Source organism: Scytonema sp. PRP1 (genome assembly GCF_036697665.2).
Lineage (GTDB): Bacteria > Cyanobacteriota > Cyanobacteriia > Cyanobacteriales > Nostocaceae > Kalymmatonema > Kalymmatonema gypsitolerans.
The window spans coordinates 1-53878 of the sequence record NZ_JBAHYJ020000022.1; the positions used below are offsets into that span (position 1 = coordinate 1).

A 53878-nucleotide genomic window follows, 5' to 3' on the forward strand; every position below is an offset into this window, starting at 1 on the left:
CGTTATAAGAAGCACGCATGAAGAGTAGCAAGCACGCTATGTGCTTACTACAAACTAAGATTCAGAAAGCAGTTATTTTTTTGATGCTTTTAAAAGGAAAATACTGTACGGAGTGTACCTGTCACAATTGTGCCGTTGCTTTCTTCATTTCCTGCATGGTTAATCACTTGAACTGTTGGTGTGACTTGGATATTTCGGCTAAACGGGTAGTTATAAAATGCCTCGAAATTGGTCTGAGTTGAATCGCCGATTTGATTGACAACAAATGGCTGACCAACAGCAATTCCTGCTAAAGCACCGCGTGTAAACAAGTCTCGCACCCCAACCCCTGCCATCCAGTAGTTGGGTTTGATATCGCCAAAGGCGGTGTTATCAAAGTTACCATAACCGTAGCGACCAAAAATACCAAACTTTTCTGCGAGGGTCAGTTCAACATTCACGCCATAGCTATCAAAGCGGTTGCTAAACAATTCGCCACCACTATATTGCAGACGTACGGCAAATGCCCTCGAAGGGGCATATTCTAGTTCTACAGTACCTTGAAAAGTATCTCCAAAAAAGCCCCGATCGCCTGTATTCACATTAGGAGGACCACCACCAGGACCACCACCAGGACCACCACCAGGAGCAGCAGCAGCAAATTGCCTAGGATATAGTATATTTGTGAATGGTGAAAGACCCTGAATCACTCCCGGTCCCTGTTGGATAGGATTGGCTGCGTCTGTTGCGGCATACAACGCCCGCACGGAAAATGCTCCATTACCAGGTTTCCAATCAATTGCTGCCCCTGCACTTTGACCGTTAACTGGGAACAGAACAAAGTTATTTACAAAAGCGAGAGTGCTAAAGTCTCGGAAGCTGAGGTAAGCGTAACTGTTGAAGTCAACAAAATCGGTTGGGAAAAAACTTGGACCAACAGAGACCCTAAAGTCTTTAGCGAGTAGAAAGCTGTAATACAGTCTACTGATCTCTACATCACCATTTGTAGGTGGCTTGACTGAGTAGTCTAAAACACTGCCAAAATTTTGCTCGAGTAAACCAGCAGCATTGTCTTTCCCAGCATCAGGGGCTTGATCATTAAGACCACTTCCAGTGTCGAGTCGAATTTTCAGCAAGTCAGTTCCACGAAAGCTGGTGTTTAAATCGATACCTGCTCGGAACAAGATTGTGGGATTAGGTTGGCTGGTGATTGGATTACGTCTGGGGTTACCAGGGTCAACTGTGGCACCGGGGTCAATAATGCGATCGCCCGAAAACCCACCAGCATTCACAGAGATAATTGCCTGACCTTGCAGCTTGGTCGTTGTAGAAAACTGATTGGCTTCGAGTTCAGCGCTACGTGCTTCTAGCACATCTACCCGACCTCGTAAAGTTGCTAACTCAGCAGTAAACTCTTCCTGTAGCTTTTGCAAAGTTGCTAAGTCTTCTCTTCTGACCAAATCTGTTGTTGCAGTCGCTATCAGTTCATTAATGCGGTTCAAGCAAGCATTGAGTCCAGCCGCAAACTCATAACGCGTCATTGCGCGATTCCCGCGATAGGTTCCATTGGGATACCCAGCAATACAACCATAGCGTTCAACCAGTGACTGCAATGCTTGAAATGCCCAATCAGTAGGTTGGACATCACTCAGTTGATTAACATTTGTCACCTGACTTATTCCAGGCGTGCTTTTTTTTCCCTGGTTTTGACTGACGAAGTTTCCTGTACCACCTGACGTGGAAGGTATTTCACTTGGTTGGACATTACTCAGTTGATTGACATTTGTCACCTGATTCATTTCAGGTGTGTTTTTTTGAACCTGATTTTGACTAACTAAATTTGCTGCACCATTTGAAGCGGAGGGTACTTGCGCCCTTGTTGAAGATGTCCCTAAAAGTAATAAACTCAGCAGGCTGACTCCAGAAGCAATTGTATGAGCCAGAAATTTTTCGTAAACTGGGGCTTTTACAGTAAGATTTTCAGACACTTTCTTCTTCTGCATCTCGTTAATTTTGATATCAAAAATTAATTTTTTGTGTGAGGAGAAATCATAATAATTTTAAACACTTTGAAAATAAAGTGTCTAAACTTGAAAAAGTCGTTTAACGACAAACTTAATTATCTAATAAAACTAACTAAAAAAAGCAGAAAATGTCTTAAAATTACAATTCTGAGCATATTGCATGATGTTTTCAACCTCACAACCAATTATTTATAGCAATCCTATCTAATTTGTGTGAAATTGCCTGCGCGAGCGCTAAATTCCCGACTTCTTCAAGAAGTCGGGAATCTCGTTGTTCACGTAAGCGCAGAGCGTGCCGAAGGCATACGCGCAGCGTGCCCGTAGGGCTTATGATTTAGGATTCCTATATCAGCGTTAAAAAGTATCCAAGAATTTAGCAACTGTATGCACATCCTTGTCACCACGTCCAGAACAGTTGATAACAATTCTGGGGCTACCACTCAGTTGCGGACAAAGAGTTTCTAGGAAAGCAATGGCGTGGGATGTTTCCAGTGCCGGAATAATCCCTTCGAGTTGCGACAGACGCTTAAATGCCTCCAATGCCTGCTGGTCAGTTATACTGTAATATTCAGCACGTTGAACATCCTTTAAATAACTATGTTCTGGACCGACACCGGGATAATCTAATCCAGCACTGATAGAGTGTGCTTCGACAATTTGACCATCCCCATCTTGCAGAACATAACTCATTGCTCCGTGCAAAACACCGGGTCTGCCAAGTGTCAAAGTTGCCGCGTGCTTTTCAGTATCAATCCCTTCACCTGCTGCCTCAATTCCAATCAAGCGTATAGATGGTTCGTTGACAAATTCATGGAAAAGCCCAATAGCATTGGAACCTCCGCCAACACAAGCAAGCAGAATATCGGGTAGTCCGCCCCATTTTTCTTGGGACTGGGCGCGAGTTTCCTTGCCAATGATCGCTTGAAAGTCTCGCACCATCATTGGGTAGGGATGGGGTCCAGCAACGGAACCTAAAATGTAGTGAGTGGTTTCTACATTCGTTACCCAATCCCGAATTGCTTCACTTGTCGCATCCTTGAGGGTTCCGGTTCCCGCCTCTACAGGACTGACTTCTGCCCCCATCAATCGCATCCGAAACACATTCAGGGCTTGTCGTTCCATGTCATGGATGCCCATGTAAATCAGGCATTTTAAGCCAAAACGGGCGCAGACTGTCGCGGTTGCAACACCATGCTGACCTGCTCCGGTTTCCGCAATAATCCGCTGTTTGCCCATACGTTTCGCGAGTAACACCTGAGCTAAGGCGTTATTAATTTTGTGAGCGCCTGTATGGTTTAAGTCTTCCCGTTTTAAGTAAATTTGCGGTTCTGTGCCATCTGGTTTGGCATAGTGCTTGGTGAGGCGTTCCGCAAAGTAGAGGGGGGTAGCGCGTCCAACGTAGTCGCGTAAGAGTCCCTGTAGTTCGTTTTGAAAATCCGGGTCGTTGCGGTATTTCTGATACGCGGTTTCTAATTCACTGAGTGCCGGCATTAATGTTTCAGGGACATACTTACCCCCAAATTGACCAAACCGACCGAGGATATCTGGTTGTTGATGAGTCTGTGGAGTAGAAAGATTTGTATTTTGAGTGTTTGCTAACATGAAATTTCCTGAATTTGTAATATGGAGTTTGAAATTTTCAAGGCTTACGCGAATTTATAACGCTTCTCGTTTGAATCAAGTCATTCTTTATCTGTGTCCATCTGTGTCCATCTGTGGTTCTTATTTCTTGATCTATTTCATTCAACCCCACCAATCGCTATATTCAAGCGCACCAAGCAACACAGAGAAAAAGATGGCGTAAGCCCAAAATGGTTAATTTTTAATTTTTACAGTGGGGGTAATAGATACCTTCAAATCGTTACAAAAATCTCTAATAGCTCGCAGCCCGCGATATGGTGTACTTTCTCCCAAGCGTTGCACAAAGGCGCTTCCCACAATCACTGCATCTGCACCCCACTCCTTAACTTGACGAGCTTGTTCTGGAGTGGAGATGCCAAAACCAACAGCAATTGGCTTGTCAGTCACACTGCGGATTTCTTGGAGTACGTCTTTCACCCGCGTTTGCAACTCGGAGCGTACACCTGTAACACCTGTGACACTTACCAGGTAAATAAAACCACGAGATTGACGGGCGATCGCCTCAATTCGTTCTTTTGAGCTGTTAGGAGTCACTAACAATATGACTTCAATTCCTTCAGTTTCAGCACGCTGTAACAAATCATCTGCTTCTTCTAAGGGCAAATCGGGTACAACCAACCCCTTGATTCCAGAAGCTGCAACTTGCTTGAGGAACTGCTCAGCACCTAGATTTAGAATTGGGTTGTAATAAGTAAACAGGATGATAGGCGATCGCAACTTACGAGTAGCTGACTGCGCCATTTTTAAAACATCAGCTAAGCGAGTCCCTCCCTTAAGGGCGCGAGTTGCAGCCGCTTGAATCACAGGTCCATCAGCCAATGGGTCAGAATAGGGAACTCCCAGTTCAATGAAATCTGCACCACTAGCATCCAAAATTCCCAACGCTTCGGCTGTCGTTTCCAAATCAGGATCGCCAGCTGTAATAAAAGGAATTAAAGCGCATTGGTTTTGTGCGCGTAAAGATTCAAAGTGTCCGGAGATAGTACTCATCTTAATTTTCTATTGAAAGCCAACAATAAGTTAATAGGGGAAAGACAGAATCAAAAATGCAATATTCAAGATCCATGAATCCTTAATTCTTTGACAGCTTGCTCCAAATCAGCTTGCTTAACTAAAGATTCTCCAATCAATACAGCTTCAGCTCCGGCTTCGGCGACAAAAGCTAAATCAGAAGATGTATACAAACCAGACTCACTGACAACCGTAATGTCTAAACTTCTTAACTTTTCTTTACGTTCTGACAACAAGTGTTTAGTCGTTTCTAAGTCAAGGTTAAAGTCTTCCAAATTGCGGTTGTTAATGCCGACAAGTTGCACATTTGATAATGCCAGCACTCGGTCAAGTTCAGTTAAAGTATGCACTTCCACCAAGGCAGTCATGCCTAAATCATGAACAATGTGCAGGAAATCTTGCAGCGTTTCGTCGCTTAAGATAGCTGCAATCAGTAGCACTGCATCTGCACCATTGACTCGTGCTTTGTAAATTTGGTAAGGGTCTATGACAAACTCTTTGCAAAGTAGCGGCAACCCTACACTCTTTCTAATAAGTCGCAAATTTTCAAAACTGCCTTGAAAAAATTTCTCGTCAGTTAACACAGAAATACAACTTGCACCACCTCGCTCATATGCAGAAGCAATTTTCACCGGTTCAAAATCAGCACGAATAACTCCTTTACTTGGTGAGGCTTTCTTGACCTCCGCAATAATGCTGGGCTTGATGGGATTTTGGCGTAAAGCATTCAAGAAATTTCGCACAGCAGGAGCAAGGCTAATTTGAAGTTGTAAATCGGAAAACGGCAGTTGCTCTTTCATCACGGCAACTTCTTGCTGTTTGTGCCAAACAATTTCTTCGAGAATATGGCGCGGTTTGGCGGACTGTGTAGTTATTTCTGGTTGAGATTGATAATTCAGCATCTTTTTTTATAGCGGTTATGAGTTGGGCGTTGTATATTTACGGGATGAACAAGCATTTTTTGTGGCATGGACTAGACAGCCCGTCCGCTTTTGCCTCGTTCCCAGCCTGAGGCTGGGAATGCAGCCTTGGGAGCCTCTGCCTGCCTTAGGGACTTCCAAATTAAAAAATATCCAACTTTTTTTGTGGGATGGAGAGAAGTCTGAGGGTCGGTTTCCTCCGTTCGCGCAGCGTGCCGCAGGCATACGCGAGTGCGTCTGGTGGAGGAGACTCACAACTTCGGGGCTTCTAGTCCCTCCTATAAACTGGGCGGGCAGGATGCCCACCCCACTCATATTGAATAATTTATTTTTTGGAAGTCCCTTATGAGCGTTACTAGCCGCTTCAATTGCCTTTCCAGGTTCCACCTGGAAACGAGATTTTAGAAGGGTTTTGGCTTAAGTTGACACGCATGGGCGATCGTCCCCCCTTTGTAAGGGGGGCAGGGGGGATCTTATGCAACGACTGAAGAGGGGAGTTTGCTAGTGAATGCACGTACTACGTTTGTCACAATTGTTAATCCGACTCCTTCTGCCAAAGTCATGATAGATTCTGGATGGAACTGAACACCAGCAATGGGTAATGTTTGATGCTCGATGCCCATAATCACACCATCCGCAGATATGGCTGTCACTTTGAGTTCTGCAGGTAGGCTTTCTGGTAGCGCATACAATGAGTGGTATCTACCAACTTCAAACGATTGTGGTAAACCTTTAAAGGCAACAGAATCTGGAGCAACAACAGATACCTGAGATACCTTGCCATGCTGGGGATAATCCAGAACTCCCAGTTTTCCACCATGTGCCTCGACTATTGACTGTAATCCCAAACACACGCCAAATATAGGAATCTCGCGTTTTTTGCAGATGGCAATTATATCTGCAACACGGAAGTCACTGGGTTTTCCAGGACCAGGAGATAAAACAACCAAGTCGGGTTTTTCTGTATCAAAAACTGATTCTGCAAAACCATGCCGTAGTGTTGTCACTGTAGCACCGGTTTGACGGATGTAATTTGCTAAGGTGTGAACAAATGAGTCTTCATAGTCAACCAGCAAGACACGCTTGAGTGCTGCTGGATTCGCTTCTTGAACGTCAAGGTTTGACAATATTGGCAAATCTGCACTCTTATGAATTACTGTACGAAGTGTTTGGAATAAGGCACCAGCTTTAGTAAGAGTTTCTTGTGCCTCGGCTTCTGGTTCTGAGTCATAAAGAACCGTTGCACCGACTCGCACCTGTGCAACTGAGTCCTTGAGTCGGATAGTTCGTAAAATCAAACCAGTATTCAAGTTGCCTTTAAAACTTAAGCCTCCAACAGCTCCACCATACCAACGTCTGGGGCTGCGCTCATTTTGTTCGAGAAACTGCATCGCAGAACGTTTTGGTGCTCCTGTGACTGTAACTGCCCACAGATGGGTGAGGAATGCATCCAAAGCATCAGCTTCCGGTTTCAGTATACCCTCGACATGGTCTACTGTATGGATAAGATGGCTGTACATTTCAATTTGGCGACGACCAATCACTCGCACAGACCCTGGCTCACAAATCCGCGACTTATCGTTGCGGTCTACGTCGGTACACATGGTGAGTTCAGATTCATCTTTGCGCGAGTTCAGCAGCTTCTGAATTTGCGCCGCATCAGTAATGGCATCTTGTCCCCGGCGAATCGTTCCACTGATTGGGCAAGTTTCAACACGTCTACCGTCAACACGCACAAACATTTCTGGAGATGCACCAATTAAATATTCTCCACCTAAATTAAAGATAAATCCATAGGGACTGGGATTTATCTCCTTGAGAATTCGGAAAAGTTCAGTTGGGGGTTTTTCGCAGGCTTGAAAGAAGCTTTGACTAGGAACAACTTCAAATAAATCGCCACGACGGAAGTAATCGAGGGCTTTGGTAACTTGTCCCTCATATTCACCGCTTTCATGGTCAGAGGCTTGAGTGACACTGAGGCGCTGACCTCGGTAATCGATAACTTCACCTGTGCGAGGTAAATCCCTAGTGCTACCAACCTTGGTCACGAAATCATACTGCAAACGAAATGCCTGTTGTAAGTGGTAGTCAACAACTAACAATTCATCAGGCAGATATAGTACCAAATCCCTTTGGTCTGCTGCACGTTCCAGATGCTTTGGCATTTGCTCAAACTGGAAAACCAAGTCATAGCCAAATGCGCCATAAAGTCCCAGATTTTCGTCTTCCGGGCTGTAGAAGACAGATAATATCTCGCGAACCACACTGAAAACAGATGGTTGTCTGCTGCGTTCTTCTTCTGAAAATAAACGTTCTGTTGGTTTGACGGAACCGATGATTTGGTTGTTTTCTTTATTTACGGCTTGAAGGTATGGTTGGTCCAACAAACACTCTGCCAGATAATCTAGCAGTATCTTGCCTCGCTCGTTATGCGCCGTAATGCTAAAAGTGTTATCGCGGGTAACAAGTTCTAAAGGTGGATTGACAAAACCGATCGCCCATCTTTTATACCGTCCTGGATATTCATAGCTACTTGCCAGCAAGCCACCGCGTTGGGAATCCAGACGTACTAAAACCTCCTCAATGGCAGAATTTATAGAAGTATTAGTTACAGATCGCGATACAAATATTCCACCTTGAGTTGTGTAAGAGTGAGTATCAAATGGCATCAATATTACCTCTGAAAGCTAATTTAAAAAATCATTACCAGGATAGGTTACCTACTTGGTGGCATTCTCTGCAAGACACTGGTTAAAATCTGACGTTGACCATCATTTTTTTGAGTGACTGTGGGTTGACAACAACTACTCATAAATAGGTGCAATTAAATCTGACTTATGCAGTTATAAGAAATAAGTGATTCTGGAGCATTTCGCATCAAATTATGTATTGCGTCTATTTTCATTGCCGACATCCACAAAAAAATGATAGAGTCTCAGGAAATTTGTCAAGTAGTTTGTACAAAGGTTTATGAGAATGTAACACCAGTGTCAATTTTGGATTTATAGCAACAGCCAAGGTGGTTAGGACATCAACAAATGATAAAACCTAGACACAGAAAGACTTTTCACCCAGTCCCCAGTCCCCAGTCCCTAGTCCCCTGCTATAGATAGGAAAATCCCAGCGAATAGACCGTCTATTTGGATTCATTTATAGTCAAACTGGAAAAATAATACGCCCACATGATTGCTTTAATGCAATAATTTCAGGATGATTAAAGAATCATGGGTAAGCAAATCAATCAATGAATTGGTATCAACGTGAAATTACCTACCCTGAATAAACCACACACAATCTTTGCAATTTAAACACCGATACTTGCAGGGACTTTAGCAGCAAATGATGTCGCATTTGTGAAAGCTGATTTGGTTCCACGCCCGAAGAATTGAGCAAGAAGAGCAATTTCTTGCATCAGTTCGACAAAATCGCCAGGTGTCAGAGACTGAGGACCATCTGAAAGTGCTTTGGCGGGGTTGGGGTGAACCTCAATCATCAACGAATCTGTACCAGCGGCGATCGCTGCCTTTGCCATTGTGGGTACATACTGAGAGTAGCCAGTGGCATGACTTGGGTCAATCATAATTGGCAAATGGGTCAGGGTACGCAATACAGGGATCACAGATAAATCTAGAGTATTTCTGGTGTACTGCTTGTCAAAAGAGCGAATTCCGCGTTCGCACAAAATCACATTTGGATTGCCTGCAGCCAGAATATATTCCGCAGCCATCAACCATTCTTCAATTGTTGCAGACAGCCCGCGCTTGAGCAGAATTGGTTTGCCAGCAGCGCCTGCTTTCTTAAGCAAGGAGAAATTCTGCATATTGCGCGCACCAATTTGTACCACATCTGCAACGGCTGCAACTTTCTCAACATCAGCAGTATCCATAACTTCTGTGATAATTCCTAGCCCTGTGGCTTCACGCGCTAGTGCTAACAGTGCTAAAGCACTTTCGCCATGTCCTTGGAAAGCATAAGGTGAAGAACGAGGTTTGTAAGCACCGCCTCGGATGAATTGTGCGCCTGTAGCTTTGACGACTTGTGCTGTGGCGACAATCATTTCTTCATTTTCCACTGAACAAGGTCAAGCCACGACTACTAAAGGATGATTTTGACCAAACGTTACCACACCGTTAGGAGTTGGGACAGCGACTTCACTTGGTTCGCCATAGCGATATTCTAACGAAGCGCGCTTAAATGGTTGTTTGACTCGTACGACTTGTTCAATGAATGGGCTGATTTGTTGAATGTGTTCTGGAGCGATCGCAGTTGTCTCACCCACTAAGCCTATGACAACTTTGTCTTTGCCGACGACTTTTTCAGCTGTGACAGGGTAGCGATCCAATTCTTGAATGATGCGTTGAACTTCAGATGCGGGTGTTTGAGATTTGATGACGACAATCATTTTGTTTACCTCGTAAAATAGTTTTGGTTTCTTGTTTGTATCTTTGTCCGCCGTGAGTTATTTGGCGTTTTCAACTCGTTTTTTGTGTTCTGATTTTTTATAGGGATCAGGGTTGAAAACTTATGCTCGTCCCTTTGCTTTTTTGGAGAAAAATTTTGAAAGTTTACAGGTAAGAAGGCTGAAAGCCTCGCCGCGCCACGGACAGTGCGCAAATATAGCAGGGGACTAGGGACGCTTGGACTGGGTGAAAAGTCTTTTTGTGTCTAGGTTTTATCATCTGTTGATGTCCTAACCACCTTGGCTGTTGCCATAACACAGCAGACTTTAGTCTGCAAGAAAAGACAGTCGCGAAAAAAGTCAGGAGTCAGAATGACTCCTGACTCCTGAATTCTTCCTTACTACAAAGAAGTTTTATTATGGGCAATTAAGCGAACATGATATTAGCCTGTTTGAAGCGATCGCCCCCGAAGCGATCGCTTGACTATCGGCGCTTAGTCTCTGTATATATACGTTGAATTAGTGAAAGTTAATGCAAGTTGGACGAACCATGAGGATCGGCAGATTTGTGTGAGTGAATTGGCGAAAAGTGACGGGCTTTGAGGATTGCTGCTATCAAACATGCGTAAGCTAGACAGCCTATCAAAGCTAAGAGTAAATTACCGATGAGAAAATCTAGCTTTTGTTCCTTTTGCAACTCAGAGACTACAGCCCCAAGGGTATGTAGAACTGCTGAAGTCAGATAGCCGATTCCTGCAAGCTGCCAAGCCTTGGAAGGTTTCATTGCACTCAATCCAAGAAAGTAGCCGAAGTAACCACTGTATGCCACCTGTCCAGAAATATCTCCTAAAATTAGGGGAATTAAAAGTGTTAATCCGGCAAAATTACCTTTGCTTTGGGTGACTTCATTCACTGACATCAAACTCTCTACGAGTGCAAATCCAGTGGCAGATGCCGTCGCTAAAAGGATTCCATCAATAGGTTCCCATACCCCAATCAGTTCGCGCTTAGGTGATGAGAGTAGTCTGCCTAGCAAGTAAACTAATAGCACCGGCAGTACTTTGAAAAGTTCTTCTAATAACCCTGCTTTGAAAAATTCCTTAGAAATTATCGTAAAAATGTTCTCATGTTCTTTCAACAAACTTACTGGTAAAAGGTCAGAAAAAATATGTGTAAATTCATGAAAGCCATTCAAAAGCGGCAGACTAGTAGCCAGACCTACGCTAACTAGCAACCACCAGGGCTTATGCTTATGGCAGAGTTTGTGGATAACGTAGTGACTCGCAACAGCTAGATAAGCTGCTAAGATGTACAGGAAGTAATTAGTATCTCGAGTAGCTAACATTGCTACTACGAATATTACGGTAATAATACCCGGAATCAGCAAACCGCTTTGGTGTAAATCCAGTTTTCTCGAGACGACAGGAAAGAGATCTGTCAGGCTAATAAAGCTAGCTGCTTGGCACTCCAAGATGAATTCTGGACCATTACCACCAATTTTGATGCGGTCATTCACTTCCAAAGTTTGACAACCCTGTAAGCGCTGATTATTGACATAAGTGCCATTACGGCTCCCCAAATCGCATATCTCCCAAACAGGCATACCGCTTGGAGATTGAGACGAGAGGGCGGAAATTTTCACATGCTCACGTGAAACGTCCGGGTATTGCGTGGAATCTAAAACAATGTCACAACGATTATAATCACGTCCAATGACTATTGGTTTCTCAGGGAAAATTGGGTACTGAATCTGTTCAGAGTCACTTGCTGCACTAGGATTAATTTGTGTTAAGAAACTCTTGTAACGGTGTTGTCCTGTCATCAAATGATTCCTCTAGTTGTGTCTTTCATCAAGAAAAATGCTATGATGATACGACAATTATAATTTGTAAAGTTTTATAAAAAAATAGTGCCATTATACATAGCTTTTAACTCGTGCTTTTCTGATGGCTAATTTTGACTTTAAGCATAAGTTAGCACGGCAATCTTGAATGTAACACTGGGCTCTTCCGTGATGATTTTCCAAGCTGATGTAGAATATATCTGCGCGTTAAGCAGAGGGTTTTTGATTGTTAGGAAGCTTCTGGCGCATTGGTTGGGGCAAAAGGGCTGCTCCCTTTGTGAAGTATAAAAGAACTGCCCTAACTAGGTCGGCGTGAATATTTATCGTTGAGACAAGGCAGAGGGCAGTGGTTCGACAGGCTCACCAACCGGGCAGAAGGGAACAGGGTTTCAGCTAACTTTACTTTCTGTTACATACTTCTGTTTATTTGCGCCTTTCTACTTAGATGGCGATCGCTAAATCTCTATGAGCAAAAAGCATTGATTCATCCCATACTGCACTTGTTCAAGGCATATTCAATCTTCATGCGCCAATACCGTGAATTTCATATCAGGATGATTAAATCAGTCCTGAGTCCTGAGTCCTGAGTCCTGACGGCGGGCGCTTTGGGGGATGCGCGAAGTGCCACCAACGCCTATGCCGTAGGCACGTCTCTTGACGAACGGTGCACTTGGTGGGGGACGCGCGACCACTCGTATTTAACTGATAACTGCGTAGGTAGCTGTTCACTGTTAAGTTGGTATCTTTTTGCGCCGTGAGTTAAATGGCTGTTTGAACTCGTTTTTTCGATTCTGAATTTTTATAGGGACAGGGTTGAAGACTTATGCGCGTCCCGATGCTTTTTGGGAGAAAAAAATTTCTACTTTCTAGTTTTTCAGGAGAATTTAGAGCAGTGTACTGCTGATTATGCTTGTAAAAAGCAGTCATTATCAGCAAAAAAATTACGTTACTATATAAAAAATGTCTTAATATACCAATCCGGTTTGATTTTTGAAAAATTTAAGTATCTGTAAGGTGGGCAATGCCCACTATATCTGGGTTATATTTGGGTTTTGATGAGCATTGCCCACCCTACGTCTATTTCAAAAATCAAATAGGAATCCTATATACTGGTTCTCATTTGAATCACACACATCACCACGAATAATGTAGAGACGTTATATGTAACGTCTCTACAGTTGTGTATTGCATGCAACACCATAAGCCCTACATAACTCGTCTTTGCACTTCTGAGTAGAAGTTACGCAAAAGACGAGCGCTTTCCATCCTTAAAGCATTTCAGTAGATAAAAATCATTGCCAAGAGCGATCGCCCTTGGTTGAGCTAATCGTTCAGTTTGTAACGAATTTACTACTATCGTGATATTTTTTATAAAAGCTATGTAGAATTTTATTCAGCTTTTCTGAGTAATAATACACAATTCATGAAATATCTACAAAAAATTGTCACAACAATAAGTTTTGGCACGGCTATTGCCATGACTATGTTGCAAATTCCAGCAATAGCGAACACCTTTGTGAGAAAGAACGTTATTGACCTGACAGCACAGGAGAAATCAGACTTTGTTAATGCTGTCAAAACATTAAAAACCATACCCGGCAGTAACAACAAAAACGTCAGTCTCTATGACGAGTTTGTTGCCATTCATGCAGGAGCCATGACATTCGACCCAATGCAATTGGGTGGACAAGTTATGTTGCCGCAGGACACACCTTCTACAGGACCTGCGACTGGAGCTGATGCGGCTCATGAAAATGGGGGATTTCTACCTTGGCATCGTGAATATTTAAGCCGATTTGAACAAGCTTTGCAGTCAGTCAATCCTAATGTCACCCTCCCCTACTGGGATTGGGCAGATCCAAGATCTGTTAACGTTATTTTTGACCCCAACTTTTTAGGGACAAATGGCTCAGGATCAACGCTGATTATTGAATATCCAGATGGTAGACCTACTATTAGGCTTGATGGGGGTCCGGTCGTGTCTGGTAATTTTTCCGAAGCTGATGGCTGGACTATAATCCCGGACTTACATAGCAACATCGGTACAGCCGAAACTCTAGGCACATCACTTGTACGCTATCTACCAGCTCCAGATGCGCCTCCTGGATCTGGATTCCCCTTAGATAGAGCAGAAACAGACAGAATACTCCAGTCGCCAGATTATGCTACGTTTCGCCCTTTCATTGAGGGAGAGATTACCATCAATGCAGATGGCACTCAAAGTGAATGCCGCAACCCATGTAATCATAACTTCGTTCATGCATCGGTTGGCGGGACTGTGCCAAATCCTAATCCGAACGAGACGGAGCGGCGCTTGCTAACATTCGGTACCCTGAGCAACACTCCTGGTTCTCCCAATGACCCAGTTTTCTGGCTCCTCCATACCAACATAGATCGTCTTTGGGCTGAATGGCAGAATAATGGTCGCCAAGGTAGCGAATTTTATGCTGTTCCAGGTACAGAACATTACGGACACAATCTCAATGATAGGATGTGGCCTTGGGACGGAGGTGATTCCATACCAGGGTCAATTGGTAGCACAGATATACGCCCCTACTTACCCGTTGTTTCACCTGATGATATTGTCAGACCTATAGATAGTTTGGATTGGCCCAAGTACGGCTATACCTATGACACTTTTGTCAAACCAGTTCCCGAAACTTCTTCTACATTCGGTTTATTAGGTTTGGGTGCTTTGGGTGCAGCTTCTTTGTTGCGGCGTAAACGCTCATATCCAGAGCAAACGCATCTAAATTGCGTCGGAAAGTAAGATCAGCTTGCTCTTTGGTATTTTTGCCAGCCACCAGACGATGGGTGCATTTACCACTTATTTATATGCATTGAGTGTTGAGTTGTGAGTTGTTAATTTCTGAATGCTTTCTTTAAATTGTTCTGCCCTTTGCTCGTTAGGAATTTCTGCTACCAAAGTTTCTATAAGTTGATTTGGAGTTAAATTTGGGTGTGCATCCAAAGTATGTTCGAGAATGACGCTCGCAACAGGACCAACAAAACTAGTCAGTTGTCGCCGACAATGTTCTAAAAACTCTGGATTGCTAATTGCAGGATAGCTTCCCTGGAGTTGCTGTGAGTTGATAGAATTTTCAAGCTTTTGGGAGTTAGGTTGAATAGAACGTTGGATGCGATTTCTAAATTCTTGTGCCATCTGTGCATCAGGAATTGCCCCAGCTAGCGATTCAATGAATTCGTTTCCTGCTATCTCTGGGCTTTTGTTCAAAGTCTGTTTCACCAAAAAGCTGGCGAAAGGACCAACAAAACTAGTCAATTCTCGCCCGACAAACTCTAAAAATTCTGGGTTGAGAGAGACAGGCGTTTGTGTCTGCAATTGAGTATTTGTTTCACCGGCTTGGCTAAGCTTTTGTTCTAGTTCTGCTAAAACGAGGGAATCTTCTAAATCTTTATTGCGAAGTGCTTTTGGTTTTTCCTGCGCTTGGGAAATGTTAGTGTTAATTCGCTGTGTTTTCGGCAACAGGCTAGAAACTATGCCACCAAGTGAAAATGATGACTTTTTATTGTCATTATTATTATTGTTATTATTATGATTATGATTATTATGATGATTAAGTTCCACCAGAACTTCTTTTGCTGACTGGTAGCGCTGTGTTGGGACTTCTGCCAGCATTTTTTCGAGTATGCGAGCTAAAGAGTCACTAATACTGGCATAGGAGCGCCATTGCCACTTTAGAGAACCATCCATCAACAAATATGGCATTCTCCCAGTCAAAAGGACAAGCGCAGAAACGGCAAGTGCGTAGATATCACTAGAGGGGTAGCAATGTCCTAAACGCAGCTGTTCTGGTGGAGAGTAGCCAATTTTCCCCACGACTGAACCGTGAACTGAGTACTGGTGATTTGGAGATTCATCTGATAATATCTGGGTTAATTTCTCCTTAACCACCCCAAAATCAATCAGCACGGGTTTAGATTGATTATGAGCAAGCATGATATTATCGAGTGAAATATCGCGATGAATAATGTTGGACTCGTGGATATATTCCAACACTGGCAACATATCTAGTAGCCATGCTCTCACTTCAGTTTCCGAAAATGGCTTACCTTTTCTAGAAAGATGTTCGGATAAAATTTGTGCATAAGTTTTGCCATCAATATATTCCTGGACGATGAACAGCCGCTCGTTGTCCGTCAACCAAGCCATGAATTTGGGAATTTGAGGATGCTGAATTTGGTATAAAACTTTCGCTTCCCGCTCAAATAGCTCCCTAGATTTACGAATAATACCTTCTTTGGTGGTTGCAGGTACAAACTCTTTGAGAACACAGGCTTCACCAAAGCGCTGAGCATCAAATGCTAAGTAAGTTCGTCCAAACCCCCCTTGTCCAAGGGTTTTCTCAATTCGATAACGATTATTTATGAAACTTCCTGGTTTAAGTTCTGTAGTCATTTGTAAGTTCTTGTTTAACTATAAATATGCTTTTTAATTTCATAGGGTTAGAGATCCACTCATTATGCACAGGGCTAAAGTTGCGTATCCCCGTCACTCATGTCAACTTTAGGTACGCACGTCAGCTAGGTTTTTGACTCGCCTTGCATAGTGCCGCCACTCGTATGTACCGTTATGGCGGAGGACTTCAAAGGCAGTCTAGTTAAAGATTACTTACAGCAGATCATATTATATTTAACGCGTTAACGCTTCTACAGCATGGCTGAAGAAACAAAAGCATACAGTTTTCAGCAAAGACACGAATCGTACTTAAAAATACAAGATTTCGCATTCATAATCTTCTGGAGTCGGCTCTACCTGCCACACCAACCCTTCCCCAGCATCGCCCAAAGCCACTTCAACGTAAAGCCTGTTTACAGGATTTGTGGCTTGCGCTTGATTACCCTCGAATGGCTGTAAATCTTCAGTCAGGAGTTTCAATTTAAATCCACTGGGAATCAGTTCGCCTCTATTTCCATTGCGTAGTTCAAAGCGCCATATGCTATCTTCAATACTACCTTTGGGTTGCAGCCGCAATTCGTATGGTTGTTGGGCAATGGTTAATTTTCGTACCAAAGTTGGCGTTGCCGATTCCGGCTCTGAACCCCTAGCACCTGCTAAAGTTGGCTGTAACTCTACACTTCCCCAACCAAATTTTTGTGCAAAATCTGATACACCAGATTGTACCCATTGACGAATCGACCACTGTTGTTGCACTCCTTGACGTTGTTCGTACAAACGTTGTCTCCAACCTCCATGTTCTAGGAGCGCTCCCCAGGTTTGAAACGGTACTGCTAAGCGTGGTAATACAAGCCTGGGATTCCCTAAACGTTGGAGCAAGTTTTCTGCTTGGGTAGCAGATAATTCTGGCAAGGGCGCAGTTTCAAGGTGAGTCACTTCTTCTGGACAAATTTCACGCGCCATCCATAAGATACTGAGATTAGAAATCAAATCCTCTCCATTTAAACAGTAAGCGCGATCGCTCGCATCATAGCTGCCCATAGTCTTAAGTTGGGCGTGTGTTGTACATCCCCAAATCCGAATGTAGCCTTCTTCTAGATTGACTTGCACAGCTAGATAATAATCAGCACTCCAGTTCGGAATATCAACCCATTCTTGAGGAACGCGCAGTTCGCTCAAATCAAGCGCTTCACTCGGAATTAATGCTATCCGTGTCGTTCCGAGGGAAATACCTGTGCCATTAACGACTTCCCAAATGCTGGGTAAAGCCTTCAAAGCAGGAAAAACAGTTGCATCTGCGGCGTATTCTTCCCGCAGCCAAGGTAGAACAGTATTTAAGCTCAAGCGGTTGATATAGGCATTCCAACGACGATTAACGCTGGAAAAAGCTTGGCTTTGCTCCCAAATCTTTGTTTTCTCAGCTTCAGAAATTTCTAGCCACATATCTGTTGTGTTTGTTAACGTGAGTGCGCCTGGGTCGAATGTCATGATTGTTACTCCTACTAAACTGAGGGACGGCTATAGTAAGCTTGTAACCATTCCTCTAAAACAGTGTTGATATAGTTTAATACCTGTGAGTTTAGTGAAATATGCAGCGATTCTTTAGTCCAGTTTGCAAGTTTAAGTAATAATACGTCTTTAGACTTAGTGAGCCGACGAGAAACAGTGTACTGCTTGACTCCTAATTCTTTTGCAATCTCCTGTTGCTTTAAATTTTCGCTGTAGTAAAGTTTGATGATATTTTGCGCCTCTGCATCCAGTTCGTTTAAAGCAGCAAGTAACACACCACTGATTTCAGACTGCTGTGACTGTCGCTCAACGAGTTCTTCTTCAGCAACAATTTCCGTAAGTAACGATTCCTGCTTGAGTTGCGGTAAAAAATCTTGAAATTCCCCCCCAGAATCATCATCCCCTCTCGGCGCATTTAGGGAAGCCATATTTGGATACAAATAAGCGCGGGCTGCTTTCGCAGACGCAACCAGCCATTTTTCTATCGTTTCCGGGCTGGACTCTGCGCCTGGGCTTGACAGTTGAGTCTGGCGTTGGAAATTGTAAAGCTGAGCGATCGCAGTCCATATAGCGTCATCTGGTCTTGCCAATTTACGAGTCCCAGTAGATTGCTGTGGAGCATATAGCGACTGATAACATTTCCAAGCTAATACATAGCGTTCTATCGTGTCCGCACTCAGCCCAGCATTTTGTAAAGACTCTACCAACCGCTTTTGACTCAGCCTCCGCAACAATCGCCAATTAGTACAAATATCAACTTCGTTCTGCTGGCGCAGCATTTCCTTGAGTTCGCTGCTAAAAATCGCACTGGCGTAATTCTTGAGGTTAAAACCCATTTCGGGCTTAAACCTTTTCAATACTTTATCTGTACTCGTTGTGACCATTTGGAAGCAGTCAGATAAAGTGTACTGCCCAGAAGAAAAATTAACAACTGTTTTCTTCGCCGCCCAAAAGCACACTTCTTGTAAATAAGCTGACAAATGTCCTCGTGCCAGATTTTCGGTTTGATTTTGCCATCCTTTATACCAGTAAGACACCCAAAAAGTCTCGGAATTTTCTGCTTCTGATAAACGTGCCTGACAATTGAGTATATTTCGACGCAGCTTACTATCAGTAGCCCAACCGATGACCCTGTCAGCGTCAAATTGTAAGAAAGTCGTAAATAGCTCAGTAATACCTTGGCGGGAACGCATAAACTAACCAACTTATAAATGGTCAACTGAACAACTCATAAATGGAGCACCACATAAATGGATAGGTACATCACAAATACACTTATGCAGTCTAATGATGGTGCTACAACACCTAGAGCTTGCCTGCCAACTCTATTTTAGAGGTCTGTGATCAATATTAATAATGACTTTCATGTTTTGGGTTATACCATCATTAACTTTTGTAACAGTTAACGTAATTTGTAAAATAAACTTGATTAATAAATTATAAAGAAAGGTGTTTGATGCCTACAGGTAAAATCCGTATTGACTGAGCCAATAGAGGTGCAAAATGAACTGTCACTTAAGTACATTGACGCAGCAAATTTGCTATAGTAAGTGAAAGGGAAAAGAATTTCCTTAAAGCTACACATTAAAGCCTTGATCGGTTTAACTAAACGGACTCATAGTGAATTATTAAAGTTTTTTTTAGGATTAAGTAGTAAATATGCCTCCGCTCGGTGTTGGTTCTAGTGGCTCGACTTATATATTAACAACAGGAGAAGCTAAGCTTTGGATTTTATTGGTAGGTGTTAACGAATACCAAGACGGAAGCTTACCTTCTTTGCGCTACCCAGCGTTAGATTGCCAAGGGTTAGGAGAAGCGCTCAACAGCGCCACCCAAGGATTTCCTAATAAGGAAGTGATTGTTCATCACGATTTTGCGGCAAAACGCCCCACTTTGCAAATGATTCGTGGGAGCCTGCAACAAATTGTTTCACAGTCTCAATCCCAGGACTCCATCCTGTTATACTTCTCAGGGCATGGAATGTTAGAGCCGAATACTCAACAGGCTGTTCTGTGTCTGGCAGATACCCACAAAGATGACTTGCTAACTACAGGGTTAGGTATGCAGGAACTGCTGCGAATATTAGGGGATAGTCCTGCCAACCAACAGTTAGTTTGTTTAGACACCTGTCATAGCGGTGATATGAGGTTGTTGGGCGGAAACCGTGGAAGCGCCAGAGATGGAAACATTCCTGAGATACCCAATCCCACAACACAAATGATGAATGTCTTGAGACAACGTGCTTCTCAAAGTAAGGGATTTTGCGCCTTGCTATCTTGCGATCAAGGACAACAGTCTTGGGAGTTTCCAGAATTAGGGCATGGAGTCTTCACTTACTATTTAATGCAGGGACTGTTGGGTGAAGCTGCTGATTCACATGGAGTGATTGAAGCAGACGGGCTTTACAAATATGTTTACCGCCAGACGCTGCAATATATTGATAAATTAAATCACCAAGTGCGTCTGATTAATCAGCAAAAGCTCAATCGTGGGGAGAGTCAACTCCATCCAGAATATCCCCTGCAAACACCCAAACGAATTGTAGAAGGAGTAGGAGAATTAATTGTTGGATTCAAGCCAGCAATTGTTGAATCTCACAAACAGCGACGTGCGGTTGTGATTGATGCACTCTCAAACAAGAAAACGACTATTGACTTGAGTCGATTATTTGCTGGTGCTGGCGGTTTTGAGGTAGAATATTTTCCTCAAAAAGGCAAAACTTGGTCAGAAGTACGCTTAATCATCCAAGAATTTACTCGTTGGCATGGTGAATCAGAAACAAAATCTCCCTCACCATTGGGGGTGGTGAAAAAGACACCAACATCGTTATTGTACTTACGCGGGTACGTCGAAGAAATCGAAGATGGAGAAGCCTGGTTAATTTTGGGTGATGGAATGCGCCTGAGTCGTTCTTGGTTAAGACAAGAGTTACGCCGCGCTCAAAAAACTCAACAAATAATTATCTTAGATTTCATTATCTCAGAACAATCTGAGGCGACTTCCCTGGAGAATTGGATAGAAGATTTGCAAACAGGCGCAGAGCAGGGACAATGTTTAATAGTCGCTGCAACGCCAAGAGAAAAGCCACAATTATTTTCCCAAACGGTTCTAGAAACTCTTGTAGCAGCAAATCCGCAAGTCGGATTACCAGTTGCTAAATGGATGACTCAATTACAAAGCCTTTTGCAAGCCAAAGGTACAAAGGTGCATATTTGGCTGTCAGGCACACAAGCAGTTATTGATATTTTACCTGGTAATATTGCCACGATTTTCCAAGATTTGCAGGAACTAGAAGTTTCTGAGATTCAGGAAAACAAACAGCAAAACAAGGAAAATTTGCTTTCCATTGCCAATGCGCAGTTCTCACCTTTTGGCAAACCCTTTCAAAAGAATCGGCATGAGGCAAAGCCTCCCACAGCTTCTTCCCACCCATCTGTTTCTGCTTCTTCGTCTTCACGCGAGTCACAACAGGCGTCTCCCTCTCCTTCTGCTGTTGGTGTTCGTCCTTCAGCAACCCAACAACCGCAACAGAATTTATTCCTAGGTTCAGAACAATATACCAACCTGGAACAGTTGCTAACGCAAGCGATAGGACCGGTTGCGCCAACAATTTTACAAAAAGCTATCAAACAGGCAGGAAATTACCAAGAATTAGTGGCAAATCTAGCGGCTTACTTATCGCCACAGCAACAAAAACAATTTCAGAAACAGGCGATCGCGATATTAGAAACATTCAATGTTTCATCTCCCCGCTCAGCGAAATTATCAACACAGGAATATCAAAAAATTGATGCCAACTTTATCACTAAATGCGAGCATGAGTTGGCTTATTCAGTTGGTCCGATCGCTAAATTTATCATTAAACAGGTTTTGCAATCTCACCCACAAATTTCTTTACCAGAATTTGTTAGGTATTTGGCAAAGGAAATTCCCGAACCAAAACTCTCCATAGAGTTTGAGCAGCGTATGCTTGAGCAATAGACTGCTTGCAAAAAAACTCCCCCTTACAAGATATGAAGGCTATTTATAGCAGTTTTCAATTGGGTTAAACGAGCGTCAAAGTAGGGGCTGTTTTATTGACTATTTCCCACGGATTCTATCCGTGGGAACCCAACTGCGTTCTGAGTTCTTCTTAAAACCGCTATAAATCAACTGAATGCAGTTGTTCGTCAGTTGCCATGGTAGTTGATCACAAACGAGTATTGCGATCAACTGTGACCTTAAACGTTTGGCTATTAACTGTAACAACACTTTCAACAATTGGTGTACTATCGCCAGGGGCTGTGCCTTGAAAGGTGAATGTCCACGTGCCATCGCCATTGTCTTTACACGGAACTTGCTCAACCGGACCATGCATTGAGTTTTCTGCACGGTAGTTGTTCAGTCCTCCATTTGCAGCTTCGGCTGCCTGACGAGCAACATTTTTGGCTCGACCCAACGCCAGGATTTTTTCGGCAGCTAATGGTCCAATTTTTGCAGAAGCAACACAGCTATTAATCGATTGAGAACGAGCCGGTAAGGCACTAAAAGTTAAAGTTAAAAAGACGAACGTAACAAAGATTTTACTGAATTTCATCACTCATATCTCAATACGGTTGGTGATATAGCAACAGCCAAGGTGGTTACTCCTGTCACGCTCGAAGATTACCTATTAACGAACCGCCAAGACGCCAAGAACGCCAAGGAAAAGATAAATAATCTTGTACCGGGAAGGGAGTAGGACATCAACAGATGATAAAACCTAGACACAAAAAGACTTTTCACCCAGTCCCCAGTAAAGAGTCCCAGCGTCCCCTGCTATAAGACCAAAATAGGAGGTCTTTTTGTCATTGTCTGCTGTCCATCCTCACCCAACATAACGGTTGACCGAATCAGTTACCAAGTACCCGCAGTGCCGAGTTACCAGTTTAGGACTTACGCATTGACAGGAAATACTAAATATGAGGTATGGGTTTCAGGCATTAAAACGTGATTTTTCGATCATCTTTTAGCGATCGCCACCCATGTGGCGGTAATTGTCAAAAGCCTGGAACGACCAAATTCCATTCATACATATGATCTTCTATTTGTACAGTGCGTAAGTTCTACAGTTATTAAACAAAAGTTTTGGTACAAGCCGAACGTAGTTCCCTGGGCGTGGGAAACCCCAACGGGAGAGCCAGTTGCCTGGCTGTCGGGAAACCCTCCTGCAGCACTGGTCTCACCGCCTACAGGACTTCTCTGTGTTTTTAAACATGGAAGTACATAGAAAGATGTCCAAACGATATACGTAGTACGAGAAATACGGCGTCCTTGTTTAAATCCCCATCAATACCTGATGGGTGCGGCTGGTACTTGGTCACTGTTCACTGTTCACTGTTAAAGTGGGGACTTCCACGATACCGTTAACGATAAGCGGAACCTGTTGAACCGATGAGTAATTGCATATTTTAGTGAAAGTACACCCTAATCACTCATTAAGAGTAAAAACAATATTGCAGATCACTAAGGGAGAAATCATGTACCGCAATTTTAAAACCCAAGCTGAGCTAGATGCTCAGTACAGTCCCATAGAATTAGGCTTGGATGTCGCTGGGTACGAGAAATTTTACGGCATCAACAGTGCTAAGGTACGTCAAGAGCTACCTTGCAAGCTGAACGTTCCCTTCGGTCCTACCCTAGCCGAACACCTAGACATTTTTCCGGCGGCACAACCTAACGCTCCGATCTTAGTATATATCCACGGTGGTTACTGGTTTCTGGGTAGCAGTAAGGACTCTAGTTTTGTTGCCAAGGGTTTGGTATCTGCTAATGTCACAGTAGTTGTGATCAACTATGCTTTATGCCCAAAAGTGACTATTGACGAGATTGTCCGCCAGAACCGTGCTGCGATCGCCTGGATTTATCGTAACGCTGAAAGTTTCGGGGGAAACCCTAACCGCATATACCTATCTGGTCATTCAGCAGGTGGTCACCTAACTGCTATGGTCATGGCTACTGACTGGGAAAACGACTATGGATTGCCGAATGATATCATTAAAGCTGGCTGTGCCATTAGTGGCTTGTTTGACCTAATGCCGTTTCCCTATACTTGGCTGATGCCAAAAATACAGCTTTCTTGGGATCAAGTTCTCCGCAACAGCCCAATCTACCATATTCCCGAAAAAGCTGGTTCGCTGATCATAACCTACGGGGTTGAGGAAAGCTCAGAGTTCCACCGTCAGTCACAAGAATTTCTTACTGCTTGGAAGGCAAAAGGACTTGTAGGTGAATACCTACCACTGCCTGGTAAAAACCACTTCACTGCAATCGATGGTTTCCTCGATACCGATAGCCCGCTTTGCACTGCAATTCTCAAACAGATAAGTCTCACGGCAAGTAGCTAGGTCAATCCCCTACGGGCAGGGTATAGAGGTGTACGGACGTTGGTAATGATGAGTGTTGCAACGGACTTAGCGTTAGTAGGGTGCGTTATGGACGGAACGTCCAAACGCACCAAAAATCCGGGATGGTGCGTTGCGCTACGCGACAACACACCCGAAAAAATCTGCAAGTATAAATATCTCACGGAAGAAAACGTTATTTCAATTCATCTACTTGTGATTCTTATTTAACATATTCAGAGCAATTTCTAAACTATATTTCATCCGATTAAAAGCTTCTGCTAAATCTCCGATTTCATCTTTCGATTGTTTAGTAAAATTGGCATCCATATCCCCAACACTCACTTTTTCCGCCACAGTAGCAATTGTTTTAATACGCTGTAGCACAACTTTTTTTAACAACTGATTGATGATCAGAACAATGGCTGTAAAAATAACTCCTACAACTCCTAGGACAATGAGCAATGACTGATTAGCACTTTTGAAAATGTCTTCAGCCGGAATATAAACTATTTGCGCTCCAAGAATTTCATTGAGCTTCCATCCATAACCACCCTCTTTTCCGTAGGTCGCTATTTGACTTTTTGGAGCTAATTCGGGTGTGGTATGGCAGCGCAGACAGCTCTTGTCTTGAATGGAAAAAGGTCGGGCGCTATAAAACAGTTTTTCTCCAGATATTGTTCGGTAATCAGAGTCGTCTTTTAAATTAGGGTTTTGACGAAATCGTTCAACAATCTTAGCTTCAAAATCGTCAGTTTTATCTCGCAGATTTGTTGGATTCAGAGTGGCATCTTTGTAGATAAAATTTCCATATTCTTTGTTTTTACGTAAAATCTCAAACACCTCTCTAGTGGCAAATGAGGGTATAGATTCCGGGATGAACTGCTCTTGAGTGTCCACTCTTGGTAACAACAAAGGTTGTACGCGCTCGTTGGTATAGGTTCTTACCGAGTTGGCAATTTGCATCAGAATCAAGGCTTTAGAACTTACCTCATTCTGTGCTTTTGTTTGAAGTACATTTGATAAAGCAATACCACTAATTAGAAGACCGCTAACAAAAACTATTATTAAAATTAGATTAACCTTAGTTCCTATTTTCATGGTTTTTCTTTTGGCTGAATATACACCTGTTATATATAACTTGCAGAGAATAAATTAAACTCTAACTTCATCCATTCAATTATCTCATAAAAATACAACTGCTTACATGAAAATTCTTTAAATATAACGGTTCTCAATTACGGGGACTATACATATGCTGGGGGCTGTTCTTTGCCTTGCTCCTACTGTGTTTCACCAAATTGTAAATTGCTATAAAATTTTTCAATGCTATATGTTGATTCGCTTAGAATAATGTTTAACATTGTTAGATAATAACAAGATATCCATCAAGAAAAATATTGGCTAAAAGCTATTGATGTCATCCCAACTTTCCCGACGTTTATTTATTTTGCAGATGCTACTCTTCATCACCGCCTGTGTAGGGGAGGAAACATCAAATCAAGAACTTGAGTTAGTTATTGGCGTGATTAGCTACGGAGAAGGAAAACAAGCGCTAGAACGATTTGTTCGCTTTCGTCAATATTTGGGTGAAAAAACAAGGGCACTTATTCAATTAGAACCGACTTTTAATGAGAACATAGCGATTGAGCGCATTCAGCGTCGTGCTTGGTCATTAGTGTTTGCTCCTCCGGGTTTGGCAGCAATTGCAAGTGCTAACTATCAATATTTACCAATTTTCCCTCTTCAGGTAGAAAGCACTTCACGAGCGATATTAGTTGTACGGAAAGACAGCCCTCTGCGAGAATTGAAAGATTTACAGAATAAAATAGTAGCCTTAGGTCTACAAGGTTCCGCTACTGGATATTATATTCCACTGTACAATCTTTATGGTTTAACCTTGGCAGAAATTCTATTTGCTCCTACACCAAAAACAGTGCTTGAATGGGTCGCACAAGGAAAGGCTGCTGCCGGTGCCATTTCTTTGGAGGAATTTAATTTATATAGAACAAAATTGGATGCTGCAGAGTTTCACATATTATTCTCTGACTCTCAAAGTGTTCCACCAGGTGCTGTTTTGATTGGACCGAACATCGAAAAAAATCGTCAAGAGCGGATTCGTAATTATCTTAAAGATGCTCCTCCTAATTTGATTCAAGACGTTAGATATGTACCAAATGCACAAGCACCTGATTATCAATATATGATTTCTGTGGTCAAGCGGATAACATCTATTGCAGCACGTCTTAATTCTAAACCTGTTCGGCTATTTTGATTCACTAAAGGATTCCTGACTCTGTTTAACCACCAAACGTATTAATCAATCTGAAACATGAATGCGATCGCGTCTCGCCGACCAAGACTAATCAGGAGACCTGGTTTTAATTTGTACCAAACACCTGGTATAAGTGGATATTTATTAATGAAAGTACCGTTAGAACTGTTGAGGTCTTGGATATAGTAATTTTCTCCATCGTAACGAATCTGGGCGTGAACTCGTGAGATAACTCCAGAATTGGGAAAATCTGAAAGATCCACTTCGGGGACAATGCGATCGCTCGACTTGCCGATATTAATAACTTGAAAATGTTCTGGCAATTCAATCGCCCTGTCAGTTCCGACATGGAGGAGCTGTGCAATTGGCTTTTGCAGGATTGTGGGAGACGCAAGGAATGGCGGAGGCGAAGTTGGTTGTTCGTTGCGAACTGGTGGAACTTGTAGTTGTATAGTTTTGGCTGTGAAATTGAAGACTTTAGTCGTTAGCATATAATTGAAGACTGCAAATGAAACCAGGGAAAAAATGGCACTTGCATAAAAGACTGATTGTAATTTCCAGATGCTAGCAACAATGCTTCCTAATAAAGGACCAAGTGTCTGTCCCCATGACATAATTGAGGTATTGACCGCCATAAATCCCGCCCGAGATTCTTGTGCAGAAAGTCCTGCTAACAGTGCTTGGGAGGATGGAAGGGCGATACCTTGAGCAGCACCCAGTAAAAACATGGGGATGAATATCAACCAAAAGTTAGGAATAATAGCGAGAATTAACAGGGCGGCTGCAAAGAGAATAAAAGCGAGTTTGATGAGTTTAATTTCCGAGATACTTTGTGTCAAGCGTCCCAATTGAGCAGCAACCAACGCCATCGCAATTGACATACTCGTCAGGATGATGCCATTGACCGAATCGGATGTACCGAACTTGCTTGTTGCCAATAATGGGATATAGGTGAAACATAAAGTTTGCACCAAGAACAGAGACATAACGGCGAACAACAGCCCGAGTACGTGACGATTGTTTATGCTGGTCCAGGTACTTTGTAGATAAGATTTGAGTTCAAATTTTTCTACCTTCTGCGGTCGCCTTGGTAATCTTAGTGTCACTACTACCAAAAATGCCACTGGAATGGCAAGCAACCCTAGTAAAAACGTATATCGCCAGTTAAACTCGCCTAATATCCCACCAACGAGAGGAAAAATTGCCCCACTAATACCAATCAAACCGGCATTAAGTGCCATTGCAGTGCCTAGCTTTCTCCCCTGATAAAGGTCGCCGATAACGGTAAGTTGTAGCGGTTCCAAGCTAGCAGCACCAACACCTTGTAAAAGTCGCCCTCCTAAATGAGCCGTGAAATTAGATGTCAAGCCGCTCAACGCCCCACCAAGGGCAAACACTAGCAGCGAAGGAATCAGGACTTGTTTTCTGCCTAAAATGTCAGCTAAAATTCCAAATATAGGAGTAATAATGGCACCAGGCAACTGGAAAAGTGTCGATGTCCATGAAACTTGGTCTGCTGTAACTTCAAAAAATTTTTGTATCGTTGGCAGTGCTGGGGTATAAAGGGTTCCCCCTAAAATTCCCACCAATGTCACAAAATTGATTATGTAAAAATTCTTATCTTTGAAGATACTATTTTCAACTTTTGGTTGAGTTGGCATTCTTGAGTTATTCATAGCTTTTATTTTTTATTAACTCATACTTCGTTTTTTTAGTTTGTAAAATATGATTAAGGAACTGAATTATTGTACACTGACTTATCATTTATTTTTTATCATTTATTTTACTGTTGCCATGCACTCAATTTCCACTCGTGCATTGAGAGCTAAACCGCTTGCTCCTAATGCGCTTCTGGCGGGTAGTCGGGATGCCGAAAAATAAGTCAGATAAACCTCATTCATCGCGTTCCAATCTTTCATATCTGCAAGCATCATCTTGCATTTAACGACCTGGCTGAGTGATGACCCATGCCTCTCAAGAATACGTTTGATATTCTCCATAGTTTGCTTTGTCTCAGCTTTGATTCCACCACTGACAAGCTCTTTCTTTCCAGGTATGTTTCCGATAACCCCTGATAAGTAAAGCATATTACCAACACGTACTGCTTCCGAAAAGGGAAGATTCATAGATGTTGTTTCAACAGAGGTGAGATATTCTACAGAATCTGGGGAGGATGACATTTGTTGCTTTTGGTTAAGTTTTTGTTGTCTAGCTTCAATGCTAGAAGTTAAAGCAGTACCCAATCAAATGACAGTGATTAAAGGATATATGAACTTCATTGAATTCTTCCTTAGCCAATGTCAAAATCACCAAGAGACATCTCCAAAAATCAGCTATGAACTCTTTTGCTTGAGTCAAAATCTAATTTTCGGAGAAGTCTAAGAAATCATTATTTGATTATTTCATCACCATGACTAAGATTTTTCTTGCAAAATTGAACCACTTTTAATTTGTCTTAAGCCAAAGAGAACAATAAAACAGCTTAAGATGGTCAAGATACTTATGTTTTTGATAGCTATTTCGGTGCTAGTTTCCAGCCAAGGAATACCTTCGGGCAATCCCATCGCAGTAATAAGAAACATTCGGCTTAAGCCAAATGCTGCAGCCAAAAACTCAACAATCATACCAACATAAGCACTGATGAGAAGCATCCAAAAATTTGCTCTAGCAACCCAAAGCGGTAACTTGAGTTGTGGATAGGAAAGACCGATAACAGCTATGAACACTCCTTGTGTAATTCCAAGCAAATGGGTAGCAAGCCCTGCACGTGGATTAGCATACAAGGGTATGAATAGACCAGCAACAAATCCTAACAAACAAATAAAAATACCATGCCAGAGAAGACTGCGTTTAAAAGCTTCACTCTGAATGCTATTCATCTCAGAAGATACTGTTTCTGACAAATTAGATTGAGAAGTTTTCTCAAGCGTACTCATTTTTCATTCTCCATTGATGTGAAGTAAAAGCCTATCAGTCTGCTTATGACGCTACTTCTAACTTAGTGGTACTCTAATCCAAAATATCAGAAGTTATTCAAAATACCATACAGTTATTTCTGAATCACCTTGATATACTACAAATAAAAAATGTCCGCAACCTTGGTAAGGCAATTTGCTAACTTTTTTTTAGTTATTTTTGTAACTAAGTAAAAGCAACGCGGGTTGACTAACCAACCCGCGAACCCTTAAGCTTTAGGTCAAGCAGGAGGACCGCCTAATTTTTGACCAGTTTGAGGTCCAACAACTCCATCGACTGTTAAGCCGTTGTCGCTTTGAAATTTTTTGACGGCATTTTCGGTTTGTTCATCAAATGTGCCGTTAACTGCACCTGCGTCGAGATATCCCTTTGCAGACAAGTCGCGTTGCAGTCCTTCTACAATTGGACCACTTGAACCACGATTTAAAGTTGGAGGTACGCCACTCATTGTTCTGTTTCTCCTTAATTAATGAAAAAATCAACTGTTGTGTTCTTGAGAAAAAAACAAGCAAGAAGATAAAAGCCGCAAAAGAAATATAAAGATCGTGATTCTTAAACCTTTATTCTTCCTACTTCTATCTAGGGTTCAACTTTTGGTTTTATGCAGGAGGACCACCTAATTTTTGACCAGTTTGAGGTCCAACAATTCCATCAACTGTTAAGCCGTTGTCCTTTTGAAATGCTTTGACTGCATTTTCGGTTGCTTCATCAAATATGCCGTTAACTGCACCTACTGAGAGATATCCCTTTGCAGACAGGTCACGTTGCAGTTCTGATACAAATGGATCTATGGAACCACGACTTAAAGTTGGAGGCGTACTCATTGTTTTGTTTCTCCTTTTTGTGTTTGTTTACAAAAATCGACACATATGCAATCTGCTAAAAGGAACTATCCCAAAGCAGCATCTATATGGCTTCCAGTTATGTGTCCAACGGTTCCATCCACGGTTAAATTGTGGTCTTGTTGGTATTTTTTGACAGCATTTTCGGTATATTCATCGAAAACACCATTGGCTCCATTCGGTCCAATTTCATATCCCAGTCGAGATAAGTTGCGTTGCAGAAGTTCTACATCTGCATGTGCGACACCAAGGCGTAAAAGTGGGCGTGCTTCTCTCATGATTTCCTTCTCGTTTTGACTGATATTAGTTAATAGGGGTGAAGGTTTGACAAATATGCAAGCTATCAAATTGGGGTTATGCCGTCGCCGGAAGATGGTCGCCGGAAGATGGAAGAACACCCAACTGGCTAAGACTCAGGAGTGGTGGAATTTTCATTGACCAATTTTTTGAGCACCATTTTGATACCATCTTTCGGTTGCAGAGTAATGGTTGGTTGGGGAATAATCGTCTGACCTGGAACCAGAGTGAGTTCAAACTTTTGGGCGATCGCTGCGAGTAATAAAACCACCTCCATCAGGGCAAAGCTTCTACCAATGCAAATACGTGGTCCACCTCCAAATGGTGCGTAAACGCCTGGTGGAAGCTGTTTTTCTAAGTCGCCAGCCCAGCGATCTGGATTAAATACTTCTGGCTGTTCAAAAAAGCGCGGATCTCGTTGCATAACCCACTGGCTGCCGATGATTGTACAGCCAGCAGGCACATGATAACCGCCAATTTCACAGTCGGCACTGGTTTCACTGAACATATTCCACACCACTGGGTAAAGCCGCATTGACTCTTTAATCACCAGATTGGTGTAACGCAAAGAAGGGAGATCAGCAATCGTAGGAAGGCGATCGCCCAATACTTCTTTTAGCTCTTGTCGTAACTTGGTTTGCACTTCGGGGTTTTGGGATAAAAGCATCCATGCCCAAGTCAAGGTATTTGCGGAGGTTTCATGGCCAGCGAAAATGAGGGTAGCAATTTCATCTCGCAATTGCTTATCACTCATCCGGCTACCATCGTCTTCATCCTGGGCTTGCATCATCATCGACAGCAAATCACCTGGATTTTCGCCGCTTGCACGCCGTTGCTGAATAATGTCGTAAATATGTTTATCCATCTGGCGCATGGCGTTTTTGTAACGGATATTTAACGGACTAGGAAATCGATCCGACAAATATGGAACGAGCGCCTTACGAGCAACCATTAACCAGTCTGCTGCTACACTCATCGCGTGAGTCACAGATTGAGCTTGTTCCTCTGTTACATCACTGCTAAACAGAATTTTCATCACAATGTTGAAGGTGAGACGCATCATCTCACCCTGAATTTCTCTCGTCTCCCCATCTTTCCAGGAGGCGAGCATTTTTTCAGTGTAGTCAACCATCACTTCTCCATAAGTCGCAATCCGCTTTTGGTGAAATACTGGTTGAGCTAAACGTCGCTGGCGAAACCAAGTCTCTCCTTCACTGGTTAAAAGTCCTTGTCCCAGTAAATCGTGAAGTCTTTTCAATAGCTGTGGTTTGACAAATAGATCCCGCTCTTTGAGGAATCGTTCAACATATTTAGGATTGGTGACAAAAAGCGCTCGGTTGTTGGCGAAACGTAGGGGAATAATCTCACCGTATTCCTGGGCGCATTTGGTCAAGAACCCTAGTGGATCGCGACCAAAATCTGCTGCGTGCCCCGCGATCAAACTTCCTTTGGGGTGAGGTAGATCGAATATATTCCCACTCTGGGTTGGGGTATTAGATTTCGTCTGCTTTGTGCCTAACATAATCTTGTGTTAATTAAAAGAAATAGGAACAAATTTTGATGTAAATCTGCTCTAGCAAAGGTTTCCTACCAATAGGGCGTGCTAGTTTTACTCTTCGCAATCAATAGTGAATGGGTTACCTTCTGGGTCAAGACCTTCAGCAATTTTTAGACCAGGCGAGGGGGAACGCATCGGGCTGAGTTTGACCCCACGCTCAGTGAGCGTATGGTATGCGGTTTCAAAATCATCAACGTGAAACGCTAGCTTCGGTCTATCCTCACCAAATTCCTTATCTAAATTGCCGTGTAACACTAAGGTGCATTGACCTGTCTCAAACTCTACCCACTGTTTGTCACTACGTCCTTCTATACTCTTGAAGGATTTTACCTGAAGTCCCAACAAATCGCGGTAAAAGTTTATCTGTGCGTCTATATCTTTAACATAGAGAATGGCTTTTGTCAAACCTTGTATAACGCTCATCTAATTTGCACCTTATTTGCAATTTTTTATACGCAGGACGATATGATTTTAGATTTTGGATTCAATCCAAAATCTAAAATCTTTGAATTAGCCTATGACAGGTTTTCTAAAAGCAACCTGGAGGTGATTAGGACCATGAAACACAATATTGTTTGCCCACTCAATGTTTTCTTGTGCCAAACGAAGCTCAGGCAAACGGTTGAGCAGGACATTTATGGCGATCTGACCCTCGGCACGGGCTAGCGTCGAACCAAGGCAGTAATGGATACCGCCGCCATAGGCACTGTGTTTGTTGTTGTCTTGCCGCTGTATATCCAGAACATCGGGGTTGTTGAATTGGGCGGGATCTCGATTGGCTGAGCCAAGCATGACGCCCACGCTATCCCCGCGCCGGATTAACTTGCCGCCAACCTCAACGTCTTCATAAGCCCAGCGTGTCACCATCTGGATTGGGGTGTCGTAGCGGACGAACTCTTCTATTGCTGCAGGGATCAGTTCGGGGTGGGAGCGTAACTTTTTGAGTACTTCTGGATGATAGAGTAACGCCAGTGCCCCCTTGGCAATTAGGTTAATTGTGGTCTCGTGTCCTGCGGTCAACAGGTGGGTACAAGTGGCGACGATCTCAAAGTCGCTCAGTTTGTCGCCCTCATCAGCAGCCTTGACGAGAGCCGAGATCAAATCCTCGCGCGGATTGGCACGTCGTTGTGTGATGAGAGGGGTGAAATAATCCACGAATGCTTGGGCAGCCTGGTTTGCACGTTCGTAGACTTCTGGTGGTGGCTTCAAACGGGAGGCGCTGGCATGCTGCATGGCGAGTGCCCATTCACGGAACAACGGCAAATCTTCGGGATCAGCACCAAGCATAATCGCAACTACTTTAGTCGGCAGAGGGAAAGCGAACTCCTCAACCAAGTCCAACTCACCACGGTTCTGGACTTTATCCAACAGATTGTCTGCGATTTCGTAGATGGCTGGACGGATGTTTTCGACAATTTTTGGGGTAAATGCCTTGCTAGCCAGCGATTTTAGCCGTGTGTGATTGGGTGGTTCCCGAAAGACGATCCAGTTGCTGACCAAAGACAAAAACGCGTTATATGCGGTTGGCACTGGCGTGGTTTCAACGTCTTCTCGTTCGTTCAAAGTCTCGCGACCAAATCTGCGGTCTTCAAGAACCTTCATGACATCGTCGTAACGAAAGATGTACCAGGCACCCGGCAACTGAGGATTAGCCGATACTCCCCAATGGACGGGGTCTTCCTCTCTGTAGCGACGATAGACTGTGTAGGGGTCTTGGATAACTTCACGTATAAATGGGTTGAGTCTGTCAATCGTAGAAGTAGACATTTTTAAGTTCCTAGTAAATTTAACTCTAGTGCAGGCTAGCACCGCAAGGCGGAAGTCAAAAGTCAAAAGTCAAAAGTCAAAAGTATTATGGAATGGGCTTTTTGTGGATTTTAAATGGTGAACCAGCGCGAATGACGGGTTTCCCGACCTAGGCGACTGGTGAAGCCGAAGGGTTGCTCTATTTACGCGCCCGACGTACTAGTTTGCTTGAGTAACCAGCAATTCGTCTAGGGGTACAAGTTGCAACGGATTCCGCAATTCAGACAACATCTTTGTCATCTGGTCGCGTCCGGAGTTGAAAACTTGCGCTACAGATGGTCTAGACTCCAAGCGTCTGACGTAATTTGTCAAGTTAGAAAGGTGCTTGTAGTTGTAGACCATACGCAGGTAAGCAAGGGTGGGAGCAGCAGCACAGTCAGCGATTGTAAAGTCTTCGCCGCCCAGCCAGGTACGAGTTGCCAGTTTTTCATCAAGCAGAGCGAGTGCTGTTTCCAATAACCGACGAGCTTTGATCACCTCTTTTTTGCCTCGTTCTTCTACCGGACGTTGGGTATCGGCAAACAGCGCCTCTCGCCCACCGTTGATGTAGACATCAATCGTCCGTTCCAGCATTCGCACCTCTAGGGCTTGTTCTGGATCAGCAGGAATCAAGCGCGATGTATTTTGAAATTTTTGGTCAAGGTATTCAATGATGATATTTGCCTCAAATAAAACATTTTCTCTTTCAGTCATTAGGGTGGGTATCTTGGCAAAATGGTTAATTTCCATATACTCTTCACGGGCTTGGGGGTCAAAAAGATTTACCTCAATAGCTGTGAAATTAACTTTCTTTTCGTATAGGGCGATCAGGACTCGTTGGGAATAAGATGATGCCGGGGCGTAATAAAGTTTCATAATCAGTTCTCAGTTTTATTAGTTCTTAGTTATCCATAGAGGGGAAAAAATGAATGTATGCATCTCGTTAGTGAATTTGGACAAGCGAAAAGCAAAATTCATCGGGAACTAATAACTGAGGACTGTTGATGAGCGACTTGAGGGCGGGGCGAGTTCTAAATGAAAACCTCCTGGAACTCGGTAAGTCAGCGCCTCTGAGTCAACACAGACGGCATCACTCCAAACAAAGAGCTCTCTCAATGCAACAACGACTGGGGATGATGAGCCAAATCTTCAAAGAATCTGGCGTAGAAATCAAACATCTCGTAGACGGTGCTGTGGATAACTTGACATTCACGCGCCTGATGTGCAAGTCGCTCAAATCGACGGGCGATCGCACTCATGGCGATTTCTGGAGTCGGGATATAAATCGGGTTTTCAATCTCAAACGATGGTCCAGCAGTTTTACCGCTTTTGCCTGAAGGCAGACTCATCAGCAATTCACCCAAAGGACGCATCATTCCCGTCATCACGTCGATGCCAGCATTCATCAGCTTTGAGCGCCGCAGGCTAGCAGTGGGCATCAAGCCGAAGTGTTGCACCATCAACTGTATCATCAGAAAATAAGTTTCGTTGAATATTTCCATAACTGCCCTCGTTTGGGGAACAGTGACAACGTTGGTGCTGTAATCTCGGTGCTGTAAGGAAGGATTACGCAAAGCAGGGTAGGAGGGGTTCCACGGCACTTTGCGTCCAGTCTCAGCATCGGTCATGTGTTCTTTAGAAAGTGCATCCGCTAAACGACGAAATTGTTGATAGTGAGAACGCTCAAATTTAGGTGATTCGGCATGACATCCTTCTCCTTGCTCAACAATGAGGTCGATCGCAAAAAGTGCGCTGTTGAGGTCGTCAACTTGAAACTGGTAATCTGGGTGAACTTTATTAAAGTCATCGCGCAGGAACAAACGATGCTCGCCGCCCACTTGACCCTTTTTAACCATGAATAAATCTGGAATATTCTCTAGCCCTTGGCGAATCTGATGGTACAGTTCACTCAAAGAACCATAACCGTGCAAGTTGTCAATTGAGCGATCGCCACTTCCTGGTTCATTGCTCAAGTTTTCTTCCAAAAAGTCGGGCATCTCCAAACGCATAAAACGCTGTAGAGAGGCGGCGTTCATTGGTTCTAGGGCAAAGTCTACATCAATGGGGAAACGTGCGTTAAGTTCCTTGAAGTTGGGAACTGCTGGATAAAAAGGTTCGCCAATCGCCATCAATATATTATTAACCATCAAAAAGTGAATCATTTCCTCGCGGGAAATTTCCAGCACCACACCCCGCATACCGTAACTTCGGACTTCTTTGCCGTCGCCACAAGCTAAATGTAACTGTTCAGGAGTCCACAAACCCCGGCGCACGTATTCCTCACCAGTGACGTAGTTGGGAATAGAGTATCCTGCATAGATGTATTGCAACATCACAGTCACTTCCAACTCCGCCGCTTGTTTCAGGGCGCTTACCAACTCTTCCCGCGTCTGGATCGTGCGTTGCGGGCGTTTTGGTTCTGCGATCGCCCCTTGGGCGGGCACTTGTGCCATCGCAGGCGGAACATAGCCGACTCGCTGTAGATTTTGCAGAAACTTCAGCAAAAGCATCGACTTGGCTTGGGACATATCCCGCGTTGGGGGCATATAGTAAGTCTTATATTTGTTGCGTGGATCGGACATTTGCCACATCAGACGTGCGTAAGTCTCGACCTTGCATTGGTCGGCGAGACTAAACACATCGACTTTCATAAACGAGAAACTTAACTCGTAGAAAGCGAGGATCTGTTCGTAGATTAATTTAAAATCTACGGCTCTATCGGGAATTTCATCCAGGTGCCAATCATCACTCATCACCCGCACTGCAAAAAAGCCAGCACCAGACCAAAACCCTAGTTCATCATTATTGTCGTAAGCAATTGCCGCTTCATCCGGGTGAGTAGAGTCACAAGGTAACTCATCAGGACGAGCAGATAGCAGCACCCGTGTCGTTCCCGCTCTGGCACCGCGCAGAGTCACCCAAGCACGCCCCTTGTCGTCGGTGGAAATTGCACATGTGGGGGCAAACTCTCCTTTGGACTGGCGCAACCCTTGCTTAAAGTGGACAATTTCCATTTCCGAGCTACGCGGGTAATGGAAAGCCTTACCTCCATTGGCGGGGTCACTTTCAAACTCGTAGCGTAGTTGAGGAAAGGCTCTCGGGTTATAGAACTGACGCAGGTAAACCGCTTCAACTGGTGCTGGACGCCCGCGCACGAAAGACCGCACTTCTAACTCTACTGCGTGGTCTTCACCGCTATGTCTATTGGGATGTTCGACAAACAAACAACCGTCATCTACCTGAAGATTGATTTCTTCCTCTTGAACGAGAATTCGCCGTTGTCCGTCAGGTGCCGTCCCGATGATGCACAAACCCTGCTGTTCTATTTCCTGAGATAAATTTTCCCACTGTTCGGCTAAAGGTACATCTACAATTCCGCTGTTTCGTTGATGCGCCTCCTTTTGGTATGCTTCCTTGGGTATCCGCGCTATCAGGCGTTGGCTATCAACAGTACGCAATTCCAAATCACCCAAGTCCAGCTTAGAAGCAATTGCGTGGGTTGGTCCTGGTCCCGGTTTGGGGGCGCGTCCCACACAAGGCACTGCGGTAACCATATTTAAACTCACGCCTTGCGGGGTGACTTGCACAGTCAGGTTAGAAAGGGGTTTAGATTCTGTTTGCGAAACAGCACGTCGGGGAGTCAGCAGCCGACCGTGAGGATAGGTAGAAAGTTCGTCTTGACACCATAAACCGATAGTTCCGTGCAGTTCCCAGAAACTAGGCAAATCGGGTTGAACTGGCGCAGACATATTACTAATGCCCAATTGCATCACCAGCCCCAAGACATCCTCGCGATTCATTGCTTCGCGCAGTAGAGATACAGTTGGTGACTGGGCGGCTTCTTCAGACCACAGGAAATCTTGGGCATCTTTGGGGATAGTAAACTGATAAACAGCCGCTCGTTTAAACTCATCGTTGAGGCAGTGTTGAGGCAATTCGCGGATGTGGTTAAAGTCTTGCCAGCGAGCTAACTGCATACCTGTAATCGGGGCAGATAGCATATATGGAACTTCGTGGGAAACGCCTTGGCGTCCGAAGGCGAGTTGACCCAACATAATTGTGCTAGTCCAGTTGGAAGCTGGGTCAGATTCAAAGATTCGGGCACGATTAAAACTTGTTTTGACGTATTCGTTGTAATGACCCCATAAATCAACAGAACGTCCTACCACTGGGTCATTTTGGTCAACTTGTCCAAACTCCCTTTGCGTGCTAACAATTTGTGCTTCGATAGAAAAGTGACCATTACCACCAAAGTCCGATCCCATAGCCATACTGAACGGACCATTTTCATCCAGTTCCCCTTGGGCGTTAAACTTTGGTCCCAAATTGTAGAGATATTCGTGGTACTCGGACGCTCCACGGTGGTGGTCGAAGGGCTTACCGTTCATGTAGACTGTGTTGCTACTAACATCCACCAGACCATTTTTATGTCCTGTAGGGGCGTGGATGCGGGCGAAGCCGAGTAAGTGTAGGCGGGGAAAATCTAAGATGCTCATATCTAAAGACCGCTTTTATAACTTTGGACAAAAAGGGAACTTAGGAAAGAAAAAAGGGCTTTGCTGAATTCTCGTGTACATCTGACAAGTCGGGAAATTGAGGAAGTCATGGGAGTTGCACGTCTTGAAGGATTGAGTTTTCCCGATAAATGCGGATTCATATTGCAACTGGACAGGGCATGACATTCTGGTGGAATTCAACCGTATCCGGACAGTCTTCAGGCTGGTTTAGCGTATTCTTTAATACCTTTGATTGACAGCCAAATTGTTATCTATGAGTTATACGTACAAGCAGTTTGTTTTATTTATTACTTTTTTTAGTGAAGTTATTGTAATATTTGGTTTTAGGCATTTATAAATACATCTTTTGTTTCCTCCCAAATACATTGTGTTTGTCTCAAATGTTATTATCTTGTTTTCTTCGGTTTTTCTTTATAAATAGCGTTCCTTCAATTACTAAAGGTGGATGTCATAAGGTCACTAGAAGTATATAGAGTTGAGTGAATCGAACTTATGCAGTTACAAATATATAGAGTTGAGTGAATCGAACTTATGCAGTTACAGATTTGAGGGGGCGGTGCGTAGCGTGCAAAGGGGGCAAAGCAGAGGGCGAAAAGCATTTATAGGTAAGCATTTCAGCAATTCATTGGCTGATAAAGTCATGGAGTTGACTCGTTTATAACTGAGAAGCTGCATCAAGCTACTTGTGAAATTTGTCAAACTCTTTTCAAAATTCATAATTCTTTCTTTTTGGCAAGATTGATCTGCCGCCAACCCTCCAAATGTATTGTGGGGGCTTTTTCCAGATAATTAAGCCACTTGATAAGCCTGTTGACGTTGGTTTGTTTGTAGAATCTTGGCATGTGTCTTCCTGGTAACTCTTTTGTTGGTTGTCGCTTTCTTGATTGGTTGGTGAGAAACAATATCGTACACAGCTTCAAGTGCAGACTCGATAGAACCCTGAAGCCAAGCAGGATATTTAGAACAATGTTCACCAGCAAAGAACAGAGTGTTTTGTGGTCTAGCAGCTTCCAAGTAACTGATGGTATGGTTAGATTCATCAGACATATCATCGCTCCAATGAACAGTGCATCCACCAGCGCTCCACTCGTAATTGCCCCAGGCGATTGAAGCTACATCTAACACCATACCAGGAGTTTGAATTTCTGGGTGAACTTTGCTCACAACGTTCTTGACGTAACCGTGACGCTGTTGCTCAGACATCATCCCCAAGCGTAAAGCATCATCACCGATGGTATAACTAGCAAGCATTGTACTTCCACGTTCGGGGTTGAATTTCACAGAAGGATAGTATGTTTGGCGAACGCCATCACCACTGAAGGATGCACCACCCTTGATACCTTGTTGTTCCCAAAAAGCTTGTTGAGTGTGAAATGCAACCTTGGTTGCTGGACAATATATAGTATTGTGGATAGATTCGAGTTTTCTAGAGTCAAATCCTTCTAACTCCATTTTTCGCATTACCGAGAAAGGAATAGTGCATAACACATAGTCGCAACGACGTGTATGCAACTGTCCGTTTTCCAAGTAATCCAATTCTACGTGGTCTGGACGCACGCGCATTGCCACGATTTTTTGGTTGCACTGAATCGGAGCTTTGATTGATGCTACCAGACGTTGGATAAGTTGATCCATTCCGCCTTTGAGTTGTAATAAATCGTGACTGGTTTCAACTAAGATGTCGCTCAGGAACATATCCAAGGCTTTGCTGCAACGAGCGCGAAAACTTGGGTTATCTTTAATAAATGCTTGTAAGTCGATAGTTTCGCCGTCTTCACTAAAGTAAGGTTCTAAATCCAGTCTTTCCAATTCATCCATTAAGTGTGATTTTAGGTCAGAATCCAAACTTTCACGCAAATTTCCAGGAGAGATGGTATTGACAATGGTTTTCAGCCAAGCTGCAAACAACCGAGTTTTTTCACTGTAACGAGTGTCGGTAAAGATTCCTTGATAACGTTCTTGGAGAAGGCGGGGTGCATCTTTCATGCGGAAGACATTTCCTTCGATGTTCATGAAAGCGTTTTGTTCTTCAAAAACTGTGACAAATTTGCAGAGTTTGTCAGCGAGTCCCAGTTCGTTTACGTAGTGCAGTGTATGCTGGTGTTCGCTGGGGATACGCATTGCGCCGAGTTCTGCGTAGGGTGCATCAGGAGAATTACCGAAGCGGTGTGTCCAAACTCGACCACCGACGCGCGGGCTACCTTCCATAATATCGACTTCATGACCCAGACGTTCTAATTCGTAAGCTGCAACTAAACCTGCAATTCCTGCACCCAGGATGGTGATGCGCTTACCTTTTTGGATGTTTGCCAGTTTGCACATATCGAGCATTGTTGTGGTGTCCATTTTGAAATTCAAGATTGCAAATTAGTTTGTTATTTGTTTTCGCTGTTTCAACCGCTTCATAAGTTTGATAGCGTTGAGGAATTTTTTTTATGCACTCTGATGTGCACCGATCGCAAACAAGTGACGCGCTGACTGACCCGGATAAGCATTGTGTCGAGATGGGCGACGTGAAAATTGACGCGGTGATAAGCGCCATGAAAATCAGGAATGACAGCTTCTTTCCCTTCAAGTAGAGCGTGCTGCGATGGTGCGGAGCACCCGCAGCCATTGCGATCGCTTGAACGGGCGATCGCGTTTGGGATCATGTTGCATTTAGAGTCGATGAAGGGCAAGGATTTAATTGAATTAAGCCTCTAATGATCAAACGTGACACGGCAGTATAAATCTAAGCACTGCATTTACATAGTTATATTTATTACGTTAATTTCCAAAAAAAAACAGTTTTGTATTCATGATTACAAATAATTTTAATATTATCTAAATTCCTTGGTTAGAAACAAATATGTCGATTGATAGAAGGTTGTATAAACAGTAAATAGTATCTTTAACAGTTAGTGATAGCGATTGTTGTCAAGGTAAACAGCCTTAATAGTTTTTAGGCAGTCAAGAAAACACCAAACGCTTCTTTACCAAATAATGCTTACTGCCCTTGTACTAAGAAAAAGTAAGCTAAAAGTGGATTTTTTCTAATTCCTCTGCTCTGGTGAAAGAGCATTTGGAAACAATTCTATTTCCTATAAAGATAAAATTGAGATAACCTATGTCAGGCGAAAAAAGTCAGATAAAAAATAACGGGCTCAGTAATGGTAAGTCAGGAAAAATGCTTAAAGCTAAGCTATCGACACTAACTGAACCGCAATCATCAGGTGTATCATCCCAAAATTTATCCATACCCAACAAAATTTATAAAGAAACCTCTACAGATACGCCTGATATAGTTTGCTTGTCTCATTTGCGTTGGAATTTCGTCTATCAAAGACCGCAACATCTTCTGGTTCGTTGCGCTCAAGGACGGCGGGTTTTCTTCATTGAGGAGCCAATTTTTACAGACGAACCGTTGGGGCGGTTGGATGTCAGCCAAGACAACAATGGAGTTGTGGTTGTTGTTCCACACTTACCACAAGGTTTGAGCCAGGAGGCGGTAAACGCAGATCTAAAACTGCTGATTGATGGTTTGTTTGCAGAGCACAACATCCGCAAGTACATCTGTTGGTACTACACACCAATGGCGATCGCATTTACACGCCACTTACAACCGCTAGCAGTTGTCTACGATTGCATGGATGAATTATCTGCATTCAAGAATGCGCCCCCTGCTTTAAAGAACAACGAAGCCGAACTTTTCCGCCGTGCAGATTTGGTGTTTACAGGTGGACAAAGCCTTTACGAAAGCAAGGTGAACCAGCACCCTAACGTCTACGCGTTTCCTAGTAGTGTTGAAGTAGCGCATTTTGCACAAGCAAGAAATTCCCAGGGATCAGAACCAGCAGATCAAGCGAATATTCCCCATCCGCGCCTTGGCTTCTTTGGGGTGATTGACGAGCGGATGGATATCGAACTGTTGGCTGGTATTGCCGACACACGCCCTGACTGGCATTTGGTCATGATTGGACCGGTTGTGAAAATCGATCCCGCAACTTTGCCACAGCGAGAGAATATTCATTATCTCGGTGGGAAAGACTATAAAGAGCTACCTGCATATTTGGCGGGGTGGGACTTGGCGATGCTGCCGTTTGCACGCAACGAGTCAACTCGCTTTATTAGCCCAACTAAGACTCCAGAGTATCTTGCCGCAGGTAAGCCTGTGGTGTCTACTTCAATTCGAGATGTGGTGCGTCCCTACGGTGACTTGAAGCTGGTGCGAATTGCAGACACGGTTTCTGAGTTTGTCACCGCCATAGAAAAGGCTATGCAAGACGACAACCCTGCATCAGGATGGTTGAGTCGGGTAGATGCCTTTTTGGAGCAAATTTCTTGGGATCGCACTTGGGGATCAATGATGCAATTAATAAACTCTGCCATTGCTGCACAAAAGGATGACAACAAAATGAACTCAATGGCTATTGCTGGTAAACAAGCACCAAGTATCATTAACAGAGACAAAGAGCCTGTATTTGATTACTTGATTGTCGGGGCGGGGTTCTCAGGAAGCGTCATCGCGGAACGGTTGGCAACTCAGTCTGGTAAAAAAGTGCTGGTTGTGGACAAGCGATCGCACATCGGCGGCAACGCCTACGATCATTACGACGATCATGGCATCCTCGTACACAAATACGGTCCCCACATCTTTCACACCAACTCCCGCGAAGTCTTTGAATACCTCTCGCAGTTCACTGAATGGCGGGCTTACGAACATCGCGTCCTTGCTAGCGTAGACGGGCAACTTGTTCCGATCCCCATCAACCTCGACACTATCAATAAACTTTATGGAATGAACTTGACTTCATTCCAGGTGGAAGAGTTCTTCAAGTCGGTTGCAGAACCCAAAGAATACATCCGCACCTCAGAGGATGTGGTGGTGAGCAAAGTCGGTCGAGAACTGTATGAAAAGTTTTTCCGCAACTACACTCGCAAACAATGGGGACTCGACCCATCGGAACTTGACAAATCAGTCATTGCCCGCATCCCCACCCGCACCAACCGCGACGATCGCTATTTCACAGATAGTTACCAGGCAATGCCTCGGTACGGTTTTACCCGGATGTTCGAGACGATGTTGGCACACCCCAACATCAAGGTAATGCTCAACACCGATTACCGTGAAATCCAGAAGGCAATACCTTGCGGTGAGATAGTTTACACTGGACCTGTTGATGAGTTCTTTGATTATCGCTACGGCAAACTACCGTATCGTTCGCTTGATTTCAAGCACGAGACGCATAATACCTCGGTGTTTCAGCAAGCGCCAGTGATCAACTATCCGAACGACCACCTGTATACTCGCGTCACGGAGTTTAAGTACCTGACGGGACAGGAACACCACAAAACTAGTATTGTTTACGAGTTTCCTAAGGCAGAGGGAGACCCCTATTACCCTGTACCACGTCCGGAAAATCAGGAAATTTACAAGCAATACAAGGCGCTGGCTGATGAAACACAAGGTGTGTATTTTGTAGGAAGGTTAGCAACCTACAAGTATTACAACATGGATCAATGTGTTGCTCAGGCTCTTTCTGTTTACAAACAAATCGCGGTTAAGGCTTAAGACTACTTCGTGTCCTTCGCGTCTTAGCGGTTAATAAAACGAACCGCCATGGCGAGCCAGCGCCCTTTGGAGGGTTTCCCGACCTAGGCGACTGGTGAGTCCAGTCCTGTTGGCGCAGCCTGCCCGAAGGGCTTAGGCGGGTTTCCCAACCTAGGGAACTGGCGAACCCGAAGGGCGTCGCAAAGAACGCCAAGGAAGAAAAGAGAATATTAAAGTTGAGTTTAAAGTATGGCTTCCTTCAACTCAAGACTCAACACTCATAATTCACAACTTCCTTTGGAAGTGTGGGCTGGTGTAGAGTGTACGGTTAATCGTGTGGGTGATGAGTATTTTGACCAGTTGGAACGCAACGGTCATGCAACGCGCTTGGATGACCTAGACTTATTTGCCGAACTAGGGATAAAGGCAATCCGCTACCCCGTGCTGTGGGAGCGAACTGCTCCCGACGGGTTGGAGAATGCTGACTGGTCATGGGCGGATGAGCGACTAGGGCGATTGCGCGAATTGGGCATCAATCCGATTGTGGGATTGGTGCATCATGGTAGCGGACCGCGTCACACGAGTTTGATAGATCCGGAATTTCCAGAGAAACTAGCTTTGTATGCCCGTGCAGTTGCAGAGCGCTATCCTTGGGTGACGCATTACACACCCGTGAACGAGCCGCTGACAACGGCGCGGTTCAGTGGAATGTATGGTCATTGGTTTCCTCACGGTGAAGATGAGTTAAGTTTTTTACGTTGTATGTTGGGGGAGTGCCGTGGGGTCGCCCTTTCGATGAAGGCAATCCGAGAAGTGAATCCCAACGCCCAACTGGTGCAAACCGACGATTTGGGTAAGATTTACAGTACGCCCAAGCTGGCGTATCAAGCAGAATTTGAGAACGAGCGCCGCTGGTTGACCTTTGATTTATTATGCGGTCGAGTCACCCCGACTCATCGGATGTGGGGTCACCTGCGCTACTGTGGCATCAATGAGGCTGAACTTGAATGGTTTCTGGAAAATCCCTGTCCGCCGGACATTATTGGGATTAACCACTACCTGACGAGCGATCGCTTTTTGGATGAGCGCAAAGAACGCTATCCGACTAGCTCGCATGGGGGCAATGGGCGGGACGAGTACGCAGATGTAGAGGCTGTGCGGGTTTGTGCTGAGGGTGCAGCAGGTCCGCGCAACTTGCTACTAGAAGCATGGGAACGCTATAAACTGCCCCTTGCTGTTACGGAAGCTCACCTCCACTGCACCCGCGAGGAGCAGCTGCGCTGGCTTTATGAGGTTTGGAATGCGGCGCTTCAATTACGATCTCAGGGTGTGGATGTCCGCGCTGTCACTGCTTGGTCGCTCCTGGGCACCTACGATTGGAATAGCTTAGTGACTCGCTGGGTCGGCTACTACGAGTCAGGCGTGTTTGACTTGCGTTCGTCACGTCCACGACCAACAGCAATTGCCAAGATGATACGCGACCTATCCGCTGGGCGCAAACCAGATCACCCGCTACTTGATACACCCGGATGGTGGCATCGGCAAGAGCGGTTGTTATACCCTGCGGTAAGTTGCGGTGTGGAGGCAGGGGGAGATGAGGGAGTAACATCCCCCTCATCCCCCTCATCCTCCTCATCTCCTCTAGCCATCGTGGGTGCGAGAGGAACTTTGGGAAGGGCTTTTGCGCGGTTGTGTGAACTACGGGGGATCTCATACCGCTTGCTGACACGTCAAGAGATGGACATTGCCGATCCTGCCTCTGTTGATGCGGTTCTAACTGAGTTGAAGCCGTGGGCGGTTGTGAACGCTGCGGGATACGTGCGGGTGGACGATGCGGAACGCGAACCCCATGTTTGTCTGCGGGTGAACGCTGAGGGACCAGCGATTTTAGCTGCTGCTTGTGCTGAGCATAATGTGGGGCTACTGACTTTCTCGTCAGACCTGGTATTTGACGGTGCTGTGTTCAACCCTTATATAGAAAGTGATACCGTTGCCCCCCTGAATGTGTATGGGTGCAGCAAAGCTTTGGCAGAAAAGCTGGTATTGAAGGTTAATCCCGCATCGCTGATCATTCGTACCAGTGCATTTTTCGGTCCCTGGGATGATTACAATTTCGTCACTATTGCCCTGCGTCAGCTCAGTGCTGGGAATACCTTCGTCGCTGCCGAGGATGGGATTGTTTCGCCTACGTACGTCCCGGATCTTGTCCACGCCAGTCTCGATTTGTTAATTGACGGCGAGAGTGGTTTGTGGCATCTGGCTAACAAAGGTGCGATCACATGGGCTGACTTGGCACGGCTAGCGGCGAAAACAGCAGGCTTTAATCCTAGCAATGTGATTGCCTTGCCAACGCAAGAACTTGGTTTAACTGCTAAGCGCCCGACTTACAGCGTTCTTGGTACCAATAGGGGTGAGTTAATGTCATCTCTTGACAGCGCGATGTCTCGCTATTTTGATGAGTGTCAACGATTTTAGATTTTTGCCAAGAATTAGGGGTGTAAGGGAGTGATTGGTGGGGGCGGTGAGTACCCAAACGGTTCCGGGGTAGGGTGTACAAAAAGCGCATTTTTTCTTTCCCCCCTAAACCCTTACACCCTACACTCCTACACCCTTGGTTTTGGTCATTTGTCAATAATTTCTAACTCTATACGGGCGTTGCTTTCGACCAGAAATATCTCGAGTTTTCAGAAATATTTTTGCTTGGTAGCTTCGCCCCTACCTCATTGATTGTTTAATCCAAAATCTAAAATAGACTTCTTGGATTTATTCCAAAAAAAAGAATAATTAACCACAGATGGACACAGATGGACACAGATGGAACTCACCTTCCGCAATCTTGTCTATTCTAAAACCTAAAGTTAGTACAGTTATGACAACCATTTTAGTTACAGGTGGAGCAGGATATATTGGCTCCCATGCGGTATTAGCTCTAAAGGGCGCAGGTTATGAAGTCGTTGTTCTTGATAATTTGTCGAATGGGCATCGAGAACTTGTAGAAGAGGTTTTGCAGGTAAAGTTGATTGTTGGTGATACGAGCGATCGCGCTCTTTTAGATAACATATTCACAACCCACAATATAACTGCGGTGATGCATTTTGCTGCGTACATTGCCGTGGGTGAATCTGTCACTGACCCAGCCAAATATTACGATAACAACGTCGCAGGCACCCTGACGCTTTTAGAAGCAATGCTTGCTGCTTCCATCAACAAGTTCATCTTTTCTTCTACTTGCGCTCTTTATGGTGTACCGAAGTTTGTGCCGCTGACTGAAGACCATCCTCAAGACCCCATCAGTCCGTATGCAACTACCAAATGGATGGTAGAGCGAATATTATCTGATTTTGATACAGCTTATAATCTCAAGTCTGTCAGGTTCCGCTACTTTAACGCCGCAGGTGCAGATCCAAATGGGTTATTGGGTGAAGACCATGAACCAGAAACTCACCTTATACCATTGGTGCTCATGGCTGCTTTGGGTAAGCGCGAATCCATTTTGATTTTCGGTACTGATTACCCTACGACTGACGGTACTTGCATTCGGGATTACATTCACGTGACTGACTTGGCACAAGCACATGTTCTGGGTTTGGAGTATCTGCTGAAAGGAGGAGATAGCGAAGTCTTTAATTTAGGCAATGGCAGTGGGTTTTCAGTTAGAGAAGTCATCGAAAGTGCAAAGGAAGTCACAGGAGCTGAAATCAAAATAGAGGAGCGCGACAGAAGACCTGGCGATCCGCCTATTTTAGTCGGCAGCAGCGACAAAGCAAGTAAAGTTTTGGGTTGGCGTCCCCAATACCCAAACATTAAGGACATCCTCACCCACGCTTGGCAGTGGCATCAGCGGCGGCACGGGTAGTCTAAACTTTAGACAGTTTTGGCTAGCGTAGCAACATATCGGCAAGGTTGGCGACGGCTGCAACTAACGCGGCTGGCTCCACTGGCTTGGCAATATGCTGTTGAAATCCGGCGGCAATTGCCTGTTGGTAATCAACATCACCTGCATAAGCCGTTAGGGCGATCGCTGGAATTTGCCCTCCCAGTTCTGGTGGCATTGCTCTGATTTGACGCATCAGCATATAACCGTTTACTTCAGGCATTCCGATGTCGCTTAACAGCACATTTGGTTGAAACTGAGTAAGGGCTTGTAGTGCTTCAGTTGCCGATGCTACCTGTGTTACTTCTGCTCCAGACTGCTCTAAAATGAAAGCAATCAACTCTCGTGTATCTACCTCATCATCCACAACGAGAACTCTCACCCCATTTAAATCGGGAAACTCATCAGACTGTGTATCACTTTGTTGCTCATGTAGATGAATCTTCATCAATGGCAGAGTGACTCTAAAGGTTGCTCCCTGTCCTTCACCCAAACTTTCTGCTTTAACCGTGCCGCCGTGTAGCTCTACAATGTGGCGAACAATCGCTAAACCTAACCCCAGTCCACCAAATTTCCTGGTCGTTGAGCCGTCAGCTTGTCGGAAGTACTCAAACACATGCGGTAGAAACTCAAGAGGAATTCCCTTACCTGTATCGCGCACTTGAAGCTGAGCCACAGAACCAACAGACTCTAAACGGATTTCTACTTGTCCACCTTCTGGTGTAAACTTAATAGCGTTGGAAAGCAAATTCCAGACGACTTGCTGTAAGCGACCTGAATCGCCTGAAACTTGTCGCATGTTCTTCTCAAACACCGTCACTAGCTGAATCGATTTCGCTTGGGCAGCTAACCGTACAGTTTCTATTGCTGCTGCGATCGTAGATGCCAAATCAACTGCACCAATCTTCAGGCTGAGTTTGCCTTGTAGGATGCGAGAAACATCCAGCAAATCTTCGATCAGTTCGGTCTGGAGTTTGGCGTTCCGCTCAATGGTTTCTAAGGCGCGAGCAGTAGTTGCTTCATCATGCTTTCTAGTTCGTAGTAACTTCGACCATCCGAGTATGGGGTTGAGCGGCGTGCGAAGTTCGTGGGAGAGGACTGCCAAAAATTCATCTTTGATGCGGTTAGCTTGAATCAATTGCTCTGTTTGCCGCTGGAGAGCTTGTTCTGCAAGGTGGCGTTCACGAAGTGCGCGTTCGCGTTCGGTGATGTCAACCGCAACTCCTCCTACCAAGCATTGCCCAGACACATCGGCAATGGGAAACTTGTACACCAGAAAGTCGCCGAGCGTGCCATCTGTGCGAGGGGCATGCTCAATCGCCTCAACGACCTGATTTGTCTGGGCAACCATTCTGATGTTATCAAGGAATTGCTGAGCGATTTCAGTCGGATATAGCTCGAAGATACTTTTGCCGAGCGCGTCGGTTGTTGGTAGCTTGAATATGCGATAATAAGTTTGACTGAGATAAATCACACGCCCGTCTGCATCTGTCATCCATGATGCGGCTGGACTGTTATTCATAAAAGCTTGAAATCGCTCTTCACTGTGGCGTAGCGCTTCAAGAGCCTGCTTGCGCTGGCTAATGTCGAGAATGAATGCGATCGCCTTGTGCCGAGACTCTCCTACCAAAGAGTAGCCAATCACCACCGGGACACGAGAACCATCCTTGCGAATGTATTCCTTCTCATAAGGGGTACAGGCTCCCTTTTCCTTTGCTTCGGCAATAGCCAGTTCATCTAAATAAAGGTGCTCAGGTGGCGTGATATCTATCCAGCGTAGTCTGCCTGCTTTGATATCTTCTTGCGTGTAGCCGACAATTCGCAAGAACTCGTCATTGGCTTCACTGATACCACCGTCCACATCACTAAAGAGAATGCCAACCACATTTGCTTCGACGAAACTTCTCAGCCGCTCTTCACTGGCTTGAACCGCTACTTCTGCGTGCTTGCGCTCGGTAATATTGATTATGCTCACCAAGACGCTGTGAAATTTTGCGCATGAAGGCGGAAAAGTAATCGTAAAAAGGACGTTGAGGCGCTCTCCGTTTATAGTTTGTAGAATTGTTTCAGATTCAAAATAAGTTTCGCAGTTAGCAAGCGCGAGGAGTTCTTCGACAAACACCTCTAGGGTTTCCGGTATAAAGACTTGGTCAAGTGAAGCCAAGAGTTCATTTTTGTTTTGAGCGGCAAACATCCGCACCGCCGTGTCATTCACGTTGAGAACTCTCACCATGTCAACTGCCTGTCGAAGGAACTCAGGGTGTTCCGCAAAATAGGCGCGAAAATTTTGGACTCCTTGCGCTTTTAAATGAGCGATCGCTTCTTGGACAAGAGAAAAATCTTCTTCAAAAATCGCTACGCCTGCGGCTTCAAAGATATAGCGGTATTTTCTCTCCTGTTCTTTGAGCGCCTCCTCCGCCTGCTTGCGTTCGCTAATGTCCCGAAAATAAACGGCAAGACCATCTGGCGAAGGATAGGCGTGGACTTCCAGCCACTTACCTATCGGCTGACCAAATTCTTCAAAGACAACGGCAACCTGCTCAGTAACAGCACGGTGAAATTCTTGGTACGCCAGATTTCCGACTGTCTCTGGAAACACCTCCTCCCACACCTGCTTGCCGAGCAGTTCTTCACGGGTTTTGTGTAAAAGCTTGGTGGCTTGCTGATTGACATAAGTGTAGCGCCACTGGTGATCGAAAGCCACAAACGCATCAGTGATGCTTTCAAGAATGTTGCTGATTTGGTCACGGGTTGCCTCAGCTGCACGTTGTGCCGTTTCGCTAACAGCACGTAATTCCTGCTCTCGCCGCGTCGTTTCCTGACGCAATCGAGCCATTTCCAAGTTAGCATTCACACGAGCTAATAGTTCACCTCCAGAGAAGGGCTTAACCAAATAGTCGTCTGCCCCAGCTTCCAAACCTTCAATGCGGGACTCTTCCCCAGCACGCGCAGAAAGCAGAATGATGGGCGTTTCTCTCGTGTGCGGCTCAGCCCTCAACTCGCGAAGCAACTCAAAGCCATCCAGCCCTGGCATCATGACATCACTTAATATCAGGTCTGGAAGCTGGGCACGAGCAGCAGCTAACGCCTCAGTGCCATTTGCTACCGTCTCCACGTCATACCGTTGGCTTAACAAACGCTTGACGTAGTCGCGCATATCGGCATTGTCGTCAGCCAGGAGAATGCGAGCTTTCTGTGGTGGGGTGCTGGGGTGAATTCTCCCTCTCTCCCCATCTCCCCTGGTCCCCTGCTCCCCCTCCTCTTGGGGTAGCCAGCGTAACGCTTCCTCGACATACGGCGTAGCGCCCACTGCGGTGGATGCTAGTAAACGGGTTGCGCCGATGCGTTCACTCGGCAGATGGGCAGTTCCTCTAGGAATCAACACCGTAAAGCAGGTTCCCTGATTCACAACGCTGCTGACTTGGATCGTGCCACCGTGCAGCTTTACCAACTCTTGGACTAACGATAGCCCAATGCCCGAACCTTCATGAGTACGTGCTTGCGCTCCTTTGACGCGATGGAACCGCTCGAACACATGAGGTAGCTCATCACCGGGGATGCCTATACCTGTATCCCGCACGTCTAACTCAACGTGGTCGTTGCAATAACGCAGCGTTACTGCAATTTCCCCCTCAAAGGTGAACTTAAAGGCATTGGAAAGCAGGTTAAGCACAATCTTTTCCCACATTTCCTGGTCTACGTACACAGGTTCCGGTAACGGTGGACAGTTGACCAAAAGCCTTAGCCCTGCTCGTTCGATTCCGGAGCGAAACACACTCGCTAGCTCTGCCGTCAGCATCGCTAAGTCTGTTGGTTCGTAAACTGCCTGCACCCGCCCTGCTTCGATGCGGGAGAAGTCCAGCAGGCTATTAACCAGCTTTAGCAAGCGTAACCCATTACGCTGCACCATTTCTAACTGCTCACGGTCGTGTCTGGGAAGAACGCTTGAGGGATTGGTTAACACGTCCTCAAGGGGACCGAGCATTAGAGTCAGCGGTGTACGAAATTCGTGACTGATGTTACTGAAGAAAGCAGTTTTCGCCCGGTCTAGTTCTGCTAGTGCTTCAGCCCGTTTGCGTTCTGCTTCGTAGGCACTGGCGTTGGCGATCGCAGTCGCAACATTACTGGCAATTAAATCAAAGAACCCCCGGTAGTCGTCATCAAATGCACGCCGAGGACTGATACCGACGACCAGGAATCCAGCTAACTGCTGCTTATGTCCCGATTGAGCAATAGGCATGACCAAGGCGGCGTTTGGCGGTTCGTTCCCGGTTGCTCCAAACAGTGTTCCTAACTGAGTTGCGAAATCATCCACTACCTCAGCTTGCCCCGTACGCCTAACTCGTGCCAGATGCCAGCAGTCTGTCTCTTGAGTCAAATCTATCAGTTCTTGGCGCTCTAGTGTGCCTGGCTCAATGCCCGTTGTTCCTACCAGACGTGCTTGTTTTCCGTCCGCCTCAACTAAGTACAATAGAGCAAAGGGAATACAGTCGGGATTGTGGGATAAGGTTTGCGTGGCAATGTGACAAGCTTCTTTAACCGTCTTTGCCTCTGCGGTGTTACTGGCAAGTTCACGCAGCGTTCGCAGCCGACGCTCCCCAATGATCCGCTCTGTTGTTTCGATTACAGCACAGAAAACTCCGCCAACTCCACCGCTCTCGTCTCGTATCGGGCTGTAGGAAAAGGTGAAGTAGGTTTCTTCCAAATAGCCATAGCGGTCCATCATCAGCAGCAGATTATCTGACCAGGTAGGCTGACCTGTTGTTAGGACGCTATCAGCTAAGGGACCCACAACATCCCAAACTTCTGCCCAGCACTCCTTGGCAGACTGTCCCAGAAATTGGGGATGCTTGCTAGCACCGAGAATTGGGCGGTAGGCATCGTTGTAGAGGTTGGCATACTCGCTTCCCCACCAGATGAACATCGGGTAGTGGGAGTTGAGAATAATGCTAACAGCAGTTTTCAAGCTCTGTGCCCATTGAGATACTGGACCCAAAAGCGTTTGCGACCAGTGGAGCGATCGCTCAGCGTCTCCAAAGGAGTTTCGCATCAACGCTCCCATTTCTCCACCGCCTGCAAAGATATCCTCAGGGACAGTCGCCTTCACTGGGTCACTCACCATCTCTGCTCCGCTTGTGGAAAATATTTGCTAAGGACGCCTTTGCCGCCTTTTCGTAGGGTTGGTTCTGGCGAATCCGACAGTTCACGAATCAGTTGGCTCATTTGTGGTTGCCTAAGCACTGCTGTCTTCCTGGACTTCACTTTTTCAAAAGGAAATTGCATCGGCGGCTTAAGCAAAATTTAACGCGGATTATCTTATTATTCAATATATTCAATCCTGTACCAAGTGGCGCAAGGACTTTTCTATCTTTTGATTTAATTTTTGACGTTTATTGGTTAATTTCTTGTGTCGGCATTCCCACACTATCACCTGCTTTAGAGGGCCATCTCACAGTTAGAATAGTAGACTCAGACTCAGCAACCCAACAATGCGGCACACCTGCACACCAAAGAACGTAGTCGCCCTCACGAGATAGTACAATATCTCCGTCCTCAAATTGAAGGCGAAATTGTCCCTTGATCAGGATAGAAAGGGTGGCGGCTTGGTTATTGACTGCCCACTCGGTTCTACTGTCTCCTACTTTATGGACAGCCCATTTCACTTCTAGGTCTTCAGTTGATCGCGGATCTTCACTTGGAGTGATGAAGTGACCAAGAAACCATCCCCAGCGTTTAGCGCCTTCGTTAACAGCGTTACCAAAAACTACTTTGTCATTAGTCATTAGTCATTAGTGATTATATGATGTCCGGCAAATTACGGATAATTACAAAACCCCACCCCTAACCCCTCCCCCTTCGGGTTCGCCAGTTGCCTGCGGAGGGAAACCCTCCTGCAGCACTGGTCTCACCGCAAGCGGGGAGGGGACGTGAAGCGTAGCTTTACGGGGACTCGGGGTCCCCTCTGGGGATAGGGGGAGGGGGTTTTCCAGGATTTGTTGGTAATTGAGCGGACATAATATTAGTCATTAGTCATTACTTCTTCCCCTGCTCCCTCACTCCCTCATCTCCCCAATCAAAAATCGGTAGCGGGAACTAAAATTCGTCCGGTGTTACCT

The 53878-nt window shown here is 44.8% G+C and carries 34 protein-coding genes and 1 pseudogene; 9 read left to right on the top strand and 26 right to left on the bottom strand.

Annotation, left to right across the window (positions count from 1 at the left end):
* Positions 1-89 precede the first annotated feature (89 nt).
* The 7 genes and pseudogenes from V5G28_RS03980 to V5G28_RS04010 all read right to left on the bottom strand — a co-directional run bounded on the left by V5G28_RS03980 (position 90) and on the right by V5G28_RS04010 (position 11796).
* Positions 90-1778 carry an iron uptake porin gene (locus tag V5G28_RS03980; RefSeq protein ID WP_442994214.1) on the bottom strand — a complete coding sequence of 563 codons (1689 nt, stop codon included), beginning with the start codon at positions 1776-1778 and terminating at the stop codon, positions 90-92.
* A 579-nt stretch (positions 1779-2357) separates the two neighbouring features.
* Positions 2358-3605 (bottom strand): tryptophan synthase subunit beta, encoded by a 1248-nt coding sequence (gene trpB / locus V5G28_RS03985; RefSeq protein ID WP_332997134.1) that lies wholly within the window; start codon positions 3603-3605, stop codon positions 2358-2360.
* Between the two features lie 213 nt (positions 3606-3818).
* On the bottom strand, positions 3819-4634 hold the full coding sequence (gene trpA / locus V5G28_RS03990) for a tryptophan synthase subunit alpha (RefSeq protein WP_332997136.1): 816 nt from the start codon (positions 4632-4634) through the stop codon (positions 3819-3821).
* A 65-nt stretch (positions 4635-4699) separates the two neighbouring features.
* Positions 4700-5557, bottom strand: coding sequence for an indole-3-glycerol phosphate synthase TrpC (gene trpC / locus V5G28_RS03995; protein ID WP_332997138.1), 858 nt, complete (start codon positions 5555-5557; stop codon positions 4700-4702).
* 491 nt (positions 5558-6048) lie between these two features.
* Positions 6049-8244 (bottom strand): anthranilate synthase, encoded by a 2196-nt coding sequence (locus tag V5G28_RS04000; protein WP_332997140.1) that lies wholly within the window; start codon positions 8242-8244, stop codon positions 6049-6051.
* A gap of 635 nt (positions 8245-8879) precedes the next feature.
* Positions 8880-9977: pseudogene (aroF, locus tag V5G28_RS04005) on the bottom strand (3-deoxy-7-phosphoheptulonate synthase).
* Positions 9978-10503: 526 nt separating this feature from the next.
* Positions 10504-11796, bottom strand: coding sequence for a PrsW family glutamic-type intramembrane protease (locus V5G28_RS04010; RefSeq protein WP_096563797.1), 1293 nt, complete (start codon positions 11794-11796; stop codon positions 10504-10506).
* A gap of 1444 nt (positions 11797-13240) precedes the next feature.
* On the opposite strand from V5G28_RS04010, the gene V5G28_RS04015 reads away from it, so the two are divergent.
* Positions 13241-14587, top strand: coding sequence for a tyrosinase family protein (locus V5G28_RS04015; protein WP_332997143.1), 1347 nt, complete (start codon positions 13241-13243; stop codon positions 14585-14587).
* A 57-nt stretch (positions 14588-14644) separates the two neighbouring features.
* On the opposite strand, the gene V5G28_RS04020 is transcribed toward V5G28_RS04015, so the two are convergent.
* From V5G28_RS04020 to V5G28_RS04030, 3 genes are all read right to left on the bottom strand, one after another.
* Positions 14645-16237, bottom strand: coding sequence for a protein kinase domain-containing protein (locus V5G28_RS04020; RefSeq protein WP_332997145.1), 1593 nt, complete (start codon positions 16235-16237; stop codon positions 14645-14647).
* A gap of 309 nt (positions 16238-16546) precedes the next feature.
* Positions 16547-17725 carry a DUF1822 family protein gene (locus V5G28_RS04025; protein WP_332997147.1) on the bottom strand — a complete coding sequence of 393 codons (1179 nt, stop codon included), beginning with the start codon at positions 17723-17725 and terminating at the stop codon, positions 16547-16549.
* 14 nt (positions 17726-17739) lie between these two features.
* Positions 17740-18939, bottom strand: a complete 1200-nt coding sequence (locus tag V5G28_RS04030) for a sigma-70 family RNA polymerase sigma factor (protein WP_332997149.1) — start codon at positions 18937-18939, stop codon at positions 17740-17742.
* 466 nt (positions 18940-19405) lie between these two features.
* Here V5G28_RS04030 and V5G28_RS04035 point away from each other — a divergent pair, with 466 nt between their 5' ends.
* On the top strand, positions 19406-21727 hold the full coding sequence (locus V5G28_RS04035; protein WP_332997151.1) for a caspase family protein: 2322 nt from the start codon (positions 19406-19408) through the stop codon (positions 21725-21727).
* 208 nt (positions 21728-21935) lie between these two features.
* On the opposite strand, the gene V5G28_RS04040 is transcribed toward V5G28_RS04035, so the two are convergent.
* Positions 21936-22322 (bottom strand): hypothetical protein, encoded by a 387-nt coding sequence (locus tag V5G28_RS04040; RefSeq protein WP_332997153.1) that lies wholly within the window; start codon positions 22320-22322, stop codon positions 21936-21938.
* Positions 22323-23244: 922 nt separating this feature from the next.
* Between V5G28_RS04040 and V5G28_RS04045 the strand changes: the two genes are divergently transcribed.
* The gene (locus V5G28_RS04045; protein ID WP_332997155.1) at positions 23245-24111 is read left to right on the top strand and encodes an alpha/beta hydrolase; all 867 of its coding nucleotides are present in this window, start codon (positions 23245-23247) and stop codon (positions 24109-24111) included.
* 207 nt (positions 24112-24318) lie between these two features.
* On the opposite strand, the gene V5G28_RS04050 is transcribed toward V5G28_RS04045, so the two are convergent.
* Positions 24319-25209 carry a c-type heme family protein gene (locus V5G28_RS04050; RefSeq protein WP_332997157.1) on the bottom strand — a complete coding sequence of 297 codons (891 nt, stop codon included), beginning with the start codon at positions 25207-25209 and terminating at the stop codon, positions 24319-24321.
* 316 nt (positions 25210-25525) lie between these two features.
* On the opposite strand from V5G28_RS04050, the gene V5G28_RS04055 reads away from it, so the two are divergent.
* A complete protein-coding gene (locus tag V5G28_RS04055) occupies positions 25526-26383 on the top strand; it encodes a phosphate/phosphite/phosphonate ABC transporter substrate-binding protein (protein WP_332997159.1) in 858 nt (285 codons plus the stop codon).
* Between the two features lie 41 nt (positions 26384-26424).
* Here V5G28_RS04055 and V5G28_RS04060 read toward each other — a convergent pair whose 3' ends face one another.
* From V5G28_RS04060 to V5G28_RS04110, 11 genes are all read right to left on the bottom strand, one after another.
* A complete protein-coding gene (locus V5G28_RS04060; RefSeq protein ID WP_332997161.1) occupies positions 26425-28059 on the bottom strand; it encodes an MFS transporter in 1635 nt (544 codons plus the stop codon).
* A gap of 102 nt (positions 28060-28161) precedes the next feature.
* Positions 28162-28563, bottom strand: coding sequence for a RidA family protein (locus V5G28_RS04065; RefSeq protein ID WP_332997163.1), 402 nt, complete (start codon positions 28561-28563; stop codon positions 28162-28164).
* 234 nt (positions 28564-28797) lie between these two features.
* The gene (locus V5G28_RS04070; RefSeq protein WP_336229637.1) at positions 28798-29286 is read right to left on the bottom strand and encodes a hypothetical protein; all 489 of its coding nucleotides are present in this window, start codon (positions 29284-29286) and stop codon (positions 28798-28800) included.
* A gap of 293 nt (positions 29287-29579) precedes the next feature.
* Positions 29580-29807, bottom strand: coding sequence for a peptidoglycan-binding domain-containing protein (locus V5G28_RS04075; protein ID WP_096563809.1), 228 nt, complete (start codon positions 29805-29807; stop codon positions 29580-29582).
* A gap of 151 nt (positions 29808-29958) precedes the next feature.
* Positions 29959-30183, bottom strand: coding sequence for a peptidoglycan-binding domain-containing protein (locus tag V5G28_RS04080; RefSeq protein ID WP_332997168.1), 225 nt, complete (start codon positions 30181-30183; stop codon positions 29959-29961).
* 65 nt (positions 30184-30248) lie between these two features.
* Positions 30249-30479, bottom strand: coding sequence for a peptidoglycan-binding domain-containing protein (locus tag V5G28_RS04085; protein WP_096563813.1), 231 nt, complete (start codon positions 30477-30479; stop codon positions 30249-30251).
* 128 nt (positions 30480-30607) lie between these two features.
* Entirely contained in the window at positions 30608-32020 is a 1413-nt protein-coding gene (locus V5G28_RS04090; protein WP_332997171.1) for a cytochrome P450, read from the bottom strand.
* An 87-nt stretch (positions 32021-32107) separates the two neighbouring features.
* Positions 32108-32479, bottom strand: a complete 372-nt coding sequence (locus V5G28_RS04095) for a VOC family protein (protein WP_096563815.1) — start codon at positions 32477-32479, stop codon at positions 32108-32110.
* An 87-nt stretch (positions 32480-32566) separates the two neighbouring features.
* Entirely contained in the window at positions 32567-33823 is a 1257-nt protein-coding gene (locus tag V5G28_RS04100; RefSeq protein ID WP_096563816.1) for a cytochrome P450, read from the bottom strand.
* Between the two features lie 198 nt (positions 33824-34021).
* A complete protein-coding gene (locus V5G28_RS04105) occupies positions 34022-34717 on the bottom strand; it encodes a glutathione S-transferase family protein (protein WP_332997173.1) in 696 nt (231 codons plus the stop codon).
* Positions 34718-34953: 236 nt separating this feature from the next.
* Complete coding sequence (locus tag V5G28_RS04110) at positions 34954-38337, bottom strand: ferritin-like domain-containing protein (RefSeq protein ID WP_332997175.1); 3384 nt, start codon at positions 38335-38337, stop codon at positions 34954-34956.
* 60 nt (positions 38338-38397) lie between these two features.
* Between V5G28_RS04110 and V5G28_RS04115 the strand changes: the two genes are divergently transcribed.
* Positions 38398-38520, top strand: a complete 123-nt coding sequence (locus V5G28_RS04115; protein WP_332997176.1) for a hypothetical protein — start codon at positions 38398-38400, stop codon at positions 38518-38520.
* A gap of 627 nt (positions 38521-39147) precedes the next feature.
* Here the strand turns inward: V5G28_RS04115 and V5G28_RS04120 are convergent.
* Complete coding sequence (locus V5G28_RS04120; RefSeq protein ID WP_336229641.1) at positions 39148-40704, bottom strand: flavin monoamine oxidase family protein; 1557 nt, start codon at positions 40702-40704, stop codon at positions 39148-39150.
* 207 nt (positions 40705-40911) lie between these two features.
* Between V5G28_RS04120 and V5G28_RS04125 the strand changes: the two genes are divergently transcribed.
* From V5G28_RS04125 to galE, 4 genes are all read left to right on the top strand, one after another.
* Entirely contained in the window at positions 40912-41061 is a 150-nt protein-coding gene (locus tag V5G28_RS04125; protein WP_332997181.1) for a hypothetical protein, read from the top strand.
* A 403-nt stretch (positions 41062-41464) separates the two neighbouring features.
* Entirely contained in the window at positions 41465-43909 is a 2445-nt protein-coding gene (glf, locus tag V5G28_RS04130; RefSeq protein WP_332997183.1) for a UDP-galactopyranose mutase, read from the top strand.
* 228 nt (positions 43910-44137) lie between these two features.
* Complete coding sequence (locus tag V5G28_RS04135; RefSeq protein ID WP_332997185.1) at positions 44138-46363, top strand: family 1 glycosylhydrolase; 2226 nt, start codon at positions 44138-44140, stop codon at positions 46361-46363.
* A gap of 394 nt (positions 46364-46757) precedes the next feature.
* On the top strand, positions 46758-47744 hold the full coding sequence (gene galE, locus V5G28_RS04140; RefSeq protein ID WP_332997187.1) for a UDP-glucose 4-epimerase GalE: 987 nt from the start codon (positions 46758-46760) through the stop codon (positions 47742-47744).
* A 22-nt stretch (positions 47745-47766) separates the two neighbouring features.
* Here galE and V5G28_RS04145 read toward each other — a convergent pair whose 3' ends face one another.
* Entirely contained in the window at positions 47767-52881 is a 5115-nt protein-coding gene (locus tag V5G28_RS04145; RefSeq protein ID WP_442994215.1) for an ATP-binding protein, read from the bottom strand.
* A 271-nt stretch (positions 52882-53152) separates the two neighbouring features.
* Positions 53153-53545, bottom strand: a complete 393-nt coding sequence (locus V5G28_RS04150; protein WP_332997193.1) for a signal peptidase I — start codon at positions 53543-53545, stop codon at positions 53153-53155.
* Between the last annotated feature and the right edge of the window lie 333 nt (positions 53546-53878).

Bases quoted from the DNA above. Each gene is read 5' to 3' on its own strand.
- V5G28_RS04125 (WP_332997181.1), top strand. From the start codon at position 40,912: ATGACAGCTTCTTTCCCTTCAAGTAGAGCGTGCTGCGATGGTGCGGAG.
- V5G28_RS04110 (WP_332997175.1), bottom strand. From the start codon at position 38,337: ATGAGCATCTTAGATTTTCCCCGCCTACACTTACTCGGCTTCGCCCGC.
- V5G28_RS04010 (WP_096563797.1), bottom strand. From the start codon at position 11,796: ATGACAGGACAACACCGTTACAAGAGTTTCTTAACACAAATTAATCCT.
- V5G28_RS04000 (WP_332997140.1), bottom strand. From the start codon at position 8,244: ATGCCATTTGATACTCACTCTTACACAACTCAAGGTGGAATATTTGTA.
- trpC (WP_332997138.1), bottom strand. From the start codon at position 5,557: ATGCTGAATTATCAATCTCAACCAGAAATAACTACACAGTCCGCCAAA.
- V5G28_RS04035 (WP_332997151.1), top strand. From the start codon at position 19,406: ATGCCTCCGCTCGGTGTTGGTTCTAGTGGCTCGACTTATATATTAACA.
- V5G28_RS04135 (WP_332997185.1), top strand. From the start codon at position 44,138: ATGGCTTCCTTCAACTCAAGACTCAACACTCATAATTCACAACTTCCT.
- V5G28_RS04085 (WP_096563813.1), bottom strand. From the start codon at position 30,479: ATGAGAGAAGCACGCCCACTTTTACGCCTTGGTGTCGCACATGCAGAT.
- V5G28_RS04020 (WP_332997145.1), bottom strand. From the start codon at position 16,237: ATGACTACAGAACTTAAACCAGGAAGTTTCATAAATAATCGTTATCGA.
- V5G28_RS04025 (WP_332997147.1), bottom strand. From the start codon at position 17,725: ATGACATTCGACCCAGGCGCACTCACGTTAACAAACACAACAGATATG.
- V5G28_RS04060 (WP_332997161.1), bottom strand. From the start codon at position 28,059: ATGAATAACTCAAGAATGCCAACTCAACCAAAAGTTGAAAATAGTATC.
- V5G28_RS04105 (WP_332997173.1), bottom strand. From the start codon at position 34,717: ATGAAACTTTATTACGCCCCGGCATCATCTTATTCCCAACGAGTCCTG.
- glf (WP_332997183.1), top strand. From the start codon at position 41,465: ATGTCAGGCGAAAAAAGTCAGATAAAAAATAACGGGCTCAGTAATGGT.
- V5G28_RS04080 (WP_332997168.1), bottom strand. From the start codon at position 30,183: ATGAGTACGCCTCCAACTTTAAGTCGTGGTTCCATAGATCCATTTGTA.
- V5G28_RS04065 (WP_332997163.1), bottom strand. From the start codon at position 28,563: ATGTCATCCTCCCCAGATTCTGTAGAATATCTCACCTCTGTTGAAACA.
- V5G28_RS04045 (WP_332997155.1), top strand. From the start codon at position 23,245: ATGTACCGCAATTTTAAAACCCAAGCTGAGCTAGATGCTCAGTACAGT.
- V5G28_RS04015 (WP_332997143.1), top strand. From the start codon at position 13,241: ATGAAATATCTACAAAAAATTGTCACAACAATAAGTTTTGGCACGGCT.
- V5G28_RS04150 (WP_332997193.1), bottom strand. From the start codon at position 53,545: ATGACTAATGACAAAGTAGTTTTTGGTAACGCTGTTAACGAAGGCGCT.
- V5G28_RS03980 (WP_442994214.1), bottom strand. From the start codon at position 1,778: ATGAATCAGGTGACAAATGTCAATCAACTGAGTAATGTCCAACCAAGT.
- V5G28_RS04090 (WP_332997171.1), bottom strand. From the start codon at position 32,020: ATGTTAGGCACAAAGCAGACGAAATCTAATACCCCAACCCAGAGTGGG.
- V5G28_RS04050 (WP_332997157.1), bottom strand. From the start codon at position 25,209: ATGAAAATAGGAACTAAGGTTAATCTAATTTTAATAATAGTTTTTGTT.
- V5G28_RS04120 (WP_336229641.1), bottom strand. From the start codon at position 40,704: ATGGACACCACAACAATGCTCGATATGTGCAAACTGGCAAACATCCAA.
- V5G28_RS04040 (WP_332997153.1), bottom strand. From the start codon at position 22,322: ATGAAATTCAGTAAAATCTTTGTTACGTTCGTCTTTTTAACTTTAACT.
- V5G28_RS04075 (WP_096563809.1), bottom strand. From the start codon at position 29,807: ATGAGTGGCGTACCTCCAACTTTAAATCGTGGTTCAAGTGGTCCAATT.
- V5G28_RS04055 (WP_332997159.1), top strand. From the start codon at position 25,526: ATGTCATCCCAACTTTCCCGACGTTTATTTATTTTGCAGATGCTACTC.
- galE (WP_332997187.1), top strand. From the start codon at position 46,758: ATGACAACCATTTTAGTTACAGGTGGAGCAGGATATATTGGCTCCCAT.
- V5G28_RS04100 (WP_096563816.1), bottom strand. From the start codon at position 33,823: ATGTCTACTTCTACGATTGACAGACTCAACCCATTTATACGTGAAGTT.
- trpA (WP_332997136.1), bottom strand. From the start codon at position 4,634: ATGAGTACTATCTCCGGACACTTTGAATCTTTACGCGCACAAAACCAA.
- V5G28_RS04095 (WP_096563815.1), bottom strand. From the start codon at position 32,479: ATGAGCGTTATACAAGGTTTGACAAAAGCCATTCTCTATGTTAAAGAT.
- V5G28_RS04030 (WP_332997149.1), bottom strand. From the start codon at position 18,939: ATGCGTTCCCGCCAAGGTATTACTGAGCTATTTACGACTTTCTTACAA.
- trpB (WP_332997134.1), bottom strand. From the start codon at position 3,605: ATGTTAGCAAACACTCAAAATACAAATCTTTCTACTCCACAGACTCAT.